Annotated in this window: 41 protein-coding genes and 2 pseudogenes (1 of these 43 running past the window's edge); 17 read left to right on the top strand and 26 right to left on the bottom strand. The window is 45.6% G+C overall.

Annotated features, from left to right (window positions below):
• The 6 genes from QUB39_RS20525 to QUB39_RS20500 all read right to left on the bottom strand — a co-directional run.
• Positions 1-554 carry the 5' portion of a hypothetical protein gene (locus QUB39_RS20525; protein ID WP_333208642.1) on the bottom strand. The gene continues 118 nt to the left of window position 1, outside the view, so 554 of the gene's 672 nt are visible here — the first part of the coding sequence; the start codon lies at positions 552-554; its stop codon lies off the left edge, out of view.
• A 157-nt stretch (positions 555-711) separates the two neighbouring features.
• Positions 712-1,977 carry an NAD(P)/FAD-dependent oxidoreductase gene (locus QUB39_RS20520; RefSeq protein ID WP_333208641.1) on the bottom strand — a complete coding sequence of 422 codons (1,266 nt, stop codon included), beginning with the start codon at positions 1,975-1,977 and terminating at the stop codon, positions 712-714.
• Between the two features lie 24 nt (positions 1,978-2,001).
• Positions 2,002-2,160, bottom strand: coding sequence for a rubredoxin (gene rd / locus QUB39_RS20515; RefSeq protein ID WP_333208640.1), 159 nt, complete (start codon positions 2,158-2,160; stop codon positions 2,002-2,004).
• A gap of 376 nt (positions 2,161-2,536) precedes the next feature.
• Positions 2,537-3,304, bottom strand: coding sequence for a ChaB family protein (locus tag QUB39_RS20510; protein WP_333208639.1), 768 nt, complete (start codon positions 3,302-3,304; stop codon positions 2,537-2,539).
• A 175-nt stretch (positions 3,305-3,479) separates the two neighbouring features.
• Entirely contained in the window at positions 3,480-3,656 is a 177-nt protein-coding gene (locus tag QUB39_RS20505) for a hypothetical protein (protein WP_333052902.1), read from the bottom strand.
• Positions 3,657-3,847: 191 nt separating this feature from the next.
• A complete protein-coding gene (locus tag QUB39_RS20500; RefSeq protein ID WP_333052901.1) occupies positions 3,848-4,141 on the bottom strand; it encodes a DUF433 domain-containing protein in 294 nt (97 codons plus the stop codon).
• A gap of 79 nt (positions 4,142-4,220) precedes the next feature.
• Between QUB39_RS20500 and QUB39_RS20495 the strand changes: the two genes are divergently transcribed.
• The 3 genes from QUB39_RS20495 (at position 4,221) to QUB39_RS20485 (ending at position 7,650) form a co-directional block, all read left to right on the top strand.
• Positions 4,221-4,895 (top strand): polysaccharide deacetylase family protein, encoded by a 675-nt coding sequence (locus QUB39_RS20495; protein ID WP_333208638.1) that lies wholly within the window; start codon positions 4,221-4,223, stop codon positions 4,893-4,895.
• Between the two features lie 188 nt (positions 4,896-5,083).
• Positions 5,084-6,565: an S-layer homology domain-containing protein gene (locus QUB39_RS20490; RefSeq protein ID WP_333052899.1), complete on the top strand. Its 1,482-nt coding sequence runs from the start codon at positions 5,084-5,086 to the stop codon at positions 6,563-6,565.
• Positions 6,566-6,975: 410 nt separating this feature from the next.
• The gene (locus QUB39_RS20485; RefSeq protein ID WP_333052898.1) at positions 6,976-7,650 is read left to right on the top strand and encodes an acetoacetate decarboxylase family protein; all 675 of its coding nucleotides are present in this window, start codon (positions 6,976-6,978) and stop codon (positions 7,648-7,650) included.
• 364 nt (positions 7,651-8,014) lie between these two features.
• Here QUB39_RS20485 and QUB39_RS20480 read toward each other — a convergent pair whose 3' ends face one another.
• Positions 8,015-8,491 (bottom strand): orange carotenoid protein N-terminal domain-containing protein, encoded by a 477-nt coding sequence (locus QUB39_RS20480; protein WP_333052897.1) that lies wholly within the window; start codon positions 8,489-8,491, stop codon positions 8,015-8,017.
• A gap of 288 nt (positions 8,492-8,779) precedes the next feature.
• Here QUB39_RS20480 and QUB39_RS20475 point away from each other — a divergent pair, with 288 nt between their 5' ends.
• Complete coding sequence (locus QUB39_RS20475) at positions 8,780-9,373, top strand: Uma2 family endonuclease (RefSeq protein ID WP_333052896.1); 594 nt, start codon at positions 8,780-8,782, stop codon at positions 9,371-9,373.
• A 210-nt stretch (positions 9,374-9,583) separates the two neighbouring features.
• On the opposite strand, the gene QUB39_RS20470 is transcribed toward QUB39_RS20475, so the two are convergent.
• From QUB39_RS20470 to QUB39_RS20455, 4 genes and pseudogenes are all read right to left on the bottom strand, one after another.
• The gene (locus QUB39_RS20470; RefSeq protein WP_333208637.1) at positions 9,584-12,727 is read right to left on the bottom strand and encodes an MFS transporter; all 3,144 of its coding nucleotides are present in this window, start codon (positions 12,725-12,727) and stop codon (positions 9,584-9,586) included.
• Between the two features lie 365 nt (positions 12,728-13,092).
• Positions 13,093-13,422, bottom strand: a pseudogene (locus QUB39_RS20465) (hypothetical protein); the annotation flags it as partial.
• 72 nt (positions 13,423-13,494) lie between these two features.
• A complete protein-coding gene (locus QUB39_RS20460) occupies positions 13,495-14,436 on the bottom strand; it encodes a hypothetical protein (RefSeq protein WP_333208636.1) in 942 nt (313 codons plus the stop codon).
• Between the two features lie 301 nt (positions 14,437-14,737).
• A complete protein-coding gene (locus tag QUB39_RS20455; protein ID WP_333106907.1) occupies positions 14,738-15,043 on the bottom strand; it encodes a hypothetical protein in 306 nt (101 codons plus the stop codon).
• Between the two features lie 85 nt (positions 15,044-15,128).
• Between QUB39_RS20455 and proS the strand changes: the two genes are divergently transcribed.
• Together proS and QUB39_RS20445 are read left to right on the top strand one after the other, a co-directional pair.
• On the top strand, positions 15,129-17,039 hold the full coding sequence (gene proS, locus QUB39_RS20450; RefSeq protein WP_333052891.1) for a proline--tRNA ligase: 1,911 nt from the start codon (positions 15,129-15,131) through the stop codon (positions 17,037-17,039).
• A gap of 321 nt (positions 17,040-17,360) precedes the next feature.
• On the top strand, positions 17,361-20,330 hold the full coding sequence (locus QUB39_RS20445) for an adenylate/guanylate cyclase domain-containing protein (RefSeq protein WP_333052890.1): 2,970 nt from the start codon (positions 17,361-17,363) through the stop codon (positions 20,328-20,330).
• 85 nt (positions 20,331-20,415) lie between these two features.
• On the opposite strand, the gene rpmB is transcribed toward QUB39_RS20445, so the two are convergent.
• The 4 genes from rpmB to rppA all read right to left on the bottom strand — a co-directional run bounded on the left by rpmB (position 20,416) and on the right by rppA (position 25,233).
• Positions 20,416-20,652, bottom strand: coding sequence for a 50S ribosomal protein L28 (gene rpmB / locus QUB39_RS20440; RefSeq protein ID WP_333052889.1), 237 nt, complete (start codon positions 20,650-20,652; stop codon positions 20,416-20,418).
• Between the two features lie 148 nt (positions 20,653-20,800).
• A complete protein-coding gene (gene htpG, locus QUB39_RS20435; protein WP_333208635.1) occupies positions 20,801-22,789 on the bottom strand; it encodes a molecular chaperone HtpG in 1,989 nt (662 codons plus the stop codon).
• 254 nt (positions 22,790-23,043) lie between these two features.
• Positions 23,044-24,381: a two-component system sensor histidine kinase RppB gene (gene rppB, locus QUB39_RS20430; RefSeq protein WP_333208634.1), complete on the bottom strand. Its 1,338-nt coding sequence runs from the start codon at positions 24,379-24,381 to the stop codon at positions 23,044-23,046.
• 162 nt (positions 24,382-24,543) lie between these two features.
• Positions 24,544-25,233: a two-component system response regulator RppA gene (gene rppA / locus QUB39_RS20425; RefSeq protein WP_333208633.1), complete on the bottom strand. Its 690-nt coding sequence runs from the start codon at positions 25,231-25,233 to the stop codon at positions 24,544-24,546.
• Positions 25,234-25,439: 206 nt separating this feature from the next.
• Between rppA and QUB39_RS20420 the strand changes: the two genes are divergently transcribed.
• The 3 genes from QUB39_RS20420 to QUB39_RS20410 all read left to right on the top strand — a co-directional run bounded on the left by QUB39_RS20420 (position 25,440) and on the right by QUB39_RS20410 (position 28,908).
• Positions 25,440-26,444, top strand: a complete 1,005-nt coding sequence (locus tag QUB39_RS20420; RefSeq protein ID WP_333052885.1) for a multicopper oxidase domain-containing protein — start codon at positions 25,440-25,442, stop codon at positions 26,442-26,444.
• A 164-nt stretch (positions 26,445-26,608) separates the two neighbouring features.
• Entirely contained in the window at positions 26,609-27,889 is a 1,281-nt protein-coding gene (locus QUB39_RS20415) for a helix-hairpin-helix domain-containing protein (protein WP_333208632.1), read from the top strand.
• A 104-nt stretch (positions 27,890-27,993) separates the two neighbouring features.
• The gene (locus tag QUB39_RS20410; RefSeq protein WP_333208631.1) at positions 27,994-28,908 is read left to right on the top strand and encodes an FTR1 family protein; all 915 of its coding nucleotides are present in this window, start codon (positions 27,994-27,996) and stop codon (positions 28,906-28,908) included.
• 126 nt (positions 28,909-29,034) lie between these two features.
• Here the strand turns inward: QUB39_RS20410 and QUB39_RS20405 are convergent, their stop codons facing one another.
• Positions 29,035-29,538: a hypothetical protein gene (locus QUB39_RS20405; RefSeq protein WP_333208630.1), complete on the bottom strand. Its 504-nt coding sequence runs from the start codon at positions 29,536-29,538 to the stop codon at positions 29,035-29,037.
• Between the two features lie 226 nt (positions 29,539-29,764).
• Between QUB39_RS20405 and QUB39_RS20400 the strand changes: the two genes are divergently transcribed.
• Entirely contained in the window at positions 29,765-29,911 is a 147-nt protein-coding gene (locus QUB39_RS20400; protein WP_333208629.1) for a porin, read from the top strand.
• A 599-nt stretch (positions 29,912-30,510) separates the two neighbouring features.
• Here the strand turns inward: QUB39_RS20400 and QUB39_RS20395 are convergent.
• Together QUB39_RS20395 and QUB39_RS20390 are read right to left on the bottom strand one after the other, a co-directional pair.
• A complete protein-coding gene (locus QUB39_RS20395; protein WP_333208628.1) occupies positions 30,511-31,818 on the bottom strand; it encodes a hypothetical protein in 1,308 nt (435 codons plus the stop codon).
• Positions 31,819-31,821: 3 nt separating this feature from the next.
• Positions 31,822-32,898, bottom strand: a complete 1,077-nt coding sequence (locus QUB39_RS20390; protein ID WP_333208627.1) for a cysteine synthase family protein — start codon at positions 32,896-32,898, stop codon at positions 31,822-31,824.
• 649 nt (positions 32,899-33,547) lie between these two features.
• On the opposite strand from QUB39_RS20390, the pseudogene QUB39_RS20385 reads away from it, so the two are divergent.
• Positions 33,548-33,799: pseudogene (locus QUB39_RS20385) on the top strand (MerR family DNA-binding protein); the annotation flags it as partial.
• Between the two features lie 90 nt (positions 33,800-33,889).
• Here the strand turns inward: QUB39_RS20385 and QUB39_RS20380 are convergent.
• The 4 genes from QUB39_RS20380 to QUB39_RS20365 form a co-directional block, all read right to left on the bottom strand.
• Positions 33,890-37,015, bottom strand: coding sequence for an efflux RND transporter permease subunit (locus tag QUB39_RS20380; RefSeq protein WP_333208626.1), 3,126 nt, complete (start codon positions 37,013-37,015; stop codon positions 33,890-33,892).
• Between the two features lie 247 nt (positions 37,016-37,262).
• A complete protein-coding gene (locus QUB39_RS20375; protein ID WP_333208726.1) occupies positions 37,263-39,206 on the bottom strand; it encodes an efflux RND transporter periplasmic adaptor subunit in 1,944 nt (647 codons plus the stop codon).
• Positions 39,207-39,408: 202 nt separating this feature from the next.
• Positions 39,409-39,606 (bottom strand): hypothetical protein, encoded by a 198-nt coding sequence (locus tag QUB39_RS20370; protein WP_333208625.1) that lies wholly within the window; start codon positions 39,604-39,606, stop codon positions 39,409-39,411.
• Positions 39,607-39,954: 348 nt separating this feature from the next.
• Entirely contained in the window at positions 39,955-40,686 is a 732-nt protein-coding gene (locus tag QUB39_RS20365) for a DUF305 domain-containing protein (protein ID WP_333208624.1), read from the bottom strand.
• A gap of 319 nt (positions 40,687-41,005) precedes the next feature.
• Between QUB39_RS20365 and QUB39_RS20360 the strand changes: the two genes are divergently transcribed.
• The 4 genes from QUB39_RS20360 (at position 41,006) to gloA (ending at position 44,818) form a co-directional block, all read left to right on the top strand.
• Positions 41,006-41,206: a heavy-metal-associated domain-containing protein gene (locus QUB39_RS20360; RefSeq protein ID WP_333208623.1), complete on the top strand. Its 201-nt coding sequence runs from the start codon at positions 41,006-41,008 to the stop codon at positions 41,204-41,206.
• 285 nt (positions 41,207-41,491) lie between these two features.
• Positions 41,492-43,747 carry a heavy metal translocating P-type ATPase gene (locus QUB39_RS20355; protein WP_333313861.1) on the top strand — a complete coding sequence of 752 codons (2,256 nt, stop codon included), beginning with the start codon at positions 41,492-41,494 and terminating at the stop codon, positions 43,745-43,747.
• A 19-nt stretch (positions 43,748-43,766) separates the two neighbouring features.
• Positions 43,767-44,279, top strand: a complete 513-nt coding sequence (locus tag QUB39_RS20350; RefSeq protein ID WP_333052872.1) for a cupredoxin domain-containing protein — start codon at positions 43,767-43,769, stop codon at positions 44,277-44,279.
• Positions 44,280-44,389: 110 nt separating this feature from the next.
• Positions 44,390-44,818, top strand: a complete 429-nt coding sequence (gloA, locus tag QUB39_RS20345; protein ID WP_333052871.1) for a lactoylglutathione lyase — start codon at positions 44,390-44,392, stop codon at positions 44,816-44,818.
• 111 nt (positions 44,819-44,929) lie between these two features.
• On the opposite strand, the gene QUB39_RS20340 is transcribed toward gloA, so the two are convergent.
• The 3 genes from QUB39_RS20340 to QUB39_RS20330 all read right to left on the bottom strand — a co-directional run bounded on the left by QUB39_RS20340 (position 44,930) and on the right by QUB39_RS20330 (position 49,397).
• Positions 44,930-46,705: a hypothetical protein gene (locus tag QUB39_RS20340; protein ID WP_333262801.1), complete on the bottom strand. Its 1,776-nt coding sequence runs from the start codon at positions 46,703-46,705 to the stop codon at positions 44,930-44,932.
• 281 nt (positions 46,706-46,986) lie between these two features.
• On the bottom strand, positions 46,987-47,976 hold the full coding sequence (locus tag QUB39_RS20335; protein ID WP_333390910.1) for a DUF459 domain-containing protein: 990 nt from the start codon (positions 47,974-47,976) through the stop codon (positions 46,987-46,989).
• Between the two features lie 5 nt (positions 47,977-47,981).
• Positions 47,982-49,397, bottom strand: coding sequence for an MBOAT family O-acyltransferase (locus tag QUB39_RS20330; RefSeq protein ID WP_333485142.1), 1,416 nt, complete (start codon positions 49,395-49,397; stop codon positions 47,982-47,984).
• A 406-nt stretch (positions 49,398-49,803) separates the two neighbouring features.
• On the opposite strand from QUB39_RS20330, the gene QUB39_RS20325 reads away from it, so the two are divergent.
• The gene (locus QUB39_RS20325) at positions 49,804-52,743 is read left to right on the top strand and encodes an AAA family ATPase (protein WP_333485141.1); all 2,940 of its coding nucleotides are present in this window, start codon (positions 49,804-49,806) and stop codon (positions 52,741-52,743) included.
• Between the two features lie 293 nt (positions 52,744-53,036).
• On the opposite strand, the gene QUB39_RS20320 is transcribed toward QUB39_RS20325, so the two are convergent.
• Positions 53,037-53,267, bottom strand: coding sequence for a photosystem II protein, Psb35-related (locus QUB39_RS20320; protein ID WP_333052866.1), 231 nt, complete (start codon positions 53,265-53,267; stop codon positions 53,037-53,039).
• A 732-nt stretch (positions 53,268-53,999) separates the two neighbouring features.
• Between QUB39_RS20320 and treS the strand changes: the two genes are divergently transcribed.
• The gene (gene treS, locus QUB39_RS20315) at positions 54,000-57,383 is read left to right on the top strand and encodes a maltose alpha-D-glucosyltransferase (protein WP_333208617.1); all 3,384 of its coding nucleotides are present in this window, start codon (positions 54,000-54,002) and stop codon (positions 57,381-57,383) included.
• Positions 57,384-57,671: the final 288 nt, after the last annotated feature.

Here is a 57,671-nt window from a genome sequence, read left to right as displayed (position 1 = left end):
AACCACTGGGTTAATGAGCCGTAGTCTAGAGGACGCTCTGATAGCGGTTTAAAGTTTTTATTTTGCCATATTTTAGCAGCATTCTGCACGTTTTCGACTCGAATCGCGACGTGGTGAACTGCTTCTAATCCTCTTTCTTGCTGAAAGCGGTTTTTTTGGTCGCCGGCTGCGTGGGGCGCATCTAATACTACTAAGCCGCCCGCTGGCATTAATAAAGTCATTAAATGCAGCCACAAGTCGGAGGGAACGTTAATGTTTTCCGCACAAAAGTTAATCGGGAACAAGTCGGGGCCTTCGACAATTTTGGCGCCGAAGGGGTAAAAAGATTCGGCGTAGTTTTCTAGTTCGGTGCGGCTAGGGAATGTGAGGACAAAGTGGTCGATCGCAACTTGTTCGCCGTACAGGTGTGTTTCAAACGTCCAGGTTGTTAAAAATTCGGGAGTGATAAATTTGGGGTTGAATTCCAGCAAGCCATTTTTTTCGATGAAAGGTGAGTCAAAATGGCCCTCAAGGTTGCGATCGAACTTTAGGGTTTTTAGATTCAAGTTTTTCATGTATCTCACCCAATGTTAAGTCCGCCAAACGGCGAATTTTGTCTACAAGCTGAAGTTGACACACATTTGGTGCGCCTTAATTCAAAAATAACACAAAATTTAATATAGGCGAGCCGATCGCAACTCCCAAACCTTTACAAAGCAAGTATTCCCCAATCTAAAATCTAAAATCGGATGGTTTGCCGATCGCGTTCCCGGCCAACCACGCCGTAGTCCAGGCACTTTGGAAGTTGAAACCGCCCGTCACTCCGTCGATATCCAAGATTTCGCCCGCAAAGAAAAGTCCGGGACAGCGGCGGCTTTCCATTGTCTTAAAATCGACTTCTTTGAGGTTGACACCGCCGCAGGTGACGAACTCTTCTTTAAAAGCGCCTTTTCCGGCAACCTGATATTCGCCTTGAACGAGTTCTTGCAGGAGGCGATCGAGGATTTTGTTAGATAAGTCGGCCCAGCGTTTTTGCTCATCAATGCCGATCGAACTTGTCAAACGTTCCCAGAGGCGGCGCGGCACCGGAAACGGACAGCTAGAAACAATCAATCGGTGCGACAACTGCGACTTAACCGCTAGTAGTTGCTGTCGCAAAACTTCCGCATTGTACTGGGGAAGCCAATTAATCAGCACAGATGTTTTATAATGGCGATCGTGCAAAAATCTCGCACCCCAAGCCGAAAGTTTGAGTACAGCCGGCCCGCTTAAACCCCAGTGAGTAATTAGCAAAGGCCCGCTTTGTTCTAATTTAGCTCCCGGCAATTTCACCTTAGCATTAGGAACAGAAATTCCGGCTAAATCTTTGATTCTGCTATCGGAAATATTAAAAGTAAATAGAGAAGGAACGGGCAGTTCTACAGTATTACCCAACTCTTTTGCCCACTTATAACCCGATGGATTGCTGCCTGTAGCGAGAAGAATGCGATCGCACTTTAAACTCTCCCCCGACTTCAACTCAATTTCAAACCTAGGGGCGGTGTCCCCTTGTTCGCCCTCTGCGTTATTCCCGGTTAATTTCTTTACTGAAACGACTGCATCACCAGTGCGAATTTTTACGCCTGCATCCTCAGCAGCCCGGATCAAACAGTTAACAATTGTCGCCGAATCGTCTGTGATCGGAAACATTCGCCCGTCTTCTTCTGTTTTCAACTTCACACCGTGACCTGCAAACCATTCTACAGTATCGCGGGGTTGAAATCGAGTAAAAGCACCGCGCAGAGCTTTCCCTCCTCTGGGGTAATTCTGCACTAAAACACCCGGGTCAAAACAAGCGTGAGTCACGTTGCAGCGCCCGCCACCAGAGATGCGAACTTTTGCCAGGAGTTGCCGGCCAGCTTCTAGTAAAGTGACGCGGGCCTGCGGGTAGGTTTTGGCACAGGTAATTGCACTAAAAAAACCAGCAGCACCGCCACCGATGATTGTAATTTTGAGCATTCGATCGGACAAATTTTTTCTCGCTTATTCTGGTTCAAAATCCGATTTTACCGCCCCGCAAGTGGGACAAACCCAATCGTCGGGGATATCTTCAAAGGGTGTACCGGGAGCTATGCCTCCGTCGGGGTCGCCTAGTTCTGGATCGTAGACGTAATTGCAAACTGTACAAAGGTATTTTTGCATTTGCTTAACTCAATTTTATATTGCAAGCTTATAGATTGTACTGGACAACGCAACCTAGTGCAATACCAATTTCAAACAGTAATGAGACTTTCGGCCATTACCAAATTCTTAAAAATTAAGTTTTTCACAATTATAAAATATAAAATATACACTCCTGGAGGCACTCCGACAAAGAAACCGGGTTTTTTACCGAATCTACGGGTTCCAACGCGTCTTTTCGTAAAAAAACCCGGTTTCTGGGCCCCCCATGCCTAAGTCCTAATCTAATTAAGTCTTGCACCAATCTAAAACCTAAAATCTAAAATCGTCAAAGCCTCCAAAACCGCAGTTCTAGAGGCTCGATCGTATTTTTTATTAGTTTGCTGCGATTGCAAGACTAGACTTTCGCTAAAGGCTTAGTCCAAACGCCGTTTTCATCTTCTTCGTACTGCTGGTGAATGGCGTCCCAAGCAGTGTGTTCCGCTTGTATCGAGTCGTTGCTTTCATCAAATGCGGCGTTGTAGGATTCCATAAAGGTTTTTTGAGCAGCTTCCGACAGGTGCGATCGCACTTCTGGAGATAAGTCTGCCGGACTATTGCAGCGACCTTTGACGGCGCGCGGCAGCGTCATTTCGCTAACTGAAACTTCTTCGCCGCCTGCACTTTCTAGCAAGAGTTGAAATTCGCCCGATCGGTCGGCGGCGACTTCTGCCATCACGAGAAACTCGCCTGCTTCAACGCGGGTTTGATAGATAGTTGCTTTGTCTTCCGGCATTCCCAAGGTGACTAAAGCGGAAACTAGACCCGCACCGGCCGAACCTGCGATCGCGCCGCTAGCTGCACCCAACAGTACCGCACCCAGCGGGCCCGCCGATACTACTGCACCGACAAAGGGAATAAACAGGACACCGACGCCTGTTAGCAAACCCAAAAAAGAACCGAATAATGAACCAAAAATCGCCCCGCTTCGCAGACCGCCTAATATCACATCTTTTTTAGTAATAAAGCCGGCAATTTTAGTTTTAGATTGAAAGTTTTTTCCCATTACTGAGATGTGGTCGCGGGAAACTCCGCGATCGAGCAACCGCCGAATTACGCCGTCTAATTGTTCTTCTTCCTTAAATACGGCTGAAACTGTTCGTTCGGCTAAATATTCCTCTGTCATTGTTCCTCCTTGATGGTTTTTCGATTAGTAGTGCTGGTTTTCAGTATAGGAGGACGCTGTAGGGCGATCGCATCGACCGCGAGATAGAGGTCGATGCGACTGTGGCTAGATTGAGTCTATATCAAAGGAGTTAAAGAGGCTGGTAGTTTCCGGTGCAATCGGTTATTTCAAGCTTTTATTCATATCTAATGTACTCAGCTAAAAACACCAATTGATTTATCATTTCTTCGGCTGACTTAGCAGCAATCAAGTTAAAAAAAACCCGCAACTGATCGCCAATCGAGTACCGCTGTTGCACTCCCATAATAATTCCAGCATGACCGATATTTTGGGCAATAAAGGTACTGTGCAAACGACAAAAATCTTTAGTGTTGAAACTGTATATGGCACGCCCTTGCTCCGCTGCCCAGATCAGTTGTTCCTCATCTTAACAGCTAAGCTTGTTAGCGTCCGAGGTAGTTATTACGTCTACACCAGAGGTTCGCAGAGCGAGTATCAGCGAGCGTTGGAGAATATCCTCATCCATGTATAAACAAATTCGGCTCACGATAGCTTACCTGCCATATATTCTGCTTCCAAACGGTCATACTCTTCGTAGTAAGCTGCTATTTCGGCGTCCGTTGCTTCCTTGTTCGCGTAATAGTAAGTGAGTGCTGCATAAATTTGTGCTAAAGTCAAATGCGGTCTTTCATCAATGATTTGCTGGGGAGTCATCCCGGCATTAAAATCAATAGCAATATTCTCTACCGTAATTCTAGTTCCTGCAATTCGCGGGCGGCCGCCACAGGTTCCCGGCGTGCGGACAATTAGCGTTCCTATCTCAACAGCAGTTGTCATATTTACCTAGATTGAGTTAACTTTATTCTATTGTAACGCAGCTTCATTTCTACCCGATCGCATTTATCCAGGTTAATCAATGCCATTAGCACCCCTGTTTCCTGTCGTTCATCCCATTCTCAAATCGGCTTTTCCCGGATGTCTGTGGACGGGAGATATCAACAGCCGAGAAATTGCCCTCACATTTGACGACGGGCCTCACCGTCAGCACACACCTCAACTGTTAAAAGTTTTAGATAAATACGACATCAAAGCTAGTTTTTTCTTGCTAGGTTTTTGCGTGGATAGGCATCCAGAAACGGCTAAAGAAGTGTACGATCGCGGACACTGGATCGGTCTCCACGGCTACCAGCATATATCGTTTCCCAAACTCAAAACCCACGAACTCAAACAAAGTTTAGAAGACACGCAAAAAGCAATTGCCAAAGCTTGCGATTTAGACCCAAAATTAATCCTGGACGTGCGGCCACCCAACGGCATTTTTACGCCGCGAACACTAGAGTTATTGCAACAGTGGGAATATCGCCCTGTAATGTGGAGTGTCGTCCCGGAAGATTGGGTGAGGCCGGGGGTTAGGAAAGTTATTAGTCGCATCGTGCAGCAAACAGAAAACGGATCAATTATTGTACTGCACGACGGCTATTGCGGTGGCGAAGATGTGGCAGCCTCTGCGGATAAAATAATTCCATTGCTTTTGTATAAAGGTTACAAATTCGTGACAGTCGATCGACTGTGGGAACAAGTTTCTGCATGATTGTGTCACTGCAATCCCAAGCGCAGCAATAGCCAAGCTTTGAAATTGCTTCGCAATTCTCGGAATCACTGCGCGGCTGTGAAGGCGCTAGTCATGAGTATGTTAAGAGAAACAGGTTAAAATACCTAGTATTCTATAAAATTTGCTTCGGTTTCGATCGCCAATTGGTAAGTAGAGGAGTCTGTTCTATGATTCGATCGCACAGATGGCAAGCTATCATCGGTTTACTGGTAGCCCTGGGGATAATCATCGGGAATTTAGTGTTTCCGGGCATGAATGTACCCCCGGCATTTGCTCAAGCCAAATTTACGGATGTTAACAACCATTGGGCGCAAGCTTGCATTGAGGAGTTAGCACAGAAAAAAATTATCAGTGGCTATTACGAAGACGGCACTTTTCGCCCGAATCGCCCCGTCAGCCGCGCTGAGTTTGCGGCCATGGTTCGCATGGCTTTTCCAGATGCCCAAACCGTCCGATCTCCGATCGGCTTTGCAGATATTCCCACAAATTACTGGGGTTTTAAAGCAATTCGAGAAGCTTATCAGACGGGTTTTATGTCCGGTTACAGCGGCAGTATTTTTAACCCGACATTGAATGTTACCCGCTGGCAGGTTTTGGTAGCTTTAACCAGCGGCTTAAAATATACACCCGCAGGGCCGGCGGCTGAGATTTTGGATGCGACTTTTGAAGATGCGCGGGACATTCCCGAACTGGCTAGAAGTGCGATCGCCGCCGCCACAGAAAAACAACTTGTAGTCAATTATCCGGCTGTTAAACAGCTAGAACCTACTCGGAATGCTACTCGCGCCGAAGTAGCAAGTTTTTTCTGTCAGGCGATCGCCAAACCCGGCCAAACTGCCTTAATTCCTTCGGAATATATCGCCCAAGTTCCGGCGAATATCGGCCCGCCTCGAACAACAGAAACCTCGGAAGCGGGAAAAGTTCGGGCGGAAGTTTCTTTCGTAAAAGAAGCAGAAAATGCTAAAAATCTCCGCATCAAAATTATCCGTGACGGTAAAATTTTATTAGAAGAACCAGTGCTGATTCCGACTCGCTCTCTAGTAGATAATCCAGACAAAAGAGCCAGCGAAGAAATAGCAGAAGGACGTTTTTTATCGCTGCGAATTCGTGATTTAGACGGGGACAAGGAACCGGAAGTGCTGGCAGATTTAGTCTCAACCAAAAGCGGTGTCCGCTGCTGCAATTATTCGTTTATTTACCGCTACGATTCGGCAGCTAGCAAATACACTCATCTCAAGCATTTCTGGGGCAATGTGAGTTACGAAATTGTCGATTTGGGCAAAAATGATATCCCAGAGTTTAAGAGTCAGGACGGCAGATTTTCCGAGGCATTTACAAATTACGCTGATTCTCGCTTTCCGCTGCAAATTTGGCAGTACCGCCAAGGTAAAATGCAAGATGTTAGCAAAGAGTATCCGGTGGAAGTATACACGAATTCTGCTGAGCTTTGGCTGGAATCTAACAAGCGTCTGAGTGAAGATGGGGAGGTGAAGGGGGTTTTGGCGGCCTTCATGGCGAACAAGTATGTCATGGGCCAGGAGGCGGAAGGTTGGCAATTGTTGGAGAGGGTTTATCAAGGGCGCGATCGCACTCAATTCTTCGGGAAGTTGCGGGATTTTTTGGTAAGTACGGGCTATGCTAGTAAGTAGATTTGGAGGTTTTTAACCGCAGATCAACACGGATAAACGCTGATAATATCTGTAGGGTCGGGTTTTACGAATAATATCTAATTCCTACTAACAATATTATTAAACCCGCCCCCCTACAACAGATAACCCAAGTCAACTATTCATCAAATTTACCGTCACATATTATATTTCTTAAATAAATTAAATTACTACTCACATCTTGCCCCATTCTCCAGAACAGGCTTTCCGGCCTGTTCCACAAAGAGTGAATTTTCTTGTGGAACAGGCCGGAAAGCCTGTTCATAAAAAGCTTATTGAGAATGGTGCAACATCTCAGTTACTAACAACTTGTGAATAAATACCAAAAACTGTGGCTTTTTGAAGCCCCAAGCTAAAATAAGTATAAAATATCAGACATTAAATCACTGAAAATGGTATATCCATCTGCACCTTGGAATCTGCAAGGTTATGCTGTTGGGACTTTACAATTGGTAGATGTGGCACGAGTGCGCCCCTTGGTTCCCTCTGAGTTAGAAATTGTCTCTTTATTGCCCGGAAAAACCCTAGGCGGCATTTATATATCCTCCTATGGGTTGGGTTCGGTGATGGAGTACAATGAGTTAATTGTAGTTAGCGCGATCGCCAATTATGCAGGAAAATGGGGCGCTTGGATTTCCCATATTTACGTAGACAATCCTAACTCGGTAGCCGGCGGGCGGGAAATTTGGGGACTTCCTAAAGAATTAGCTACATTTAGTTGGGAAGGTAGCGATGCGGTAAAAGCAGCACCGCTAGGCTACCGCGTCACAGTTAGCCAAGGAAACCGTCAACTGTGCAGTTTCAATTACAGCCAGCAAAGCTTAGCCTTACGGGTGCCTTTTAGCGGAAATGTTTTCAGCGCTGACAGCAGCAATTTGCTATTATTTAAAGGAGAATTGGGTTCTAGAATCGGCTTGATTAGAGGCGAACTAGAAATACCTGAAGAAAGTCATTTTGCCAATTTAAACTTAGGTCAGCCCTTGCTAACAGTTGCCTGCGAAGATATGCGTTTAATTGCAGGTGCGCCTGAAGTTGTGGGAAACAGAGCCGTTGAATTCACTTATTAGCTGTAAAGTGCGGATCTTCGCCGTAAACCTAAAAAAACACAACAGCCAGAAACCAGGTTTCTTGAAGAAGCCTGGTTTCTGGCGCGGCGTATTAGTTTGAGCTACTTAGGATGGCGAATTAAATAATTTACACTCTTGAAAGTCGGAAGTAGGAGTTGGGCACTCTTAGCCCGCCCTTTCTGGACGGGCGGGACGCCCATCCCACAAGAACCATCAAAATTCTAAGTTATTTAATTCTCATTCCTTACTAATCTTTTTGAGGACTTACGCATCAAACGGCTAAAAACCCGGTTTCTTCCTAGATGCGTCGTTACCAAACCCAATATTCTCCGAGAAAGCGGTTTTTTTTTCGTAAGTCCTATTTTTAAATGCCAGCCCCCGGAGCGGCTTCAGCACCCATTTCTAAAATTGTACCGCGAAGGAAATCAATTTGCTGCTGGAAATCCATGCCCTCTATCTTTCCTAATAAAGCTTTTCCTGCGTCGGGAAGTTGATAGTCTGGAGGCACAGGAATAATAGTTCCTTCGTCCATTCCTACCGCTAGGAAATACCAAAAAGCCAGCTTGGTTTCAGGACTCATCGAGCCGTACATCCGGCTGATTTCGGTATTGGCTTTTGAGGCAATGTCGCGCATTACTTGTAGTTGTTCTTCGTGGGGCAGCGGCTTGACTTGCTCGAACAAACCCTGAGCGATTTCGGAACCGGAAGCACCGGGAGCCGCTGGCGTTATTGACTTGCCCATTTCGGTGTAAACAAACCACAGCAAACCTAATTGGTCGTCTACACTCAACTGCTTAATATCTGCTTTTCCTTGGTCGTAAGCACTGGTAGTAAAGGTCATTCAAGCCTCCAAAATAATATGTATTGCTCAGTTTTCTTATTTTTGAGAAAACTTTTGTTTGCTACTTAAGTTAAAGTACCTAATAAATAGTGATGCTAGAATCTTGCTTAAGACAGAGATGATCCCGGACATAAGTTCGGCGAGTAAATTCACAAAAATTGGGAAAAAGTGCAACCAAAGGATGAGGCAAATTTGACAAGATTGTTGTTAGCGAAGCTCATGATTAGCATTGTTTAGCCGATCGCCGATCGCCTATAATCGCAACATACCTGTATTGAGGTGGCTGTTATGTCGATCGCAACTGCAAAACGTTTCACCATAGCGGAATATCATCGCCTGACAGAACTGGGGTTCTTTGGTGAGGACGATCGAGTTGAGTTAATCAAGGGAGAACTTGTGAAAATGGCAGCTAAAGGTACCGCTCACTCTGTTTGCGAGACACGCTTGGAACGCGAGTTATTTAAGCTGCTGGGAGAAAGGGCGACACTGCGAGGGCAACAACCGATTATTCTGCCGGATGACAGCGAACCTGAACCCGATCGCGCGATCGTGCAAAATCGCCCTGATGACTATTTATCCTGTCACCCCACAACAGCGGATATATTGTTACTGATTGAGATTGCGGATTCTTCTTTGAATTACGACAAACAAGTCAAGTTGCCCCTTTATGCTGAAGCGGCTATCTCTGATTATTGGATATTTAATTTATTAGAAATTTGTTTGGAATGTTACAGCGAACCTTATCAGAATTCGCAAGGCAAATTTGGTTATCGCGTCAAGAGAATTTTTCTGCCTAACGAAACAGTTGCCCTCCCTAATTTTGGGGATTTGTCCCTAGATTTATCTAAAGTATTTCCTCCTAGTTCGATCGGCGATAAATAATATCGTTTTCGGTGGCATCGGAATCATATATTTGGATAATGTCAGTGCGAGCGTCCTCGCTCGCGATCCATACCGCGAGCGAGGACGCTCGCACTGCATAATAATTCCAATGCCACCAAATCAACCGGACATGATATCATTCCAAAGAAAATAGGCTGGCAAACAGCCAGCCTAGAATCAGGAGAACTTTATTTCAAACTCGTTGAAAATCTAGCTAAACAAACCCGAAATCCCGTTGACTGCTATTGCTCCAGCCAAAGCCGAAACAACCACAGAAGTCAGAGCCGTACCGAACAGCCACCAAGCTGCGGCGGCTGCCGCTTCGCGCGCATCTTCTGCTTGCTGCTTGGCCTTGTTCTTGAGCTGTTTGATGCGTTTTTTGGTTTCATTTTGCAGGCGTTCCGATCGCAATAAAACGCTGTCCCTTGCTCCTTCCATTTGGTCAACAATTCGGTGAGCCTGTGCCTCGGAAATATCGGAACGAGAACTCAGCAGGGCAACTAAAGTAGCGCGATCGAACTCACCTAAACGCTCTTTAATCGCGTCAAATCCGGCCTGCGGGTCGTCAAACACTTTGCGTAAGTCCCGCTTGATGCCTTCGTAGTTGAGCTCTGGTCGATCGAGCGAATTGAGGTAATCCCGGATTTTCCCGAAAATACCATCCATTGCTGACTGAAACTTGTCCTGAACCATTTGAACTTGTTCGACAATTTGGTTGCGGACAGATTCAATTTGGTCGGCAATTCTGTTAGCTTCCTCTTGGGAGATGTCTTCCCGCTGCGACAGCAATGCTACCAGAGTCGATCGATCGAAGTGCTTCAGGCGATCGCCCAAACTTTGCATCCCCATTCCCGGCTCGCTAAACAGCAACTGCAAATCGCGTTTGATGCTTTCAGGATTGAGTTCTTCCTTGTCCGTATTCCGCAAGTAATTTTCCAAACTGCCTTGGAAATCCCGGACTGTTTTTTGAGCGCGAGATGCCAAGCGGCGGGGCGATTTCACGATGCTGCGAATTGAATCTTGCACGCGATCGATCGTCCGATTGATCTGTTCTTCGCTCAAATCTTCCCGCTGCGAAAGCAGCTTGACTAAAGTTTCGCGATCGACCTGAGAAAGTCTGTCCCGAAGTGCCAAAGCACCCTCTTTCGGATTTTCAAACAATTTAGTCAAATCCCGATTGAGGCCTTCTGGATCGAGTTCTTCCAGGTTTGTATTCCGCAGGTACTCGCCAATTTTTGCAGTAACTTCCTCGTACTGTTGCTTAGCTCTATCTGCCACTATTTGCGGCGCGTGGATAATGTTGTCGCGCACAGATTCGATCCGGTCGATCGTCTGATTGATCTGTTCTTCGCTGAGGTCTTGGCGCTGTGACAGCAACTGCACCAGCGTATCGCGGTCGAATTGAGACAAGCGTTCTCTCAGCGCTTTGAATCCGGCTTCCGGGTCGTTTAACAGCGTTTGAAACTCGCGCTCGATCGCTTCAGGATTGAGTTCTTCCTTATTAGTATTGCGGAGATAGTCTTCTACCTTTTGCCGCAATTCTTGGGCTTTCGATTTCGCTTGCTCTTGCAATTCTTGAGCTCTTGAAATTACGCGATCGCGCGAACTTTCGAGCTGCCCGATTAACCGATCGGCTTCCTCTGGACTGAAATCTTCCCGCTGACCCAGCAACTGCACCAAAGTATCGCGGTTAAACTGCGACAGGCGATCGCGCAAAGCCTCAAAACCAGCATCGCGATCGTCCAAAAGCGCTTGGAAATCCCGCTCGATACCTTCAGGATTCAATTCTTCCTTGCCGGTCGATCGCAAATAATTCTCAATCCGACTCCGCAAATCTTGAGACTGTTCTTCACCAGCAGCAGCTTGCACAATTTCCAACACTTCTTGTCGGACACCTTCAAGCTGTTCGGCAATTTCCGTCACCTGTTCAGGAGCAAACCCCTCACGGCGGCCCAGAATCCCTACAAAATAATCGGGATTAAACATTTCTAACTGGCGCAAAACTGCCCCCGGAGAAGCTTCCGGGTCGTAAATCACATCCCTAAATTCCTGCTTGATTGTCTCCCGGTTGAGATGCCAAGGCTGGGTATTCAGCAAGTAGTTTTCCACATCAGCCTTAGCTGTATTGAAAGGCAGCGCAGGCACTTTGTCGCCCACCTGAGAAGCCAAAGATTTAGCTTTTTGAGTACCTTTTTCTGTCAGTTGTTGCAACTGACCGGAGATTTTTTCAACATCCAAATCAGACAAATCCGTCCGCGACAAAACAGTGCCCACCAGAGATTCCACACCCAACTGCATCGCTCGCTTCATGCCGCTGCTGGATTCCGATTTGTTTTCCCTACTTTCGAGAATTTGAGACAGCTTGGCGTTGAGTTCGTCAGACTTCAGCAAATCGGGAGCCGCAAACTTGAGAAAATCAACCAACTCTAAATTCGGGTCTTTCTGCTCTTGCTGCTTGCCGAAAGTTTGCTTCCAAACGCCTTCGAGTTGGTCAGCAACTTGAGTTATTTCCTCTTGAGAAAAGTCTGTGCGACTCTTAACTAAATCAACAAAAGTCTGGCGGTTAACATTCTTCAGAACGTCGCTTCCCGCAAGAGATTTGATATCTGCATCGCCCAGCAACTTTTCAAATTGACCGCGAATTTCCTTAACATCTAGTTTCGGTAACTGCAAAGAACCCACATAATCTTGCAGCGTTTCGCGAATGCTATCCGGGTCTACCGCCGAACTCAACTCGCGGCGGACAGCGGCAACAGATGCCTCTACAGTATTGACCATTTGGTCGCTAGCCATCTTGCCGCCGATCGCAGCACCAGCACTACCCATCACGCCTTGAACGCCTGAAAAAGCAGTTTTTATCAAGGAACCCATCATGGAACCGACGGCGCTAGAACCGAGCCACACCAGCGTTAAAAAGTACGCCGACCAAATGACCACACCAATAATTGCCGCTCCGTCTACCGAGGCAATTGAAGTTAGTTTTACTGCCAGAAAACAAGCCAAAAATAAAGCCAGGTTAACTGTGACTAAAATCCAACCCCCGACTAAACCTTCGATTTTCCGAACTTTCTTGCCTAAAGTTTCGGACTCATCATCATCGTCATCGTCGGGTAAAGCCTCGTCCCAATTTGAGATTTTGGCGGCAATCGAGAAATTGGTTAACAGGAATTGGAAGCCGAAAGCCATGATGACTCCGGCGATTAATGCCACGAAAAACTGAGGGCTTAAAAACATCAGCCCTCCGATATCGGGGTGCTCAAATGGCACATCTATTTCTACTGGCATTTCTACTGGCATTTGGGCCATATTGAATTTGGGACTGTACAGCGAAATTAATAACTCGCTTTCAAACATAATTTACCTCCTAAGTTTTTATGCCTAACTCGGCACATCGAAAACGGCCCCCAACTTTTTTTGAGGGATCTTTGTAATCTTTAGATGATGTTTTATTTGGGTTCGGATTTATCTTACTGAAGCCCTTATTAGTGAAATTGGGATGAGCGGTTAATCAGTTATCTAGTGATCTCATCCTTACTGCTTATTATGGCTCTGGAAGCTAAAAAATAAATCCGTCTAAAGTCAGAAATTAGTTTTCAAGGGATTAGTAGCAGCAGAGTTCGCATCAAAGTGGCAAGTTTGATGCGGGGGCTGCCACCCATTATCAATAGTAGTAAAGTAATTTTCGGCGCACCCTACATATCGTAGAGTACGCTACCGAGTTAGGATTCTGTTTGATTGTTAGGGTCAAAACGAGCTAGTAATTCCCGGCGTTCGAGATCCATACTCAGTCGCGCGATTTCAAGAAATTCTAGTTGAATCAAAGGCTCAATTATTTGGGCTAATTCTTCATCAATTTAGCCAAATCTTACTTGTAATATACTCTCAAGAATCTCGCGTTTGCTTTGCTGAATACCTTGCTCGATACCTTGCTGAATACCTTGCTGAATACCTTGCTCGATACCTCGCTGAATACCTTGCTCGATACCTCGTTGAGTTGCTTCTTCAAGTCGTTGTAAATAGAGTGGTGACAGTTCCATCATTAACTCCCTATTTCCTAGATATATAATAAATAGTAAAGTGATATTTAGCGCCCCCTACATATCGTAGAGCGCGCTGCTGAGTTAGGATTCCGGTTGGTTTTTATCTTCAAAATGAGCTAGTAATTGAGAGCGATCGAGCAGCATAATCAGCCGCGTGCGATCGAGGGGATCTAGTTGAATCAAAGGCTCGATTATTTGGGCTAATTCTTCATCAATCTCACTAAATTTTACTTGTAGCAGATTCTCAACCATCAGGCGTTGAGCGCGCTGCATACCTTGCTGAATACCTTGCTGAATACCTTGCTGGATACCGCGCTGAGTTGCATCTTCCAGCCGTTGCAAGTAGAGGGGTGACAGTTCCATAATTAACTCCCGATCTTCTCGATCTATGTCTTGGCGGACTTCTAAAATAGTTCGCAAGTTGTACAACAATTCTAACGCATTCAACCGAAACACATTATCTGAGGGTAATTCTCTCAATTCGGCAACCGCTTGCTTCTGCACGTTTCCCTTCCCCAAAACTCTCAGCCACAGCGTTTCTGGAGTGCGGGGCAGTTGGTGAATGGCAATAATCGCTGCTTTCAGAGATGGGCCCAGAAAATAAACTCCACTTACCCAATTTTCCGGTTCGGGAAGGGCTCGAAATCCAGCTAGCATCGTATCGGAAACAGTCGGCGACAGTATCCAGAGTTGGGGCAAGTCGGCCTCTGCAATCCGGGTATTTTCTCTAACTGCCGCGCGTTCAAATTCGCCGTGGATATCGAAGAGTTTGCCCAGACAACTGCGAATTTCTCCGATTTGGACGGGGCTGCGGAAGGGTTCAAATACAGCGGGTTTTGCTGCAATTTGACCCAAAATGCCGAGGGCTGTTGCTTCGACTTCCGGTTCTGCTTTCGGGGAAAATAAAACGTCAACCTGCCTTACTTCTCCAGCAACATCCCGGCTGGTTTCTACATTACCGAGAGGGGTTAATAGTTCTTTCAGATACTGTTTAGCAAATTGGTCGTGAATAAATCTGGTCATGCGATTTTAGATTTTAGATTTTAGATTTTAGATTGGGAATTAGTTACGGGATATGGGTTTGGCGCTTGCCTAAAGTTGCATTATTTTTTGAATCCGGTCAATCCATTTTAGATTTTAGATTTTAGATTTTAGATTGAAGCATTCATCCCACGGATAAATACGTTCGGCAAGTTTCATCGGATACAGGTTTTTTATTCCTGGACGGATGAATCACGTGGCGGGTATCCTGGATGCTGTCGGTCATTAGAATGTAATTGCGCGTCATTCAACAAACATGATATCGGGTGCGCCGCAGCCTAGGCTACGAATTTTTCCCGCAGCATTTACCCTCACAGTTGCGAATGCTGCGAATACAGCCGTACTCCTCGAAACGTTGACTGTGTTTGCGAACCGTAGGATAGGCAATTAAATATAATGGAATTCCGATTAGTTTGTAAAGCAATCGACCAGCAGCATGAACAATATCCCAAATTTCGCTTAAATTAGGTTCTCGAACAAATTCTCCTATTTCATCTTTTAAGGCAAGCCACTGAGATTGCACAGTAGGAGAGTGACAATTATCAAAGACTGCCATACCTTTTTCGTAGTTTTGCCAAATTTTATTCATATATTTAATCAAATCGGGCTTAGTTCTGATAATATCAGAAGTTGATCTAAAATTACACTCATCCGGTATTTTAAGGAAATCAGCCATGCGACTATCTCAAATGCTTTTTGTTACCCTGCGCGAAGACCCGGCAGAAGCAGAAATTCCCAGCCACAAACTATTACTCCGTGCCGGATACATCCGGCGCATCGGTAGCGGAATTTACGCTTATCTACCTTTAATGTGGCGAGTTCTCAAAAAAGTATCTCAAATTGTGCGCGAAGAAATGGACGCTACCGGCGCTCAAGAATGTCTCCTCCCGCAATTGCAACCGGCCGATTTGTGGCGGGAATCCGGCCGCTGGGATACCTACACTCAAGCTGAAGGTATTATGTTTGCCATGACAGATAGGCAGCAGCGAGAATTGGGACTGGGCCCAACTCACGAAGAAGTAATTACTACAATTGCTAAAGATATGATTCGTTCCTATCGGCAATTGCCTTTACATCTTTATCAAATTCAAACTAAGTTTCGCGATGAAATTCGCCCGCGTTTTGGGTTGATGCGCGGTCGCGAATTCATTATGAAAGATGGCTATTCTTTCCACACTAACGAAGAAAGTTTGAAAAAAACTTATCAGGATATGGCTCAAGCTTATAGCAATATGCTGCGCCGATCGGGCTTGCAATTCCGAGCAGTAGATGCTGATTCGGGAGCAATTGGCGGCTCTGGTTCTCAAGAGTTTATGGTGTTGGCTGAAGCGGGGGAAGATGAAGTTCTTTATACTGAAGATGGTCAGTATGCAGCTAATGTGGAAAAGGCTGTATCGATGCCTGCGGATGTGGAACCGTCGCCCTTTGCAACGTTTGAAAAGCGGGAAACGCCGGGAACTGAAACAATTGATAAACTTTGCAAATTTTTGAAATGTTCTCCGACGCAAGTTGTCAAAAATGTGCTTTACCAAGCTGTTTACGACAATGGCATCACAGTCTTGGTATTGGTAAGCATTCGCGGCGACCAAGATGTGAATCAGGTAAAGTTGCTGAATGAATTGACGAAGTTAGCGGGCAATTATCAAGCTAAAACTGTTTTATTTTTGACTGTTCCCGATGCGGAAGCTCAGCGGAAATGGGCGGCTAAATCTTTACCTCTGGGTTATATGGCTCCGGATCTTGCTGATGATTATATCGCCTCCAACCCCCCCCAACCCCCCCTTACCAAGGGGGGGCAAGAAGACTCAAATCCCCCCCTTACCAAGGGGGGGCAAGAAGACTCAAATCCCCCCCTTACCAAGGGGGGGCAAGGGGGGGTATCTCCCAAGTTTTTGCGTTTGGTCGATCGCACAGCAGTTGATCTGACAAACTTTGTCACTGGTTCAAACGAATCAGGATACCACGTTGTCGGGGCTAATTGGAACAAAGAATTTCCCCTGCCAGCAACGGTTGTAGGCGTCAGAACAGCTAAAAAGGGCGATCGGGCAGTGCACAACCCCGAACAAACCTTGGAAAGTGCCAGAGGCATCGAAGTCGGCCACATCTTCCAATTAGGAACCAAATACTCCCAAGCAATGGGCGCCACCTACACCAGCGAACAAGGCGAAGAAATGCCCTTTGTTATGGGCTGCTACGGCGTCGGCGTGTCGCGCCTAGCTCAATCGGCCGTAGAACAATCCTACGACAAAGACGGGATAATTTGGCCAGTGGCGATCGCGCCGTATCACGCCATCATTAGCATCCCCAATATTTCCGACGCCCAACAAGTAGAAGTCGCCGAAAAACTCTACGCACAACTCAACCAATCTGGCATTGAAACCTTGCTAGATGACCGTGACGAACGAGCCGGAGTTAAATTCAAAGATGCTGATTTAATCGGCATTCCCTATCGCATTGTTCCGGGCCGTTCGCTGAAAGCAGGAAAAGTTGAAGTTGTGGAAAGAGCCACTCACCAATCACATGAAATTCTCATTGATGAAGTAAATTCTACTTTAAAACAGTGGATTGAAGCCGCCATCAACTAAGCCTTTATAATTGGTAAGGTGCGCGCACCGCGCACCTACATTTAGGCTCGCAATGTGCCCGGTGTACACCCTACATTAGCTCCCCTCTTTCTCTTCCTTATTCCCTCTTCCTGACATCCGTTACATCCGTTATATCAAATCCGTTGGCATCAGAATTATTCATCTCTCTCTTCCCTTTCTCTGTATCCTCTGTGTCCTCTGCGGTTTCCTCATTCCGATACAACCGGAATTGATATTACATCCGTTACATCCCGTACATTGCTCGTTGCCGAACTTCCCTCTTCCTTGAGATGTGAAATCCCCTAAAACTTAAAACTCGGTATGAATCTGAACCTAAATCAGTTTCTGCGATTCCCTCAATCCCGAATTGGGCGGTACTTAGCCCAAGTAACTGTCGTTGCTGTCGCTTACGCCGTGGGGGCGAGGCTAGCAATTTCAATTCAAGGTGTTAGTCCCTTTGCTGCCTCGGTGTGGCCACCCGCAGGAATTGCACAAGCTGGACTTTTGTTGTTTGGGAGTAAAGTCTGGCCAGCCATAGTTTTGGGTACATTCCTGCTAAATTTTGTTAACCCAAATGAACAGATATTTGCGGTTTGGCTGGGAGGAAACGCCGGGGCAATTCTGCAAGCTGTTTTTGCAGTAACTGCCCTGCGCTGGATGGGGTTTCGTCCATCTCTCGATCGCTTGAAAGATGTAGTTAATTTAATCTTGTTTGGCGGTCTAATTTCTACTCAAATCAGTTGTACGATTGGCGCGTTTTCCCTATATTTAGCGGGGAAAGTAGATAGGACAGAATATTGGTCGCTTCGGTGGGATTGGTGGTTGGGAGACACAATGGGAGTTTTAATTTTAACTCCCTTAATCCTAATATTTTTTCGCCCTAAAGTAACCGCCGAGCGTTTAAAAAGACAAACAGGCAGCCAGCAAAAATATTTAATTTGGCGGGCAGTATGGTTATTATTATTAATTGGGGTGAGCTGGCTGGTCTTTGTGTCGAAAACTGAAGCTTCTATTTCTAGTTATCCCCTGGAATATTTGCCGTTTCCTTTCATAATTTGGTCGGCGCTCCAATTCGGTCAACGAGCCGCTGTCCTAGCATCGTTCATTGTCTCAAGCATCGCAATTATGGGCAGTTCTCAGGGAGGGGGGCCGTTCATAGCCAAAGCCGAAAATATCACTCAGGCTATCTTATTTTTGCAAGCTTTTATGGCTGTAGTTACAATTACATCGCTGTTATTGGCAGCGACGGTAGCTGAACGCGCCGAGGCAGAAAATTCGCTGCGAGAAAGCGAAATTAAATATCGAGAATTGGTGGAAAATGCAAGCAGCATTATTCTGAAATTGGATGCTGACGGCAATATTACTTTTTTTAACGAATTTGCTGAAATATTCTTTGGCTACACTCAGGAAGAAGTCATTGGTAAAAATGCAATGGGAACAATTCTTCCGCAGACAGACATCGAAGGGAATAACTTACAGTTGGTTTATAATGAAATTTTACAAAATCCCGATCGCTTTACCAGCTATGAAAATGAAAACCTCCGACGCCGTGGCGATCGCGTTTGGGTATCTTGGGCAAATAAACCGCTGGTTAATTCAGCGGGAGAAATCCTGGGCATCCTCTGCATCGGCACAGATATCACCGCTCGCCGAAAAGCTGAAATAGCGCTGCTTCATCTGAATGAAAAGCTGGAAATCCGAGTTGAAGAGCGGACAAATGCCCTGAAACAAAGCGAACTTCAGCTACAGAAACAGAAATCGGCCTTAATTGATTTAGCCAAAAATAAAGCGCTGAATCAAGGCGACTTAACAAAGGCGCTTCAAGAAATAACTGAAACTGCTAGCCGTACTCTGGAAGTTGCCCGATCGAGCGTATGGCTGTACGATCGCACTAAATCCAAGATCGAGTGCCTGGATTTGTTCGATCGCGCTGTCAACCAGCACTCAGACGGTTTGCAATTAGCAGAAGCAGACTATCCTGTCTATTTCCAAGCACTGCGAGAAGAACGCGCAATTGCTGCCTTTGACGCGCAAAACGATTTTAGAACTAGAGAATTTGCGGAATCTTACCTACTTCCGTTCGGCATCACTTCCATGCTAGATACGCCGATTCAAATAGGCGGAGAAACAGCCGGAGTTCTCTGTTTAGAACACGTAGGAATGCCCCGCCGTTGGACTATTGAAGAACAAAGTTTCGCTGTTTCTCTAGCAGACTCTGTAACTTTCGCAATGGAAGCGCGAGAACGCCAGCGCGCTGAAGAAGCGCTGCGACAAGCTGAGGCAAAATACCGCAGCATTTTTGAAAATGCGATCGTCGGCATCTTTCAAACTACTCCCGATGGGGAATATCTCAGCGTCAACCCTGCTTTAATTCGTATTTACGGTTATAGTTCCTTTGAAGAGTTGAAGGGAACTTTAACTAATATTAACCGCCAGCTATATGTATGCCCAGAACGCCGCGCCGAAGTCATTAATTTAATGCGAAAAAACGGCAAAGTATCAGATTTTGAGTCTCAAGTTTACCGCCAAGATGGCAGTATAATTTGGATTGCGGAGAATGCTTATACTGTCTGCGACAGACATGGAAATTTGCTTTATTACGAAGGTACTGTTCAAGATATCACAACTCGCAAACAAGCTGAGGCAGCTTTGCGCTTAGAACAAGAAAAATCTGACCGTCTCCTGCTCAATGTTTTACCGCAAGCGATCGCCGATAGATTAAAACAAGACCAAAGCATCATCGCCGATACTTTTTCCGAAGTAACAGTATTGTTTGCAGATATAGTCGGTTTTACCCAAATTAGTTCCCAAATTTCTCCCCCGGAATTAGTTTCCTTGCTTAACGATATTTTTTCCACCTTCGATCGCCTAGCAGAAAGGCACGGTTTGGAAAAAATTAAGACGATTGGCGACGCTTACATGGTAGTAGGAGGGCTGCCCATGCCCCGCAGCGATCATGCAGAGGCGATCGCCCAAATGGCCCTCGATATGCAGCAGGCAATTACTGACTTCAGCAATCTCCACAATCAAGATTTTAGCATCAGAATCGGCATTAACACCGGCCCGGTTGTCGCGGGAGTTATTGGAATTAAAAAATTTATTTACGATTTATGGGGAGACACCGTTAACACCGCTTCCCGCATGGAATCCCACGGCTTGCCGGGGTGCATTCAAGTCACCTCTGCAATTTATGATATATTGCAGGACAAGTATGTATTTGAAAGTCGCGGCGCGATCGAAGTTAAAGGCAAAGGCCAGATGACTACTTATTTACTCAAATGCAGACAGTGACTTTAGTAAAGGTTTTTCTCTAAAAGTAAGGGCGATCGCACTCTCAAATGTGCGATCGCCCTTACTTTTACGCTAGCCAAGTTTTTTAAAGCTTGTACAGGTTAATTCCAGCTTCCTTCGCCATGATTTCCAAACCCTTGTTTTGCAAGGTTTTAATCGCCTTTGTAGAAAGATGCAATTTTACCCAGCGCTTCTCCTGCGGCCACCACACCCGCTTCCACTGCAAATTTGCCTCTTGCAACTTGTGAGTGCGGTGGTGCGAGTGAGAAACTGCAAAACCGTTATTAGCCTTCTTCCCCGTTAGCTGACATTTCCGTGACATACTTCCCTCCAGATTACCGTTTTTTTGCGTGCAGCCTCTCATTATACCCGAAGGAAGAAGGAACAAGGAAGAAGGCTTGACTTATCCCTTTACCAATAGAAATAAACTCTTACTCCCCCCCTTAGCAAGGGGGGGTTGGGGGGGGTAATTACATGGCACGTTCAGTCAATTTTGTCAAGACTTGATTCGATCGCTCGACAAAATCCTTCATCCCTTCAGCATCGAAACCCTTCTGGGCCATCAAAGCCAAGTCGTAAACGTGGTGACAAATCATACTCGCCAACTGGGCCGACGGAGACTCGCCGCCACCTTGAATAATCGCACCCTGACTCAAACTCGCCAGATTTTGAATCAGCGGGTGAGACGTATTCACCAGCAAAACGTGATCTTCGGGGAATTCGGCCGCTTGCTGCTGCAACAGCGCAGTCATGTCGCGCATCCGGCGCAAAGCTTCCGGCAAAAGTACGATCGCAGGTGGCGTCGCCTCCGCAGAGTCAGACTTCAAAGCTTCTGTGCGAATGTTCACTTTCGGCTTATTGAGAGCTTTTTGGAACATTTCCTTAACTTGTTCGCTGCGAGTTTTATTCGTCGCCGGATCGACAATTTCCGCTTCTTTCTCTTTGTCAATTAGCGTTTCATCGATGTCGGAATCAACCCGCGAGAATTTGACATCTGAGTGTTCTCGTTCCAAGAAGCTGATAAAGTGCGTGTCGATGAAAGAATCCATAAACAGCACTTCTAACCCTTGGCTTTTGTGCATAGCAACGTAAGTTGCTTGAGACGCCGGATCTGTACAATAAAACACCCGATTTTCGTGGCGTTTTTGATTGCGTTCCAAATACTCTTTCAGCGTCGTGTAAGGCTGCGTGGAACTAGAATTTTCCGACTTCGGAGTGACATCTTGCCACAAATCTCCGTCCTCTGTTTGCACCTGAACTTCGGGCGTTGCAGTTTCTGGCTTCTCGGCTGTCGGTTCGTAGGTGCTGCGGTAGATTAAGATATCTTCGACTTGCTTTTTGAACTTGTCATCGTTGAGAGTTCCAAACTTGACAAAAGTGCCGATATCTTGCCAGCAGCGGATGTATTCGTTGCGATCGTCGCGGTAGAGTTCTTTCAGGCGATCGCCCACTTTTTTCGCAATATAATCAGCGATTCTCCGCACAGTGCGATTGCTTTGCAAAGAACTGCGAGAAACGTTCAGCGGAATGTCGGTACTGTCAATAACGCCCCGCAGCGGCATCAAGAATTTCGGGATAATTTCTTCGCAGTGGTCGCTGACAAAAACCTGGTTGCAGAATAGCTTAATATTGCCTTGGGTAACATCGACATCCGGCCGCAGTTTTGGAAAGTAAAGAATCCCGTTGACAATAAAAGGATAATCTGTATTCAGGTGTACCCACAGCAGCGGCTCGTCTTGGTACGGGTAAAGGTAACGGTACAGTTCTAAGTAATCTTCTTTTTGCAAATTGCTGGCTGATTCCCGCCAAATTGCTTTGTGCTTGTTGAGTTCCTCTCCCTCAAATTTGATGGGAACGGGCATGAAATCGCAGTAAGTTTTGATTAACTGCCTAATCCGACTGGGTTCTAGATATTCTTGTTCTTCATCTTGGAGGGTAAGAGTAATAGTAGTACCGCGTTCCGTGCGGGAAGATTCTGATAGTTCAAAAGCGGGAGAACCGTCGCAAGACCAGTGTACGGCTTGGGCTCCTTCCTGGTAAGAAAGAGTATCAATGTCTACTTTCTTCGCCACCATGAAAGAAGAGTAGAAACCGAGACCGAAGTGACCGATAATTGCGTCCTCGCCGCTGCCTTGGTATTTTTCAATAAATTCTTCTGCGCTGGAGAAAGCGACTTGGTTGATGTATTTTTTTACCTCGTCGGCGGTCATGCCGATGCCGTTATCGGAAATTGAGAGGGTTTTGTTTTCTTTGTCGATCGCTATGTTGATTTGCGGTTCGCCCACCTCGCCGCTGTATTCGCCGGAACGAGAAACCATTTTGAGTTTGGCAATGGCATCGACGGCGTTAGAAATTAGTTCCCGCAAGAAGACTTCGTGGTCAGTGTATAACGACTTCTTGATAATCGGGAAAATATTTTCGGTATGGATTGAGATTGTTCCCTGTTCTAAAACTGTCATAATTTTTCTCTGTGATGACTGCTAATTGCTTAGAAATAGCTATTTAATGATTTTCGGCGATCGTGCTACGTTTTGCCGAAGGGATTACCACAAAAAGATGATTCGGTTTTCCCCACATCTTGCACAATTCTCAATAAGCCTTTGACGGGCGGGCTTTCCGGCCTACCCCACAAGATAATTTACTCTTTGTGGAACAGGCCGAAAAGCCTGTTCTCGATCGTGGTGCAAGATGTCAGTTGCCCTCACATAGTAGCTCACAAAGGCAACTGCAGGAGAAAGGTGCTGCCGGAACCCAATTCGCTGCGGGCGCTGAGGCTGCCGCGGTGTGCGCGGGCGATGGTTTGGGCGATCGCCAATCCCAGTCCCGAACCGCCTGTATGGCGCGATCGATCGCTGTTAACTCGGTAAAATCGATCGAATATTCGCTCTAAATCTGCCGCCGCTATCCCAATACCGGTATCTTGAACCTGAACGATCGCCTCGATGTGATTGCAATCTAAAATAACTGTTACTTTCCCGCCCGCCGGAGTGTATTGAATGGCATTAACAATTAAATTAGCAACTAGGCGATAAAGTTGGTCGGAATTGCCGACAACATTTAACTGCTGCTGTACGCGCATTTCGGATGTTAGCGCTACCTTTGAGGCGATCGCCAAAGCGGCCAATTCCTCTATTAAATCGCTAACAAGGTCATTCAAACAACACAATTGAGGGCGATCGCGTATCACTTGATTATCCATGCGAGCCAGCAGCAGCAAATCAGCCACTAACTGAGTCAGTCGTCGGTTTTGGCGATCGATCGTCCGCAAAATTTCCTGCGCCTCTTTTTCATCCAATTGAGGCGTCAACAGCGCCGATTCTACAGTCGCCTGCGAAGCCGCTAAAGGCGTCCGCAATTCGTGAGCAGCATCCGCTGTAAACTGTTGGATTTGTCGGTAGGAAGCATAAATCGGTTTCATGGCTAATCCTGCCAGCCACCAACTAGCAAAGCCTATCAAAATCAATGCTGTAGGCAATCCTAATTTCAAAACCCATTTCACTGTACTGAGATAATCGTTGAAGTCTTCCAAGCTCCGCCCAACTTGAAAATATCCCCAATCTTCCTGATTATTGGTGTGCAGCAATACAGAAATTTGGTGATAAATATTGCCTTGGCTGTCAGTGATTGTTTGCCAATGTTGTGAGTTAAATGTCGGTGGCAATTCTTCGGGATAAGCGCCTGCTGTAGCAATCAAATTTCCTGAATTATCAAATAAACGGATATAGTAAAAGCTTTGGTTTATAGCGCTTAAAATATGGCGATCGGGCAACTGTTCTTTATCTTTAATGCCGTTAACTCCAATTACGCGGAGGTTGGGCAAAAGATCATTGACTATTGGTTCTAGGCGTCCGGGCTGCTGCAATTTTGTTTCTAGGCTGTCGTGTAGCGTCCCCGCTACCGATTCTAATTCGCGGTCTATGGCTACCCAGTGAGCGTGGGCGATCGCCTCGTATACGCCCAATCCCAGCAAGCTTAAAATCAAACCCATTACTGCTGCATAGGAAAGGGCTAATTGCCAGCGAGTTCGGTTAAATAGTTTATTTTGATTCATTTTTCATAACTTAAGCTGTCAGTCAAACAGTCCGCCAGGGAATGAATTCCCTGGCTAATAGTTAAAGTCCTCTAAAGAGGACTAAAGAACTCATTAGTCCTCTTTAGAGGACTTTAGCTTTGAGGCCGGGAATTCATTCCCTGCCGGAGTATCGGTTTTACTTTAATTTCTCATGCGGTATCCGACGCCGTGAACGGTTTCTATTAAATTAGCGCCGCCAACAGACTCAAGTTTGCGCCGCAGCAAGCGCACTTGAGCTGCTACCACATTGCTAAAGGTATCTGCACTCGCTTCCCATAGCTGATTCCGAATTTGGTCGGTGGTGACAATTTGGTTCGGATGTTTCATAAAATATTCTAGCAGTTGAAATTCTTTGTTTGTCAGTGAAATTATCTGATTTTTGCCGTGGGTATCGACATGACAAGCAGTGCGATTTCCGCAGTCGAGAACGAGATTCCCTACCTGTCTATGTTGTGGTTGAATTTGGGGCGATCGCCTTTGCAAAGCCCGCAATCTTGCTAACAGTTCCGCCATCCCGAACGGCTTGACTAAATAATCGTCAGCTCCGGCATCTAGTCCCGCAACTTTATCTTCCATTCGGTCTTTTGCTGTCAGCATCAATACGGGCAGGGCGCTATGTTTAGCACGCAATCTCCGCAGCAGTTCCAATCCTGACAATCCTGGTAGCAACCAGTCAAAAATAGCGAGGGTGTATTGCGTCCACTGGCTGTCTAAATATTCCCAAGCTTCACTGCCATCGAGGGCCCAATCAACTATATATTTTTCCTGCTTTAAGGTTCGCTCGATCGCTTTCCCTAAATCTGGCTCATCTTCAACTAGCAAAACTCTCATAACTCTAATTTATAGCGGTAAATCTTTATACATTGTTAGCGATCGGCAGCATCTACCCCAACATCTAACATCACATACTGAGATGAAATCAGCATGAAATTTTCTAATTTCGCAGAAAAAAAGGACTGTTGACAATTATTGACAACAAGCGGGAAATGTCTTATACTCAAACCCAATCAAATTTTTGAGAATATTTTTCAATAACTATGACAGATTTATCCGATCGTCCCCCCATGAAAAAGCCGGGGCGCTGGAGTCGCCGCCAACTGCTACAGCTAGGAATAGCTGGGGCTGGGGTAGCGGGGGGCGCGATCGCACTTCAACACTTGACTCGCAAACCGACATCAGTCGCGAGAATACCGCCCATGCCTGCAGATGCAGTCACCATCAGCAATATCAACCCCATGCAAATTGCGCGGGATTTTGATTACGGCACGGTGACGCGCGAAAACGGGCGCACGGTTCGGGAATTTCGCCTAGAAGCTAATACTTCGATCGTCCAACTCAACAGCGCCGTCACCTTCAACACCTGGAACGTGAACAATCGCGTGCCGGGGCCGACATTGAGGGCAACAGAGGGCGATCGTATCCGCGTCATTTTTTATAACAAAGCCGCAGATTCTCATTCGCTGCACTTTCACGGCGTTCATACCAGCGAAATGGATGGCGTTAAACCAGTGAAACACGGTTCGGTATTTATTTATGAATTCGATGCCAATCCCTACGGAGTGCATCTTTATCACTGCCATATTGAACCCGTAACTCGTCATATAGGTAAAGGACTCTATGGAATGTTCATCATAGATCCGCCAAAACCCCGTCCTCCCGCAGATGAAATCATGTTAATCATGGGAGGATACGATGTAAACGACGACAAAAAAAACGAACTATACGCTTTTAACGGGTTGCCCAATTATTACATGAACAACCCGATCCCTATTTACAGAAATCAGCTAATCCGGCTTTACGTTCTCAACATAATTGAGTACGAAGCGGCAGTGACTTTTCACCTGCACGCCAACTTTTTTGACGTATATCGCACGGGAATGACTTTGACTCCCAGTGAAAGAACCGATGTAATCACAATGGGAGTAGCTGAAAGACATATCTTAGAATTTACCTACGGCTACGCTGGAAAATTTATGTTTCATCCCCATCAAGATGATATCGCCGAAGCAGGCTGCATGGGGGTATTTGAAGTCATCACTTAAACCAAATCCTGCTACCACGGTGCACCGATTCAAATAAAGAAAGTATGAAATTATTTGACAAGCTCGATCGCAAATAGGTAGAATGAATAGCTCGCAAATAATTGAGAATTTTTCTTAATAACTTGTGAGACCAAATGCACATAACGTAAAAATTAGCAACAGCCATGTTATCAACATTTCGTTTATTACTCACATCTTGCACCATTCTTAAGAACAGGCAAGGTGCCTGTTCCACAAACAATGACTTTTCTTGTGGGGTGCGCGTCCCCAAGAACAGGCAAGATGCCTGTTCCACAAACAATGACTTTTCTTGTGGGGTGCGCGTCCCCAAGAACAGGCAAGATGCCTGTTCCACAAACAATGACTTTTCTTGTGGGGTGGGCGTCTCGCCCGCCCGTAGCAGGGTTGCTGCAAATGTTGCAAGATATCGTTTATTACCTACAGCAACCGCTACAGCCATCCTCGTTGCTCTGACCGGTTGCGCTTCCACCCCCACAGCCAGCAACACCGACAGCACCGCCTCACCCGCTGCTACAGCCAGTCCCGCCTCCACAAGCGGTCACAGCGGGAATCACGGCGGCAAAGGCGGCATCAACATCAATACTGCCATTCCTTCAGAGTTAGATAAACTCGAAGCCAAGTTAGGAGTACCGGCACTTTCTAACAAAATTCAAGCCAGCCGTCCTTACGGGAAAGTCGAAGAATTGGTATCAAAAAATGTCATTACTCAACCCCAATTCGACGAAATCAAAGACATGGTGACTATTGAAGATGTCGTCCTCACCGGTGAAGCCAAAGATGTAGACTTCATGACTAACATGGGATTGATGAAAGGGCATCTTATGGTAGCAAAAGAACTCTTGGAGCAAGGCAAACCAGACCAGGCAGAACCTCACATCGGGCATCCAGTCGAAGAAATTTATGCCAATGTCGAAAATCAGCTAAACGAGCGTAAAATTCCCGAATTTAAGACTACTCTAACTAAATTGCAGGATTTAGTTAAAGCGGGTGCAAAAGATCCGGCTCAAGTGAATGCACAATTTGACACATCAATGCAAGCAGTTGACGGAGCAATTGCCACCCTCCCCGAAGCGCAGCGAAAAGATCCGAAATTCGTGCTGCAAGTGATTAACGGCTTGCTAGATACAGCTAATTCCGAATACGCAGCGGCAGTTGCTAACGGCAAAATTTCCGCAATTATTGAATACCAAGATTCGCGGGGTTTTGTCATGTACGCGGAAATGCTGTACAAAGATATTGCCGCTCAATTGGCTAAAACCAGCCCGGAAATTGACAAAGCAATTGTTGCCAACATGACGGAACTGAAGGCAAATTGGCCAACTGCGATCGCACCCCCCGCCCCAGTTAAAACAACCGAACAAGTCAACCAGCTAGTTAAAAAGATCGAAAGCGACAGCCAAAAAGTTCTCAAACCCGCATCTTAAAAACATTACTCCCATCAACAGCGGTAATTGGTAAATAATCTGCCAATTACCTCGCTCCTTAACCAGTCCCATTCCCACCATAAAAAAGGAATTTTGGCGAAGCATTGCCCACCTTTGTAATTACTCTCCGCGAAGGAGTCGAAGCCGCCTTAGTTGTCCGAATCGTTCTCGCTTGCCTCAAAAAATCAGGACAAAGTTATTTAAGTCCTTGGGTTTTCGGCGGCGTTGGCGTTGGACTTATTGCCAGTGCTTTGATAGGTGTAATGTTCGGCTGGACAATTCAAATTTTGTCCGCATCCAATCAGCCTTTTGCACCGATTATGGAATCGCTGCTAGAGGCAACCTTTGGAGTTTTAGCGATCGCAATGCTGAGCTGGATGCTGATTTGGATGACCAAGCAAGCGCGATTTATGAAAGCCGAAGTAGAAGGTGCTGTGAGTGCCGCCTTAACGCAAAACTCTCATGCTGGCTGGGGCGTATTTACTTTAGTTTTGATTGCCGTTTTACGCGAAGGATTTGAAACAGTTTTGTTTGTCGTTGCCAAGTTTCAACAAGGGATTATTCCGGCGATCTGCGCTTGGGCGGGCCTTATCTCAGCCACCGCACTGGGTGTCCTGCTGTTTAAATGGGGAATCAAAATTAATATCCGCCTGTTTTTCAAATATATGGGCGTTTTATTGCTCTTCATTGTAGCGGGTTTAGTGGTATCTACTTTGGGATTATTTGACAGCGCGGTGAATATTTTATCGCAATCAAATCGCGAATCAGCATCACTGTGTTTCTATTACGAAAGATTTCCTAAAATCCACTCTTGGATTCTCGGGCCAATGGTCTGGAATACCTCAAAACTGCTTCCCGAAGAAAAGTTTCCCGGTTTGTTGTTGAGTGCGTTGTTTGGCTACACGGATAAGCTCTATGTCATGCAGGCGATCGCCTATTTGATGTTTTTAGGTACTGTCGGTGGCATCTACTTCCAAAGTTTGGCAGGTCGAGTGTTTTTCCCATTCAAAAAAACATAGGAAACGAAATAAGAAATTAAGTGCGATCGAAACGCGATCGGCTTTGTAGTCGAAATGCAGGAGGCAGTTGTTTGTTGCTAATAACTAATGCGCCCATAAATTAGAGCGCATTAGGAAATCAGCCATCTATTGATTGAAGGTAAAACGACCGTCAACTTTTTCTCCGTTAATATCCGCAGTCACTTTCACTGGATATTGTCCGGCTTCTGTACCTGGAAACATCCCGTAGTAATGTTTGCCCTCAGCGTCGTATTTGAGTTCCAGAGTTTGTGGTTTTCCATTCGCTAACTGCACTTGAGCGATGACTTTGGCGTCGGTAACTGGTTCGCGTTTGTCCCCTTTTTTCAAATAAAGATCTAAGTGAGTTCCGGTGGCTTGTCTCTGAGTTAGAAACTCTAAGTAATAAGCTCCCGACTCGACAACTTGACCTCCTTGAGATGTTTTCGTATGCTCTGTTTTAGCTGTTGCTGCCGGGGAAGCATTTGGAGGTGAAGGCACAGTTTGAGAGGCTGCTGGATTGGATGTCGGGCTGTTATTTGGCTCGCTGGCTTTCTCGCCTTGATTGCAAGCTCCCAAAAACAGCAATCCGACACTTCCTAGAACAATTATATTGGATTTGAGCGATTTCATTTGTTTGAGTCCTTGCGTACAATGATTAAAAAGTATGAGAGCCAGAAATGAAACCCGGATGAAATCTTCACACTTTCATACAAGTATTCGGCTTGCGACCTCGGAAATTAAATATTTTTATAATTCTTAATGCTTCTCCCCTTGACTCTATAGCCGACTTGAGGGTTTAGGCTATTTATAGTTTCCCAAAGAAACTTTTCGATCCTAGATGCCCAGGTAAAAATTCATGATTAAAGCAACTCAGGCTAAACGATTCACTCTCGCAACTTTGACGGCAGTTCTCTTGACAGCAGGTACAGCCGCTGTTGTCTTTGCTGTCGGCCCCTGCACTACTCCTACTCCTGACTGCCCGCTAGCTAATTGCGATAAATAATCCTTTTTTCCCCACTGCGTGTAGATTCCATCGCGAATTTTTAGCCGGATAAGGAAGAGAATATCCGACAGCAGCACGATCTCAATTTTAAGTGATTGCTGCTTTTTTTTTCAATATTATTTTTGACAAAATAGAGTATTTTATCGTAAAAAATTAGATGACTATAACCACTACAAAAAACTGAAAGTGCCTAAAACTGCTATGAAAAAATTTGGAACAGAACCCCTAGAACAGCAGCTACTAAAAAGTCGTTCAAAAATCATATTTACTCATATCAAATCTCGGAGCTAGTTTCCTAATTGCTCTTTTACCCTGCTTCTAAGCTTTGACCACTTTTTCAAAGATTCTCGAATAGTGGGATATTACTTGTGTGCACACTACATATAGTGTGTACACAAGTAAGTTATGAGATAGTATAACACCCTGACGGGGTTGTCACCCCGCCCACTGTAATTGACAATTAAAGCGATGGCGATGGGGAAACTAATGATGATGCCAAGAAGTAAATACTGATTAGCGAGCTCTCAAAATTTTGATGGTTTACTCCATGCGATCAATGATGTCTTACGCCTTGCGTCCGGCGGCGACGAAAGCGGTTGCTATAATTGTTTGCGTAGATTGAACGCGAGACAGGATACTTCTATTGTTAAAGAAATAATCATCGCGCTCGCAGCCGCAATTGCACCCGATGCCCCAAGCTGAACTGCACCGAACGCAACTAAAAGCAGTATAGTCGTGCCAATCCAAGTTGCATAATTCAGACCTTTGGTTTGACCTGACCCGACCAAAAAACCTTGAGTAGCATTTTGCACGGCCACCAGAAGGGGTACAAACGCGCACAACAGCAATACGGGACGGATACTCTCAACCAGGGCTTCATCGTTCCCGATAAAACTTTGCACAACCTGCAACCCAAATGGCGTTGTACTACCTAAAAACAACAGTAGCGAACAAAATCCACCCACACTGAGGGCAAATGCAATTAATTGGCGATCGCTCACTTGATCTCGATTTTTGATAATCACCTGCTGCACCATGCGAGTCGCATTGGCAATCACCAAAACCAATCCCCAAGCCGCAGGCCAAGCCGCCAATGCAATATTAGCGTCTTGGGCGCGGGCAATAATTCCCACCAGGACGGCACGTCCACCCCAGACTACCAGCATTGAAGAGCCTAAAGGCCAGTAGAAATTCCACACACTTTTGAGATTGGTGGGTAGCTTTAACTCAGAATCAATTGGTCGAGGCAGACGAGTGGCTCCGAGCCGGTGCGCCGCAATGGTTACAACCAGCGCCTCTGAGAGAACCCCCGCGATCAAAGCAGTCCCCGCCAGCAGTGCGCCTGACATTTTCAACACAAATCCGCCCCATAACGCTAGGGCTACAATTAACAAACGAACCATGCTAGCTTTGGCAACCGCCTGAGAATGACCTGTGTGGATGAGCAATCCTTGGAAATAACGCCGCCACGCGATCGCCAAAGGCCAGAGAAACATTAACATCAACACAGTCTGCACCGTCTGCCGCAATTGGGGTGGAATTCCTAACAGCGTCCCCCCCAGCGTGGCGAAAATAAACGGCAGCGTCAGCAGCAACAGTAACGCACTCAGTCCACCCCCTGCTAAAAGCGTAAATCGCCACAAGGCCCGACGCGATCGCCCATTCGGTGCAAGCGCATTCGAGGCGTGCAGAATCATAATAATCGGACTTTCAAAAAAGACCGCAAGGGCTTTGGCAATGCCTACGGCGGCCAAATTCACCCGTGCATCGGGTAAATGAGCTAGGGCAGCCGTCATCATCGGATCGCCAAAAGCCATTGCCACATCGCTGAGGGAGAGGGGAATAAATTGCCGCCACAAATCTAGCAGATTGATTTTAGACGGACTTTGAGAAGCCTTTAAGGTCATTGTTTATGCAGGTTGTTGCTGTCGCACGAGGGTAAGAGGGACGCTTTGAAGGGCGTTAATTGTAGCGGTGAGGGCTTTTTGTTCCAAGATTTCAATCCCTTGTTGGGACAGCCATTCTGGATTGTATACTGTTTCGAGATAGCGATCGCCCCGATCCGGGTTCAACAGTACCATACGTTGAGAATGAGGATGCTGCTGGCTGTAAGCTAGGGCAGCGGCAACGATAGCGCCTGTGGATGCTCCTAACAACAAGCCTTCTCGACGTGCCAGGGCATGACAAACAGAAAAGGCAATGCGATCGTTCACAGAATACGCTGCATCCAGTACCATTGGATCAAAATTGGGCGGTACAAAAGATAACCCCAATCCAGTCATTTTATAGGGGTGAGACGGCGTGCCAAAAATAGCCGAACCTGCCACATCTACGCCGACAATTCGAGTTTGGGGATGACGCTGTTTAAAATATCGGCTAATTCCCGCCAATTGTCCCGCCGTACTAATCCCAATAACGATAACATCTGGTGCGACGGGAAAAGCCTGTTCGATTTCGCGAGCAGTAAATTGCTCGTGGGCAGTTGGGTTTTCGGAATTGCGGTGCTGGCAAGGATACCAGGCACCAGGAATGGTTTCGGCGAGTTCTTTGGCTTTCTTCATCCTCGCCACTTGCATCGATCCGTTGGCATCTGCCGCACTCAGGGGGACATCTACCAATTCTGCTCCATAGGCAGCCAGCATTCGCCGAATCGGGGGCGGTGTTTTAGCATCGATGACAATCATCACGCGATAGCCTCGCGCGGCACCAATCATTGCTAAACCAATGCCGAAATTACCAGAACTAGATTCAACAATTGTGCCGCCGGGGGCGAGTAACATGGTACGTTCTGCGTGTTGAACCAGACATACAGCATTTTTCTCTTTAATGCTGCCACCGGGATTACAGGATTCTAATTTGAGATAAAATTCGTGATGCTGACAGAGTTCGCTCAAGTGATTGAGACGAACAATGGGAACCTGTCCAATTGCCTCGGTGATATCGCGAGCTAGGGATGATTTCAGCGCTGTTTGTAAAAGTTGAATCATTGATTTAGATCCTCCAAAATACACGGTAGTTAGTCAAGGTCATCTATCTTGCTTGCCTGCGGGAAATTTCATCATCCGAGCGCGAGATCATACTTATCAATTAGCCAGAGGGCATCTTTGCCTAATTACAAGCTTGCAACGCCAGAATGAAATTTTGGTGAAATAAGTCAGGTTCATTGATTTTAAAACTTATAGAAAACAATCCAGGGTATAAGTAATGTTTATATTTGCATGGGATAAGCAAGAGAATATCCGACAGCAGCACGAACTCAATTTTGAGTTATGGCTGCTTTTTGATATACTATAATTATTGACAAAATAGAGCATTTTATAATAAAAAATTGGGTGACTATAACCAGCACAAAAAAGTGAAAGTGGCTACCGCTATAATGATAGGGTTCAGACTTACCTAGAACTGCTGTGACAAAAATTGAAACAGAATCCCTAGAAAAGCAGCTACTAAAAATTGGAGAACTAGACAAGCCAACTGGTATTGCTGTGGCACTCTGCGATACTAAGCTGTTACGCATTTAAACCATTAACGCTTCCGGTAAGGTGCGTCAGCTATAACACTCACTATACATGGGAAACGCTTATTTACTGACGCACCCTACTATCCTCCTTTAAATGCCGCACAGCTTATGAAAGCTTAGGTTTACTGGAACCTGCCTTACGCAACAGTAGCGGTTATCGTTACTACACAGCCGATGCTGCCAGACAAGTGCAATGTATCAAGAAAGCTCAAAGACTCAACTTTTCTCTTCAAGAAAATCAGCAAATTTTGGCATCTCGCCGTCAAGGAATAACAGCTTGTCCGCTAGTGCAAGACTTATTAAGTCACAAAATAGATTCCCTTGAGGAGGAAAATCAGCGCATGAGTGCGTTCAAAGCTGAGTTATAAACTTATAAAAAACTTTGGACAAATCGAGCTTCTGATAATCCCGATAGCGAGGAACTTTGCAGTTTGATTGAGGGAGTTCAGTAGGGTTTATCAGTTTGCTATTTCAGCTTTAACTACCTTGCCGTCTTCAATAACGGGCTGAGGTTTTTGAGGTCGTAAAAAATGCCCAAATTGAGCATACAAAGCTGGCAAAACTAACAGAGTTAGTGCTGTAGAAGTAAATAACCCTCCTAAAACTACTACTGACAGCGGTTGCAAAATTTCCTTTCCCGCCCCGCCTTCAAAGACTAAAGGTGCTAAACCCAAAGCTGAAGTTAAAGCAGTCATCAAGATGGCATTGAGCCGTTCCATCGAACCTTTAATAATTGCTTCCTTAAAAGGCAGTCCTTCAGCAAATTTAGTGTTGTAGTTGTCTACTAAAAGCAAGCCGTTACGGGTGGCAACGCCAAATAAAGTGACAAAGCCAACTAAAGAAGCTACAGAGATGATGCTGCCAGTCAAAGCTACCGCAATTACTCCTCCTACTAATCCGATCGGCAAATTAATCATAATCATAGCAGTTGAAGGAATTGACTTGACTGACAAGTACATCAATACAGTAATTACCAAAAAGGCGATCGCACTAAATATCATAATATTTTGCGAAGCTCTTTGTTCTGCTTCAAATTGACCGCCGTACTGGATAAAATAGCCAAAAGGCAACTGCACCTCTCGTTTGACTTTAGCTTGAATTTCATTCACAACCGATCGCAAATCCCTATTTTTAGCATTAGCCGCTGCCACAATCAAGCGAGAAACATTCTCGCGGTTAATCGTATTGGGCCCCGTACCGTATTTAACAGTCGCAACTTGGGCGAGGGGAATCTTGTTGCCGCTTGGAGTATCAACCAACAAATTCTGAATAGTTTCTAGGTTGTTTCGGGCTTCAGGCTGCAACCAAACAACTAAATCAAAAGTTTGCTGCACTTCCAAAACTTGAGAAACAACCTTGCCGTTTAAAGCTGTCTCAATTATTTCCGAAAGTTCTCCGATTTTTAAACCGTATCTACCCGCAGCTTGACGGTTAAACTTAATTTGAATTTGTTGCACTGGCACCTGGGGTTCGAGTTGCAAATCCACAATGCCTTCCACTGTTTTCATTTGCTCTTCAACTTTGGCACCGATGCTGCGAAGCTGATCCAAATCCGGGCCAAAGATTTTAACAGCAATCTGACTTCTGACACCAGATAAAACCTCATCCATCCGGTGAGAAATAAAACCGCCGATATTTGGTGCAACTCCCGGCAATTTACCAAACTCCTGCCGCAGCGATTCCAAAGTTTGCGGCCTGTTTTTCATGCCCTCCTCGCTCAAACCGATATCAATGTGAGCTAAATTGACTCCCGCAGCATCCGCATCTCCCGGAGCCCTGCCCGATCGCACTTGCACGTATTCAAACCTGGTATCATCCTTAAGTGCATCTTCAATAGCAAAAGCCGCGCTATCTGTTGTCTCCAAAGACACCCCCGGATAAAGCATAATAGTATTCACCAAAGTTTGCTCCTGAAACTCCGGCAAAAACACCCGTCCAAAGGAAGGCAAGATAATTAATGTAGCCACCATGCTAGCAGCAGCTAAAGCTAAAATAATCCCCGAATAGCGCATTGACAAATTTATCGAAAAATGATATATTTTCTTGCAAAATCTCGGCAGCCAAGGTTCCGCAGCACTCATGCGTTTGGTAGGCAACAAGATAGCACAAAGGGCCGGAGATATTAACAGCGATTCCAGACTAGAAATCACCACAACTACCAGATAAGTAATCCCCATAGGCGTAAAAATTCGACCTTCTACACCGGGCAAAGTAAAAATAGGAGAAAACACCACAATGCCAATAACAGTCGCTCCAATTAACGAATCGCGCACCTCCTCACTGCCATCAAAAATCACATCCATCACCGGGCGAGGATGAAGAGAAGACGTATTTTCTCTCAAGTTGCGGTAGGTATTTTCCGCGTAGACGATCGCATCGTCGATCGCAGTGCCGATCGCCACCGACAAACCCCCCAAAGTCATCGTATTCAGCCCCAGCCCCAGCCAATACATCGCCAGCAGCGCCAACAGCCAAGTCAGAAAGAAATCCAGCAAAACAACCGCCAGAGTCCGCCAATTCATCAAAAACGGGATGAGAATAAGGGTGACAATGATGCTGCCTTCAACTAAAGCCGATCGCACATTCTCCACCGAGGAATTAATATATTCTTCCTGTCGAAAAGTCACAGTAACTTTAATATCTTTGGGCAGGGCTTCCTGCACCTGGGCCATTGCTGCCTCAACTGCTTTCGTTACCGTCGGAGTATCAGCAACTGGCTGTCTGTTTACCATCACAATCACAGCTTTTTTGCCGTTAAAACTGCCATCGCCCCGCTTGATTGCAGCACCAATCTTGACATCAGCTACATCACTAATTCTGACGGGCGTTCCGTGGCGAGAGTCGATCGCCGATTGCTGCAAATCTTCCACAGACTCAATTCGCCCCACCCCCCGGATTAAAGTTTCTCGATCCGGCGTAATTAAATAGCCCCCCGGCGCGTTAACATTCGCAGCCGCCGCCGCTTCAGCAACTTGCTGCAACGACACATTAAAAGCTTTCAACTTTGCAGGTTCTACTAATACTTGATACTGCCTTTCTTCGCCCCCGTAAGCCACCACTTGAGCAACGCCTGTCACTGCCAAAAGGCGATTTGTGACTTGCCAATCAACCAGACGGCGCACTTCCATCAAAGGAGTAGTTTCCGAGGTAAAAGCATAGGTAATAACAGTGCCCACAGGAGAAGTTGTGGGAGAAATTTGCGGTGTTTCTACCCCAGCCGGGAGTTTGCTTTCAGCTTGCTGCAACCGTTCTGTTATCAACTGCCGCGCTTGATAAATTTCAGTTCCCCAATCAAAGATTACCTTAACCGAAGAAAGGCCCACAGCAGAAGACGATCGCACTGCTGTCACCCCAGGAGTTCCATTAATCGCACTTTCGATCGGTAGTGTTACCAAAGACTCGATTTCTTCCGGCGCGAGCCCCGGTGCTTCCGTCTGAATTTCCACCTGCGGGGGTGCAAAAGGAGGGAAGACATCAAGGGACATTTGGGGGATGATATACAATGTCCAAAGACTAATAATAATGGTGGCGATAACGACTAGCCAGCGGCGGTTAATTACCCATCTAAGAATTGTGCTGAACATTTAATAATTTGGGAATTGGGAATTGGGAATTGGGAATTGGGAATTGATAAAAACAGCTATCCGTGACTTCCGTGTCGTGCTGTTACTTTAAACTCTTGACCGAAAGCATCCAGGATACAAGCCCCCGGATTCATTCCGAAAGCAGACTCAGAAACCAGAAATAAAAAACCTGTATCCGATGAAACTTGCCGAACGTATTTATCTCGCGCAAGTCAATGCTTCAATTCTAAAATCTAAAATCTAAAATCTAAAATCGATTGACTTCTGTCTCTGCATTTTTAACGTGATGGTTGTTATTGTGTAACAGCAATTCATCGTCCCAGGTCGATGTAGAGGCGGAAAAACCATTATTTGCAGCATTGTTTCCAGAATCCGCTGCTATTGCTGGCAATTTGCGCCGATTTCCCCACAACACGCCGGCTGTGAAAGTTAGGGATGCGATCGCAACTCCTCCCCCTATTGCCGCCCACCATAAAGACACGGGTAAATTATTAAAATTAACCTCTGTTGCCTTTGGAGATGTCTCTTTCTTTTCCTCGTCTTCTGAGTGTTTATTCCCGCCGCGCAAAGATTGTGCGTAAAGTTGAGGTGCTCGCTGCGTTACTATCAAATCTCCCTCGAATAAACCCCTCTTAACTTCAACTAAATCTCCCGCAGTTTGACCGAGTTCAATTTCAACCGCTTGATAAGCATTGCCATTTTGGACGTAAACGGTTTTTTTCCCGCTAACATCCACTACCGCCGCACTCGGAATTGCTAAAAGATTTGTGGCAGTTTTGTCTGTTAAAATCTCCAACTCAGCAAACAGTCCTGGCTTTAATTCACCGTTAATATTATCTAGTTCTGCTTTCACCGGCACAACCCGCGTTTCTCCTGACACGGATGACCCAATTAAGGCGATTTTTCCCTTGAAAGTGCGATCGGGTAAATTAGCGACTTTTACCCTCACTTCCTGACCCTGTTTTACTTTATTCAGGTCTTTTTCGTAAATATTGGCTGTGGCAAAAACGCGGCTGTCATTTAACAGACTCATCAACGGTTTTTCAGGGTTTACTGACTCTCCTGGGGTGATGAAGCGATCGGCTACAGTCCCCGAAATCGGAGCAACTACGGTAACGAGTCCTCGATCGTTGGCAACAGTTCCTAATTGTTGCAGCCGCGCTTGATAGGCTGCATCAGCCAAGCGAATGCGCGACTGAGCGACTTCTACGGCAGTTTTGCCGCGTTTGAGTTGGTTCTCGGCTTCTAGGACTTCCCGACGGCTCAGAGCTCTGGTAAGTTGAGCTTTTGCGTCTGCTACTCTGCCTTGAGATTCCCGCAATTCCCGCATTGGGAGGTCTACTTCGGCTTGTTTAATTTCGGTTTGGGCTTTGATAACTTCAGGACGGCTTTTTGCCTTAGCAACAGCGGCTTGTGCTTCGGCGAAGTGGGCTTGCGATTCCAGCATTGTGCGCCGCGCGATCGCCCCTGATGCCACTAATTCTTTGTCGCGATCGAACTGTTCTTTAGCCACCGTCAGTTCAGTTTCTGCCCGCGCTATTTCTGCTTGCGCTATTTCAACTTGACGCTGATAGTTTTCTTGAGCGGCTTGCACCACGGAACGATTATTTACTAATTCTTGTTCTCGCTGGTACTGCTTAGTTACCGCTGCCAATTGGGTTTGGGCTTGGGCGATTTCTGCTGCGGATATTTGATTTTGGCGATCGTAATTTTCTCGTGCTAGTTTGAGATCGCCTTCGGCTTGCTGCAAATCTGCCTCAGCTTCGGCACGTTTTGAGAGAGATTCAACCCGCAACTGTCCTAATTCTGAACTCGATAAAACCGCCACCGGTTGACCTTTTGATACTTTGTCCCCAGGCTTAACCAGCAACTCTACTACTTTGCCAGCAACAGGAGCCGTCACTTCTACTTTTTGGTTGGGTAAAGTTTCAATTTGTCCAGTGGTTTTAATGCCGATATCTAGTCGCTGGCGGGCGGCAGGGGAGACTTTAATACCTAATCGTTTTGCTGTTTCGGCATCGACAGAAATAGCAGCAGGAGTTTCAGTTGTTTCGCCGCTTTGGTGAAATTCATCTCCGTGGCCAGCGTGGGCAAAAACAGCGGCAGGAGAACTTAGCAAAATTAGGCTGAACAAACTTCCCGAAAAGCTGCTAATAATTGCCGGATATTGAGCATATTTGTGGAATATCATCGTTGGCATTGTCCTTGAAATCAGGTTGAGTGCCACAGGTTTAGCAGTAGGTATTTTGCCAAGGTAAGTAACTGATACCCATTAAGTAAAGTTACTTATTAGCATTTTCCAAGAAGCGACCGCTAAGCAATGACCAAGAGCTAGAAATGCTCTACTCAACCTAGTATTTCAGGGTCAAATGAAATTAGGATGAAATTTCGCCTCAGCAGCCCAGATGCCCACCAGATTCTAAAATATGAAGATAAGTTTCGCCTAATGACAAGCGATTATGCTTTAGATTTTTTTCAGGTTTTTTTATCTCTGCTGGCGCTGCAATTTCTTTTGTCAATGCGCTCAGTAGCTCATCTACGGCTGCATTTGACTTATAAATGTTGTTTAATTCCAAGCTATTCAATATCATACACTACCCTCTCTATCCATATAGCTTTTTACTGACTTACCTACTACTTTAGAGGTAGAGATGAGCAATTGTCTACAGTATTATTACGTAAGTTTATACTACTTTAGAGGTAGGGCGGCTCCATTATCTACAGTATGTGTAGGTACTCTCAAGAAACTGAGGTGGAGTCAGACAAATGCTGACAGCCACAGTCGAGCTACATTACTTGGTCTACCAAGGTGGTCGCCACTTTTTCATTTGCTCAATTTCTTGCTTTTGTGAACCAAGTATTTTCTTAACTCTTGAGCTACTGTGATTAATGTCACTCATTTTCGGGATTTGGGTCACGTTTTGTTTAGGGCTGCTAAATTACTGTTTGTACCAAGCTTGCCGCCACTGTTTCATTTGCTCAATTTCTTGCTTTTGCGAAGTCAGAATTTCTTGAGCTAATTTCTTCATTTCTGGGCGTTTTGACTTGTTCAAAGCATCTTGGGCCATCACTAAAGCTCCTTCGTGGTGAGGAATCATCGCATTGATAAATCGCAAGTCAAATTGGTCGTCACCGGCCCCTAAATCCATGCTCATCATCATGCTTTGCATTTGTTCGGGAGTCATTGCCATCATGTGACCCATGGGAGCGTGATAAGCCATCGGCGTACTGCTGGCTTTGGGATACCAAGTTTTTCGCCACTCTTTCATTTGATTTATTTCGCGGTTTTGAGCAGCAATTATATCAGTGGCAAGTTTTTTCATTTCCGGGCGTTTGGATTGTTTAAGCACATCTTGAGCCATGTTTACAGCACCTTGATGGTGTACTGTCATGCCATCAATAAATCGCAAATCGTAGTCGGCATCAGCAGGGCCTAAATCCATTGACATATCGTGATTCATGCCATGATTCATGCCATGATTCATGCCACCCATGCCACCGCCTTGTACCACGTCTTGCTTGTTGTTTGCTTCGGTTGCAGCCGTAACATTTGGGGCGGGACTTTCACTGGAAGGGGCATTTGAACAAGCTGCAAGCACTCCACTGGTAAAAGCGGCTGTGGCGGTCAACATCAGCGCTGCAAAGCCTGTTTTCAATGAAATTGGTTTCATAGAGCTTATATCCTTAAAATGGCCATTTATTTTCAGCTTTTCACATATAAATGAAATTAGGATGAAATTTTTGTGGCAAACTTGTAAAGAATTATTGCTGTGCTGTCGATCGCACTCAAAGTTAAGATTTACAGAACTCACAACCTAATTATGTATGTGCACAGTGCGCGCCTTACCCCTATGGGTAGCGTGTCAAACCACTTTTTTCATAAATTCCTGATTTATTTTGCAATTCCCCTTGACTCTCCAGTGTACTGGAGACTTTACAATAGAGTTAATTCATTGATTGAGCAGAGTAGTTTCTGCTGAGGTTCAAATTATGACATTACAGCTAAAAGTGCCTAAGATGGCTTGTTCTGCTTGTGCGACTACAATCACAAAAGCAGTCCAAGCCATTGACTCAGCCTCAACCGTTGAGGCGGATCTCAAGACAAAATTGGTCACGATTCACACCGCTAAGTCGGAAAGTGAAGTTAGGAAAGCGATCGCATCTGCTGGCTATCCAACAAGTCAATTTTAGATTTGAGATTTGAGATTTGAGATTTACTTGCAGCTTTGAATCTGGGAGATTTAACAAGAGTCTAAAATTTTTGATTCTCCACGACAGGAGTACGTCGCACGTTATCCGTTTTTAGGCGAGGTCAATCGATTTTAGATTTTAGATTTTAGATTGAAGCATTGACCCTACGGATAAATTCGGGGGGCAATTTTCTCGGATACAGGTTTTTTATTTCTGGACGGATGAATCCGGGGGCTTTCGGTCATTTGAAGACAGAAGGTAACTTTATAAGTTAGGAGGGCATCTATGGACAATCTCACACTTAAATTGCGGGGCATGAGTTGTGCTTCTTGTGCTGCCTCTGTCGAACAAGCAATCCAATCTGTTCCCGGCGTAATTGAGTGTCATGTCAATTTTGGGATGGAACAAGCAACCATCCAATACGACTCCAAGCAAACCGACTTAGAAACAATTCAATCTGCTGTTGATGATGCGGGATACGAAGCTTTGCCGCTTCCAGAAATGGCGGCGCCAGAGGATGATTCCGAACAAGCCGATCGCAAATCGGAATCTCAAACCTTGCAGCGAAAACTCTGGACAGCAGGTATCATCAGCATCCTGCTAGTGGTGGGTTCTATTCCAGCGATGACCGGCTTGCACCTGCCATTTATTCCCGCATGGCTGCACAATTATTGGCTGCAATTAGTGCTGACATCACCCGTACAATTTTGGTGCGGGAAATCGTTTTATGTGGGAGCTTGGAAATCCCTAAAACGGCGTGTAGCAACAATGGATACTCTGATTGCCTTGGGTACAAGTGCTGCTTACTTTTATTCTGTATTTGTGACATTTTTCCCAGGTTTATTCACAGCCCAAGGTTTAAATTCTGGCGTTTACTACGAAGTTGCCGCCAGCGTTATTGCCTTAATTTTGTTGGGGAAAACCATAGAAAATCGGGCGAAGGGAGAGACTTCCGAAGCCATTCGCAAACTCATGGGTTTGCAAGCAAAAACTGCTCGAATAATTCGCAACGGGGAAGAGTTGGAAGTGCCGATCGCCCAAGTGGAAATTGGCGACATCGTGCAGGTGCGGCCGGGAGAGCAAATCCCCGTAGATGGAGAGGTAATTGAGGGGGCTTCGACGGTAGACGAAGCAATGGTTACGGGAGAAAGTTTGGCTGTCAAAAAGCAGCTTGGCGACGAAGTTATCGGAGCCACAATTAATAAAACTGGCAGTTTCAAGTTTCGGGCGACAAGAGTTGGCAAAGATACATTTTTAGCTCAAATTGTCAAGATGGTGCAGGACGCACAGGGGTCAAAAGCACCGATCCAAAAGTTAGCAGACCAAGTGACTGGTTGGTTTGTTCCTGTAGTAATTGCCGTCGCTTTAGCTACTTTTATTATCTGGTTTAACGCGACGGGAAACTTCACTCTAGCCACAGTGACAATGGTGGAAGTGCTGATTATTGCCTGTCCCTGCGCTTTGGGTTTGGCGACTCCGACTGCTGTGATGGTGGGAACTGGGAAAGGTGCAGAAAATGGGATTTTAATTAAAGGAGCCGAGAGTTTAGAATTGGCTCATAAAATCCAAATTATCGTATTAGATAAAACAGGAACTCTTACTGAAGGCAAGCCGACTGTAACTGATTTTGTGACAATTAAAGGAACGGAGAATAGCAATGAGTTAAAGTTGCTGCAATTGGCGGCGTCTGTAGAGCGAAATTCGGAGCATCCTTTGGGCGAAGCTGTTGTGAGGTATGCTCAATCTCAAGAGGTGAATTTGACGGATGTTAAGGATTTTGAGGCGATCGCGGGAAGCGGTGTGCGCGGGGTTGTAGGCGGAAAGTCGATCGCCCTGGGAACGGTGAGGTGGATGCAGGAACTCGGCTGCGATACTGAATATCTGGAACTGCGCGCGAGAGCTTTGGAAGCTGCGAGCAAAACGGTTGTTTGGATGGCTGTAGAAGGCAAAATAGAGGCAATTCTGGGCATTGCGGATGCCCTCAAACCGTCGTCAGCGCAGGCGGTGAAAGCGCTTCAAAAGCTCGGTTTGGAGGTGGCGATGCTGACTGGAGATAATCGCGCGACGGCGGAGTCGATCGCCCAATCCGTGGGCATTACTCGCGTTTTTGCCGAAGTTAGACCCGACCAAAAAGCAGCTCAAATTCAAGCCCTGCAACGGGGAGGAAAAATTGTCGCGATGGTGGGAGACGGGATAAACGATGCACCGGCTTTGGCCGCTTCTGACGTGGGAATTGCGATCGGCACCGGCACAGATGTGGCGATCGCAGCCAGCGACATTACCTTAATTTCAGGCGATTTGCAAGGCATAGTTACAGCAATTAAACTTTCCCGCGCCACCATGCGGAACATCCGCGAAAATCTGTTTTTTGCGTTTATTTACAACATCGCTGGAATCCCGATCGCGGCGGGCATTTTGTACCCCATTTTTGGCTGGCTGTTAAATCCAATTATCGCCGGTGCAGCAATGGCTTTCAGTTCAGTCTCTGTAGTTACTAATGCTTTGCGCTTGCGGAATTTTCAAGCCAAATCTAGTGCATAAATTTGGAGGAATGAGAAAAATGTTACACCATCGTCAAATTTCGGGAAGTCTCGCGAGTTTAGGACTTGTGATGGGAATTGCATCGGGAGTTCAAGCTTCAGAAATGTCCGTCCAGCATTCTACTTCAACGACTCAATTCCGCAGCATTGAACAGCCACTAGGTTTAAAAGTTGGCGTCACAATAGGTGGTTTGACATTAATAGGTTTAGAATTGTGGTGGTTTTTGTTCAGTAAATCTAAAGGGCAGCAAGCTGAATCTATTCAGGGTATACAAGAGTTGAATATTACTGTAGACGGGGGTTATGAGCCTGCCACTGTAGTTGTGAAAGCAGGTCAATTAGTCAGGCTCAATTTCTTGAGGCGCGACCCCAACAGTTGTCTTGAAAAAGTGTTGTTACCAGATTTTCACATTGTGCGAGAATTGCCTCTAAATCAGGTAACGGCTGTTGAATTCACCCCTCAAAAACCTGGACGATACCTATTTACTTGCGGCATGAATATGTTTCGGGGTGTGGTGGAAGTACAAAGCTAAATCAAATAGACAGTTGTCAACCTGCGGGAACTGCGACGGTTGAGGCGCGAGTTTTTTCAGCAATAAATCGCTAAAATAGATTAAAGCTTAAAAAATTTGGAGTGAGCTAAATGCAACTACTACACACGATGCTCCGAGTCGGCAACCTGGAAGAGTCCCTCAAATTTTACACTGAGGTTCTGGGCATGAAATTGCTGCGGCAAAAGGACTATCCAGACGGTAAATTTACTCTGGCTTTTGTGGGCTACGGCGATGAATCCGACACTACAGTTTTGGAATTAACATACAACTGGGGCGTCACAGAGTACAATTTAGGGGATGCTTACGGTCATATTGCGATCGGCGTTGACGACATTTACGGTACTTGCGAAGAAATTAAAGCTCGTGGCGGTAAAGTTAGTCGCGAACCCGGCCCGATGAAGCACGGTTCAACAGTCATCGCTTTTGTGCAAGACCCAGATGGATATAAAGTTGAATTAATTCAACTGGAAAATCAAGGTAGCAACACCCAGAAAGTAGCAGCAACAACCGCATCTTAGAGTTCGTCCTCTAGTCCTGCTAGGGTGCGTCAGAAACAATTTTTTTGAGTTAAGTTGAAACTCTTTCTCTGACGCACCCTACTGAGGAGATTTAGGGGGTTTTTAACACTTTTAATGCGATCGCACCGACGGTACAAACTGCTGCAAATATATTTTTTGCCACAAGACAGAAAAACTGCTCCCTATTTGGCTTAAGCTATCAAATTTAGGAATTAATTTAGATTCTCGGCGCTTGTCTAAAGCAGCGATCGCCGAAAAAAACATAGCTAATACTAACAAAAATACCAGCATTACACTAAATAAAATATTCCAACAAACTAGAAATTCGCTTGTGTAGCTGACGGTAAACAGCGAGTTAATCACTGAATCCGATAAATACAAGAGCAGCCCTACTGAAAACCACACCCCGAACAATACCCATGTCCATTTAAAGATATCTGTTGCAGTCTTGTGATTTTTAGACACAGAAAGTTCTAAATCTCTAATTAGGCTGTTAATTTTGGATGTGACTTCATACAAAGTATATTGCAAAGAATCTCTGAGAGAATTTAGCTCGTTGTCGAGGTTTATGCACTGCTCGGATGTGCTTTTGTCAAAACTGAGATTTTGGAGTTTCTTGCGGTGCACAGACAGTTTATGACCTAGGGTGTAATCCCATTTTTGCAGCCGCTCTATAGTTAAATACAAAAGTTCCCTATTTGCATCTAACAAGCTCTGGCAATCTACGATCGACTTAACTAACTTGCTGAGATTGTTGATCTGCTCATCTACAGTATTTTGGTATTCCCTCTGTTTAGCTGACAAGAAACTTGCGAGTTCGACATCCCGCTCGCCGCACAGCGCCAAAGCCTCACAATACAAGTCGTCAATTTCCATTTTACCGAAATACAGTGACGCTTTGTACTCCTCAATTTCGGGAAGAGTCAGGGATTGTAAAGGCTTATATTTTACCTGAAATTTATATAGGATCGCTGTCAGAATCTGCGCCGATTTTTGCTCCAGCTTGTCTTTGTAGGGTGCTAAAATAATGGCAGCTAGATTTTTGACTTTCGCTTCCGGGTGGTGCAGGAAATCAAAAATTGTGGCAAGTATTTTGGAGAATTCTAAGTCATTAAAATTCTTTTCCGCAACTTCCAAAAAGTTTGTTACCGCTGCATCGTTTTCGGCATTCAATTTGTAGGAATCCCTAAGTGCGATCGCAGCAAATACTCGATCGATCCAAAACAGATATTCCTCGCAATCCATTGGCAGGCTCGGCAGCAGCCAGCTAGGGCCGTACACCCAAAAATCGAGACAATTCTCATATTCCTTACCGCTGTCATGTCTGCGGCTGTCGTCCAAAGCAAATTTGTTGCTTGCTAATAGTTGAATTTGCTCTTCTACAACCAGCCGCTCAATTTCCCCTGCATTGATTGTGGAATTGACAGCACCTTCCTTGCCTTGTTGTTGCCCTACTTCATCCAACCACATTGACTTAATACTAACAGCCGCAGACCACCGAATTAAAGGAGTCGAGCCCCCTCGTGCTTCCTGTTCTAACGCCGCCAGCAGATTTTTGCTAAAATTACTTGCTCTAGCCGTTCTCTCACTTGATATCAGCCCCTCTCGCACCTTCCCCAATGCTTGAATTGCCAAAGCGCGAAACAGCAAATTCGGATGCGGTTTTCTGACGGATTCCGGTATATTTTCTCTGAATATTCCGCTGTTGGGTACGCCCAAAACTTCAGCAAAAGGCTCGATGCCGCACTGTTGCAGGATTTTTTCAACTAGGTTTATTCTTTGCCAAGGTTGAGTATATTTAGTGAGAGTGAAGATTAGCGCTGTGCCACTGCACCCCATTGACTCAGGGATGTTAGTGCGATCGAGTTTCCACATATTGCTCGTCATAATTTGTCGCCATGACAATTGCTAGATATGGAGGCCGTTGTTGGATGCTGAATTCAGCATTACATTTACTGTGGCTTTTTGTCAATATTAGTCCTGGACGCATAGGGAGTTATAAACCCGGTTTCATGAGTAAATTTATTATAACTCAATCCTAGATTTTCCCTATAAACCTAGTTGATCGAGACCAATGTGCGTCCCAAACTAAATATATTATCTTGCATTAATCGGTGAAATGTCAAAAAAATTGGTTGAGTTGAGTCACAAAAACCAACCTACTCTCGTCATTTCTTGGTCGGAGCTTTTAAGATTTTGTCGCTCACCATTTTGTCAACGATTAAGTCGCTGATAATTTGAGCTCCGTGGGAGGTAAAGTGCAAGCCGTCATTATTTTTTACATAGCCTCGCTTACCCGATTTATTAGCAACTACTGGAACAAATTTTCCGCCTTGTCCAAATGTCTCCCAAGTAGAAATAAATTCGATTTTTGATGAAGATTTACTGGCAGTCTTATAAATATTGTTCATGATGGGAAAAGCTTTGAGATAGGAAGATTTGTTGGGCATCGATTGACCGACCCAATACACTTTTCTCACGGATGACGAATCCAGTAAATTGGCATATTTTTCAACTCTTTCTTGATAAGCTTTTTGCCATTCTTTGCTCATAACAGCCCGGGCTTTTCCTTGAGAATCTATAATATTTTGACGGTCATTGGCTCCAAACAAAACTATCACTACATCCGGCTGGTAATTATTAATTGTTTGGCGACTTCTGGCATACCAATCATAATAATCTATCCGATTTAATCCGGTCGAGACCTTGTAGTCAATTTTCGTATCGGCGATATTGTATTTTTTCTTAAGAGTGTACTGGAGTTGAATTCCTAAGTCGAACATTACGGAATCTCCAATAAATAAAAATCTGCGATAAGGTATGGTCAGTTTGGGTTTAGCTGGGGTTGTTTTTTTCCCTTGAGTTGGTTTTTTAGCAGTGGCAGGCTGAGGGGGTTGAACGGCAGTTTTCGTTTCGGTTTGGACAGGAGGAAGTTCTGATTCTTTGGGGAGGCTATCGAAGTTAATATCTTTAATTTTGCTCCAAAAATCTTGTTCGGATTTTCGGAAACCGTCTATTTTTATCTGGCGCGCGGCTTGTTTAATTTCTGGACTTGCGAAAGGAGTTGAAGCAAAGCTTTTGAGAAATAATGATAAGTTTGAAAAGATTAAAGTGAGAATTACAGAAGTAACAATCAGTAAAATTTCCCGGTCTTTCATATGTCTTAGAAATTAAAGTAAATAAAAGGCGGAACGGTACTAGGCCCCAACATCAAGATAGTATACACGAGCAGCGAAACTAAGACAACTCGGAAGAAAATGTTTTTTAATGACAATACGGTTTGCAATAGTTGGGAGATGCGATCGCCCCACAAGTTGATCGCGCCAATGACTGCAATTACTAAATACAATTGCCAGAAGTTAAATTGAAAAGTTGCGACGGCAGGATGGAAAATTCCTGCAAAAAAACTCACCGCAGTTTCCCAGTTGGGAGTGCCGAAAAATACCCAGCTACAAGTAACAAAAGTAAATGTTAGCAGCCAACTGCAAAATTTAGCAAATCTGGGAAAGGCATAGTCTAATTTAAAGTGGATAGCTTGGGGGATATCTTTACATAAATGGTTGACAATTAACCCTAAACCGTGAATTATTCCCCAGAAAATAAAGTTTAAACCGGCGCCGTGCCACAATCCACCGATCGCCATTGTCATCAGTAAATTTACGTACTTCCTCAACTTGCCGTATTTGTTGCCGCCAAAAGGAAAGTAAAGGTAATCCCTCAGCCACTCGGAAAGACTGATGTGCCACCTTTTCCAAAATTCTTGCAGGCTGAGCGATCGGTATGGCATATTAAAGTTGGCAATGGGTTTGAAACCCAGCAAACAGGAGATGCCGTTGGCTAAATCCGAGTAGCCGCTGAAATCTACGTAAATTAAACAGGAATAGGAAATTGCCGCGAGGATTAAATCGATGCTGCTGTACTGCTGCGGGACTTTGAATGGCAAGTCAGTGAAGTTAAACAAAAAGCTCGACAAAGTATATTTTTTGAAGAGTCCCGACAAAATCAAAACTATAACTTCTTCAATTTTATAGTCGTATTTTTCCGGTGAATTTAGCTGCCAGTAAAAATCGCGAGCTCGCGAGATTGGCCCGGAGGCAATTTGCGGAAAATAGGTAATGTAGGCGGCATAGTCTACAAATTTCGGACAAGGGATTTTTTGCTGGTAGCAGTCGATTAAATGGGAAATTATTCTAAAAGTGTAGAAAGACACGCCGACGGGGGCGATTATTTGCAAAACTGGAAAGTCGGCGGGAATTTGTAGCTGATTCAGTACCTCAAATAAAGAAGTTACAAAGAAGTTGCAATATTTAAAGATGCCGAGATAGCCAATGTTGAAAATTAGACCGGAGATGAAAGCAATTTTTTTATACTTACTGTTGCAGATCGCCCGGAGAATGATATAATTGTAAACTGTCGAGAAAATGAGGAGCAAGAGAAAGTCAAAGCTCCAAAAGGAATAAAATAATAAACTGGAAACTAACAAGACAATTTTATACAACTCGACTTGGGGTTTCACAGAGACGATCGCGCTAAAAATAATTAGGAAAAATACTAAAAATTGGTAAGTGGGAAATAGCATAAATCTCAGCCGATAAAAAATCTTGTTTCTGGCAATATTTTTATAAGTACGGCCAGCGAACCTATCCCGAAGGAAATCGCCCTAGTCGGTCTGAACTCATATGTTGCACCATTGTCAGTTAGCCTTTTATGAACAGGCTTTTCGGCCTGTTCCACAAGAAAATTTATCTTTTGTGGAACGGGCATCTTGCCCGTTCTGGAGAATGGCGCAAGATGTGAGTCTCACCGCAGCAAATTTCGGGGTGGATTACGGACTGTAAGCTTTTTCAATCTTGTCAATTATTTCACAACTTCCGCCTTAGTTAACCGCACTCATAAATTCATAATCCTGTTTAAAGATTATGATGGTTGTGAGACGATGTATTAACGGATAACAACAGGAATCCCCTTGATTGCGAGGAACCAACGTGCAGCCAACAGACCCTAGCAAATTTACAGATCAAGCCTGGGAAGCCATTGTCAAATCCCAGGATGTAGCCCGCCGCTTTGCCAATCAGCAGCTAGAGGTTGAACATTTAGCCATCGCCCTTCTCGAACAGCAAGGCCAGGCCAACAGCATTCTCAGCAAAGCTGGGGTAGATGCCGCCCGCTTTGCCCAGCAGTTAGATGCTTTTGCCAAACGACAGCCCAGAGTTGCCAACGCTGACCAACTATACCTCGGTCGCGGCTTAGAAGTGATGTTAGATGTTGCCGAGGCCACCAGGGCGACTTGGCAAGATAATTTTATCGCCGTTGAACATTTATTAATTGGCTTAGTAGAAGACGAACGAGTCGGCCGCAGGTTGCTGACAAAAGGCGACGGCCCGCCTGGCCGCCCCGGTTACGATCGCAAACCCCCAGCCGGTACACTCGATCGACCAAAACTAGAAGAAGCCATCAAATCTTTCCGCGCCACTGCTAAAGCCCAAGAAAAAAATTCCGAAACCGGGAAAGGCAGCCGCAGCAGCGCTAAAGCCCAAGATCAAGATGGGGAAGCTAACTCCGACGCCCTCAGCAAGTACGGCCGCGATTTGACAGAAGCCGCCAAAGCCGGCAAACTCGACCCAGTAATCGGCCGCGACGAGGAAATCCGCCGCGTGGTACAAGTTCTTTCCCGCCGCCAAAAAAACAATCCAGTGTTAATTGGCGATCCCGGAGTCGGAAAAACTGCGATCGCCGAAGGTTTAGCCCAGCGAATTGTCAACGGCGACGTACCGGAATCTTTGAAAAATCGCCAGCTATTTAGCCTTGACATGGGCAGTTTAATTGCTGGGGCAAAATTCCGGGGCGAATTTGAAGAACGATTGCGATCAGTCCTGCGGGAAGTCATCGATTCCGACGGGCAAATTGTCCTATTTATTGACGAATTGCACACGGTTGTCGGGACTGGTGGCGGCGGCAGTTCCGGTTCGGGAATGGATGCGGGAAATTTGTTGAAACCCATGTTGGCGAGAGGCGAATTGCGCTGCATCGGCGCTACAACTCTCGACGAATTCCGCAAGAATATTGAAAAAGATCCAGCCCTGGAACGCCGCTTTCAACAAGTATTTGTCGGCGAACCCAGCGTTGAAGATACTGTTTCGATTTTGCGCGGATTGAAAGACCGTTACGAACGCCACCACGGGGTAAAAATTACTGATTCGGCCCTGGTAGCTGCTGCAACTCTGTCTTTTCGCTATATTTCCGATCGCTTTTTGCCGGACAAGGCGATCGACCTGGTAGATGAAGCGGCCGCCCACTTGAAAATGGAGATTACCTCTAAACCTGTGGAATTGGAAGGAATCGACCGCCGGGTGATGCAGTTGGAAATGGAAAAATTGTCGATCGAAGGGGAAGGAAAAGGTGCTCTAGCCCCTGGGCTCGGCTTCCGCGTCGAACGCATCACATCTGAGATTGACATTTTAAAAGTCAAGCAGGAAAAATTGTCGTCTCAGTGGTTGGGCGAAAAGCAGTTGTTGGATGCAATCAATAAATTGAAAGCAGAAGAAGACCAACTGCGAGTGCAAATCGAACAAGCAGAAAGGGCTTACGATTTGAATAAAGCCGCACAGTTAAAGTATGGCAAGTTGGAAACTGCGGTGCGCGATCGCGAAGCGAAAGAAGCGGAACTTTTGAAACAGCAAGCTCAAGGTTCTTCCCTGCTGCGCGAAAAAGTTACTGAGGGCGATATTGCGGAAATTGTCGCTAAATGGACGGGCATTCCGGTTAACCGATTGTTGGAATCAGAACGCCAAAAATTGCTGCAATTGGAAAAACACTTGCACCAAAAAGTCATCGGTCAAGAGGAAGCTGTAACAGCCGTGGCGGCGGCAATTCGGCGCGCTAGGGCGGGCATGAAAGACCCCGGCAGGCCGATCGGCTCTTTCTTGTTTATGGGCCCGACAGGCGTGGGAAAAACTGAGTTAGCGCGGGCGTTGGCGGAGTTTTTGTTTGACAGCGATGATGCGATCGTCCGCATCGATATGTCGGAATACATGGAGAAACACAGCGTTTCTCGGTTGGTAGGAGCTCCTCCCGGATATGTCGGTTACGATGAAGGGGGACAACTTTCCGAAGCAGTGCGGAGACATCCTTATTCGGTAGTGCTGTTTGACGAAGTGGAAAAAGCGCACCCGGACGTATTTAACATTTTGCTGCAAGTGTTGGATGACGGCCGAATTACCGATTCTCAAGGTCGAGTGGTTGACTTTAGAAATACCGTAATTGTGATGACTAGCAATATCGGCAGCGACCACATTTTAGACGTGTTTACTAAGAAGGAAAAAACCGTCAAAAAACCTGCTAGCCGGAAGCAGGAAACGAAAGATTTGTCAAGTCAAAAGACAGATTATAAAGTGGCGGCAGACGGTACTGTTGAGGTGTCGGCCCAGCGAGTTGAGGTTGATAGTGTAAGTAAGAGTGAAAACAAGACTGAAAATGAAAATTTATTGACTCAAGAACGGGAGACAGACCAAGAGTACGAACAGATGTTAAAACGGGTGATGGCAGCGCTGCGATCGCACTTCCGGCCGGAATTTCTCAATCGGGTGGACGAGATAATTTTGTTCCACACTTTGAGCAAGGTCGAACTGCGGCAAATTGTCAGTATCCAAGTGAAGCGGATCGAGCGTTTGTTGGCAGAGCAAAAAATTACTTTGGAACTGTCCGATGCGGCGAAAAACCATATCACAGATGTCGGTTACGACCCGGTTTACGGCGCTCGCCCCTTGAAACGCGCCATCCAGCGGGAGTTGGAAAACCCGCTGGCTAACAAGATTCTGGAAAATGCGTTTGTCGAAGGTGATACAATTGCGATCGACTGTGAAAATAACTCTTTGCAATTTCGCAAAAAAGAGTCTCGTCCGGCGCTAGCAGGTAACAGTTTGTAGTTGCCGAATAGTTAGGAACAGGCAAGATGCCTGTTCCACAAACAATCAATTCTCTTGTAGAACAGGCATCCTGCCTGTTATTGAAAATTAGGAACAGGCAAGATGCCTGTTCCACAAATAATCAATTTTCTTGTAGAACAGGCATCCTGCCTGTTATTGAAAATTAGGAACAGGCAAGATGCCTGTTCCACAAATAATCAATTCTCTTGTGGAACAGGCATCTTGCCTGTTATTGAAAATTAGGAACAGGCAAGATGCCTGTTATTGAAAATAGTGAAACCTGTTACTTGATATCAAGAATTCGAGATGGTGCGGCTGCCGTAAGCATCCATGCTGTAGGCGGGAACGCGAACGCTGTAATCCATCTCTGTTGCTGTGATTGCTACAGCCAATTTTTCAAAAGATTCATCGTTCCAATTCCGCTCGTGGATAGGCTTTGACTGTTCGCCCAGGAAATATGCTTGAGTGCCAATTACTGAGGCTGCTACCCAACCGACGATTAAAAGAGCGATTACAATAGTCATTTTTACTTTTTCCTTAACTTTTGTTGCTTTATGTAAACTAATGTAACGAAAATTAGCAATCAACGTCAAGGTACTGTAATGTCGTGGCAACCGTCCGGCAGGTAGTAAATACCGCACCTAACCCTGAGTCTGTAGGTGTGCTTAGTGTCAACAAGGGCTCGATCCCCCCTAGCCCCCTTAATAAGAGGGGGGGGACAAGAGTGTTCTCAAAGTCAACCCCTACTCCCCTTATCAAGGGGGATGCGAGGGGGATCTAGACTGGGCTACCAGCGAGAGATACAGAGGGGTTTCAGGCTTAAGTTGACAATCAAGCATCCAGGGTACAAGCCCCCGGATTCATTCCTTCGCAGACTCAGGACCCAGAAATAAAAAACCTGTATCCGATAAGTAAGCCCCCGAATTTATCCGTGGGGTCAGTGCTTCAATCGAAAATCGAAAATCTAAAATCTAAAATCGATTGACACGCCTTGGTAGGGTGTGCACCGCGCATCGGTAGGTAGCACAGTACCCGGATTGTTAACTGTGTCCGAAATAGCAAAACAGATTGTTGAGATTTTATAGTTAAGAAATTATAAGTTTTGCGTTCATAAATTACGATTAAAAGTCTGGGGCTGGCATGATGAATAGCGGCCCAATTATAAGTTATGATTTATCAGTTTGGATGGGAACTAACAAATCCCAATTACCAAACTTTAAGTAAAAATTACCAATTACCAATCATCGCTACAAATCATGCCAAACTCAATGTTAAATAACGACCCGTTGTGGTTCAAAGACGCGATTATTTACGAAGTACCAGTTCGCGCTTTTGCCGACAGCAATGCAGACGGGATCGGCGACTTTAGAGGACTGACAGAAAAACTGGATTACCTGCAAAACTTGGGAGTCACAGCCATTTGGGTACTGCCATTTTTTCCTTCGCCGCTCCGAGACGACGGCTACGATACATCTCACTATACTACGGTCAATCCGATTTACGGCACATTAGAGGACTTTAAAGACCTTTTAGAAGCAGCGCACCAGCGTGGAATTCGAGTCATTATTGAGTTGATTGTGAACCACACTTCCGACCAGCACGCTTGGTTTCAGCGAGCGCGCCGGGCCCCGAAAGGCAGTAACGAAAGAGATTTTTATGTGTGGAGCGACACGCCGGAAAAATATCAAGATGCTCGGATTATTTTCCAAGATTTTGAAACATCTAATTGGGCTTGGGATGCGGTAGCAAAAGCTTATTACTGGCACCGTTTTTATTCGCACCAACCCGATTTGAATTACGACAATCCGGCCGTCCGCCAAGCCATCTTAGATGTGGTAGATTTCTGGTTGGCGCTGGGAGTAGACGGACTGCGGATGGATGCGGTGCCTTACCTGTACGAGCGCGAAGGTACTAACTGCGAAAACCTGCCAGAAACTCACCAATTCCTGAAGCAATTGCGGAAGCACGTAGATGAAAACTTCCCGAACCGGATGCTGCTGGCTGAGGCGAATCAGTGGCCGGAGGATGCAGTTGAATATTACGCTGCTGGGGATGAATGTCACATGAACTTTCATTTTCCGCTGATGCCGCGTTTATTTATGGCTTTGCATATGGAAGATAGCTTCCCAATTAGCGACATTCTCCAGCAAACTCCGCATATTCCCAATAATTGTCAGTGGGCATTATTTTTGCGGAATCATGATGAATTGACGCTGGAAATGGTGAGTGATGAAGACCGAGATTATATGTATCGGGTTTACGCTCAAGACACTCAGGCGAGAATTAATTTGGGCATCCGCCGCCGTTTGGCTCCTTTGATGGGAAATAACCGCCGCCGTATCGAGTTGATGAATGCTTTGCTGCTGTCTCTTCCGGGTACGCCGGTGCTTTACTACGGCGATGAAATTGGCATGGGAGACAATATCTATTTGGGCGATCGCAACGGGGTGAGAACTCCGATGCAGTGGAGTGGCGATCGCAATGCCGGTTTTAGTCGTGCTAACCCGCAGCGGCTTTACGCACCGCCCATTGTTGACCCTGAATATCACTACGAATCTGTTAACGTGGACGCGCAGCGGGCGAATCCGAGTTCTCTTTGGTGGTGGATGAAACGCCTGATTGCAATTCGGCAGCGCTTCCAAGCATTCGGCCGCGGAACTTGCGAATTCCTATACCCGGAAAACCGCAAAGTTTTAGCTTTTGTACGTACTTATCAAGACGAACACATCCTCGTAGTGGCTAATTTGTCGCGCTTTGTCCAGACGGCCGAATTAGACCTTGCGCCCTTTAAAGGTGCTGTTCCGGTGGAGATTTTCGGCCGCACGGAGTTTCCTGCTGTTGGCGATTCGCCTTACTTTTTGAGTTTGAGTCCTCACACGTTTTACTGGTTTACTCTTACTGTTAAACACGAAGATTTTTCGCTGCACGGTGTGCCCACAGACTTGCCTACTTTGGCGGTCATAGGTAATTGGAAAACTGCTTTTGCTACAAGTCAGTTAAGCGATATGCTGCTTAATCTTTTGCCGGGATACTTGCGGCGGAATCGCTGGTTTAGCGGTTCAGATCGGACAATTCAATCTTTAGAAATAAGTGAGGTTTTACCGATTGAATGTAAAGATAGCGCGGGAGAGGAATCTCAAGTTTACATTCTGTTTTTGCAGTTGAATTATACTGAAGGTATGCCGGAAACTTACGTTTTGCCTTTAGGGTGGGAAGAGATTAAAGGCGATGTGGACGATCGGGCGATCGCGCGCCTGCACTTCCCAGAAACCAAAAAGGAAATCGGGGTACTATTTGATGCTGCTGGGGAGAAAGGTTTTCTGAGCGCACTGCTGGGGGCGATCGCCAATTCTCGCAGTTACAGAGGTGTTGCAGGTCAACTGCTAGGAATTGCCGACAGTGCATTCAAATCAGAAGAAGAGTTAGCGCAGCTCGAACCTCACCTGTTCAAAAAAGAACAAAGCAATACATCTGCAGGTTACGGCGACCGCTTCGTCCTGAAAATATTGCGAAAAGTCGAGGAAGGTATTAACCCTGAATTAGAAATCGGACGCTTTTTAACAGAGCGCAACTCGATCCAACACTACGCTCCAATTACCGGAGCATTGGAATATCACACACCAGCCAAACAAGTCCTTACAGTCGGAATCCTACAAAAATTAATCCCCGACAGCGTAGATGCTTGGTCTTATACATTAGACACACTGCGCGACTATTTCGAGCAAGTAATGACAGTAGAAGCAAAGCATTCCAGCGATAATTTATCTACTGCCCCCGAAAATTATTTGCCGAACGCTTTGACCGGACAAACCCAGCGGCAGCAAAACTCGCTAGTAGCCGATTTATCGCTAGAAATTCCAGAATTAGCTCGCGAACTCATCGGCTCTTACTTAGCATCAGCCGAACTTTTAGGTCAACGGACAGCCGAACTTCACCTGGCTTTAGCTTCTGACACAGAAAATCCCGCTTTTGCCCCAGAAAACTTCACCTCCTTTTACCAGCGTTCCATCTATCAACACATGAGAAATCTGGCGGGAAGAACTTTGCTGGATCTGAAAAAACGGCTGTCTAAACTGCCACCAGAAATACAAAAATCGGCGCAAAAGCTCCTCAACCGCGAAGAGTTGATCATGGAACGTTTCAAGTCTATTTTAAACTTGAGAATCACCGCCGATAGAATTCGCTGTCACGGGGACTTTCATTTCGGGCAAGTTCTTTATACAGGCAAAGACTTCGTAATTATTGATTTCGGAGGAGAACGCGATCGACCCTTAAGCGAGCGGCGGATGAAGAGGTCGCCCCTGCGAGATGTTGCGGGAATGCTGCAATCTATAAGTTACGCTGTTACTTTGGCACTCCGCAATGAAGTAGAAAGTGGCATGATTCGCCCTGAAAATCTCCCGGAGATGCAGCAGTGGGCGAACGTTTGGCACCGCTGGGTCAGCCTAACTTTTGTCAAGAGTTATTTGGCGACTGCAGCCGATGCAAGTTTCTTGCCCAAATCTATACCGGAACTACAAGTTTTGCTGGATGCTTACATTTTGGAAAAAGCGGTTGCCGAGCTAGCCTACGAACTCAATTACCGCTTGGATTGGGCGCACATTCCGCTTCAGCGGATTGTAGAATTGCTGAATTTATAAGGGCGGGTTTATCTATACTCGTTAGGGTGCGTGACTTTTTAGATCCTCAATTAACAGCGAGATGCTGGAAAGTCACGCACCTTAGATGACACGAAATCTGCTTTGATAACGATTTGAGATCGTGTCCGATCGAGTTACCGCGATTAAAAGGGCGGGTTTTTGAGATTGTCAATTATGAGCAGATATTTTTTGTTAACCCGCCCCTACCTTATTAGGAATGAGAATTAAATAACTTCCACTCTTGAAAGTGGGATGGGCGTCCCGCCCGTCCTTTTTGGACGGGCGGGA

Origin of the sequence: Microcoleus sp. AT8-B5, from assembly GCF_036705565.1 — a bacterium.
GTDB lineage: Bacteria > Cyanobacteriota > Cyanobacteriia > Cyanobacteriales > Microcoleaceae > Microcoleus.
The sequence above is the reverse complement of the archived record's forward strand: the minus strand, read 5'-3'. Positions and strand labels throughout refer to the sequence as shown.

Bases quoted from the DNA above. Each gene is read 5' to 3' on its own strand.
- QUB39_RS20520 (WP_333208641.1), bottom strand. From the start codon at position 1,977: ATGCTCAAAATTACAATCATCGGTGGCGGTGCTGCTGGTTTTTTTAGT.
- rd (WP_333208640.1), bottom strand. From the start codon at position 2,160: ATGCAAAAATACCTTTGTACAGTTTGCAATTACGTCTACGATCCAGAA.
- QUB39_RS20510 (WP_333208639.1), bottom strand. From the start codon at position 3,304: ATGACAGAGGAATATTTAGCCGAACGAACAGTTTCAGCCGTATTTAAG.
- QUB39_RS20500 (WP_333052901.1), bottom strand. From the start codon at position 4,141: ATGACAACTGCTGTTGAGATAGGAACGCTAATTGTCCGCACGCCGGGA.
- QUB39_RS20495 (WP_333208638.1), top strand. From the start codon at position 4,221: ATGCCATTAGCACCCCTGTTTCCTGTCGTTCATCCCATTCTCAAATCG.
- QUB39_RS20490 (WP_333052899.1), top strand. From the start codon at position 5,084: ATGATTCGATCGCACAGATGGCAAGCTATCATCGGTTTACTGGTAGCC.
- QUB39_RS20485 (WP_333052898.1), top strand. From the start codon at position 6,976: ATGGTATATCCATCTGCACCTTGGAATCTGCAAGGTTATGCTGTTGGG.
- QUB39_RS20480 (WP_333052897.1), bottom strand. From the start codon at position 8,491: ATGACCTTTACTACCAGTGCTTACGACCAAGGAAAAGCAGATATTAAG.
- QUB39_RS20475 (WP_333052896.1), top strand. From the start codon at position 8,780: ATGTCGATCGCAACTGCAAAACGTTTCACCATAGCGGAATATCATCGC.
- QUB39_RS20470 (WP_333208637.1), bottom strand. From the start codon at position 12,727: ATGTTTGAAAGCGAGTTATTAATTTCGCTGTACAGTCCCAAATTCAAT.
- QUB39_RS20460 (WP_333208636.1), bottom strand. From the start codon at position 14,436: ATGACCAGATTTATTCACGACCAATTTGCTAAACAGTATCTGAAAGAA.
- QUB39_RS20455 (WP_333106907.1), bottom strand. From the start codon at position 15,043: ATGAATAAAATTTGGCAAAACTACGAAAAAGGTATGGCAGTCTTTGAT.
- proS (WP_333052891.1), top strand. From the start codon at position 15,129: ATGCGACTATCTCAAATGCTTTTTGTTACCCTGCGCGAAGACCCGGCA.
- QUB39_RS20445 (WP_333052890.1), top strand. From the start codon at position 17,361: ATGAATCTGAACCTAAATCAGTTTCTGCGATTCCCTCAATCCCGAATT.
- rpmB (WP_333052889.1), bottom strand. From the start codon at position 20,652: ATGTCACGGAAATGTCAGCTAACGGGGAAGAAGGCTAATAACGGTTTT.
- htpG (WP_333208635.1), bottom strand. From the start codon at position 22,789: ATGACAGTTTTAGAACAGGGAACAATCTCAATCCATACCGAAAATATT.
- rppB (WP_333208634.1), bottom strand. From the start codon at position 24,381: ATGAATCAAAATAAACTATTTAACCGAACTCGCTGGCAATTAGCCCTT.
- rppA (WP_333208633.1), bottom strand. From the start codon at position 25,233: ATGAGAGTTTTGCTAGTTGAAGATGAGCCAGATTTAGGGAAAGCGATC.
- QUB39_RS20420 (WP_333052885.1), top strand. From the start codon at position 25,440: ATGACAGATTTATCCGATCGTCCCCCCATGAAAAAGCCGGGGCGCTGG.
- QUB39_RS20415 (WP_333208632.1), top strand. From the start codon at position 26,609: ATGTTATCAACATTTCGTTTATTACTCACATCTTGCACCATTCTTAAG.
- QUB39_RS20405 (WP_333208630.1), bottom strand. From the start codon at position 29,538: ATGAAATCGCTCAAATCCAATATAATTGTTCTAGGAAGTGTCGGATTG.
- QUB39_RS20400 (WP_333208629.1), top strand. From the start codon at position 29,765: ATGATTAAAGCAACTCAGGCTAAACGATTCACTCTCGCAACTTTGACG.
- QUB39_RS20395 (WP_333208628.1), bottom strand. From the start codon at position 31,818: ATGACCTTAAAGGCTTCTCAAAGTCCGTCTAAAATCAATCTGCTAGAT.
- QUB39_RS20390 (WP_333208627.1), bottom strand. From the start codon at position 32,898: ATGATTCAACTTTTACAAACAGCGCTGAAATCATCCCTAGCTCGCGAT.
- QUB39_RS20380 (WP_333208626.1), bottom strand. From the start codon at position 37,015: ATGTTCAGCACAATTCTTAGATGGGTAATTAACCGCCGCTGGCTAGTC.
- QUB39_RS20375 (WP_333208726.1), bottom strand. From the start codon at position 39,206: ATGATATTCCACAAATATGCTCAATATCCGGCAATTATTAGCAGCTTT.
- QUB39_RS20370 (WP_333208625.1), bottom strand. From the start codon at position 39,606: ATGATATTGAATAGCTTGGAATTAAACAACATTTATAAGTCAAATGCA.
- QUB39_RS20365 (WP_333208624.1), bottom strand. From the start codon at position 40,686: ATGAAACCAATTTCATTGAAAACAGGCTTTGCAGCGCTGATGTTGACC.
- QUB39_RS20360 (WP_333208623.1), top strand. From the start codon at position 41,006: ATGACATTACAGCTAAAAGTGCCTAAGATGGCTTGTTCTGCTTGTGCG.
- QUB39_RS20355 (WP_333313861.1), top strand. From the start codon at position 41,492: ATGGACAATCTCACACTTAAATTGCGGGGCATGAGTTGTGCTTCTTGT.
- QUB39_RS20350 (WP_333052872.1), top strand. From the start codon at position 43,767: ATGTTACACCATCGTCAAATTTCGGGAAGTCTCGCGAGTTTAGGACTT.
- gloA (WP_333052871.1), top strand. From the start codon at position 44,390: ATGCAACTACTACACACGATGCTCCGAGTCGGCAACCTGGAAGAGTCC.
- QUB39_RS20340 (WP_333262801.1), bottom strand. From the start codon at position 46,705: ATGACGAGCAATATGTGGAAACTCGATCGCACTAACATCCCTGAGTCA.
- QUB39_RS20335 (WP_333390910.1), bottom strand. From the start codon at position 47,976: ATGAAAGACCGGGAAATTTTACTGATTGTTACTTCTGTAATTCTCACT.
- QUB39_RS20330 (WP_333485142.1), bottom strand. From the start codon at position 49,397: ATGCTATTTCCCACTTACCAATTTTTAGTATTTTTCCTAATTATTTTT.
- QUB39_RS20320 (WP_333052866.1), bottom strand. From the start codon at position 53,267: ATGACTATTGTAATCGCTCTTTTAATCGTCGGTTGGGTAGCAGCCTCA.
- treS (WP_333208617.1), top strand. From the start codon at position 54,000: ATGCCAAACTCAATGTTAAATAACGACCCGTTGTGGTTCAAAGACGCG.